Below are 44,737 nucleotides of genomic sequence, written 5' to 3' on the forward strand. Positions count from 1 at the left end.
ATTTATCATTTTGGGCGGGGCAGCAATGTTTGGTTTTCTAGATATGAAAGGAAATGAACCAGCGCCGATGTTTTCTAGCTTTACTGATTATGGTGGATTGTTCCCAAATGGATTATCAGCCATTTTAATTACGATGATTGCAGTTAATTTTTCCTTCCAAGGAACAGAACTAGTTGGTATTGCAGCTGGTGAGAGTGAAAATCCAGAGAAAACTATCCCGAAGGCAATTAATAATACAGTTTGGCGCATACTTATTTTCTTTGTACTATCTATTTTTATTCTTGCGGGACTATTTCCTTGGCAGCAAGCAGGAGTGATAGAAAGTCCATTCGTAGTTGTATTTGATAAAATTGGTATTCCTTATGCGGCTGATATTATAAATTTCGTTATTATTACAGCTGTACTATCAGTTGCGAATTCAGGATTATATGCAACTTCCCGTATGCTATGGTCTATGTCTAATCAAGGAATGATTAGCCCGATTTTTGGTAAGTTATCTAAAAACGGTGTTCCTATTTATGCATTGATTGTAAGTACGTTTGTAGGGTGTCTCTCATTACTATCAGGTATTTATGCGGAAGATACAGTTTATTTATGGCTTCTTTCTATTGCTGGGTTTGGAGCGATATTAGTTTGGGCATCTATTGCTTTATCTAACCTATTAGCTAGAAGGACATACGTGAAGCAAGGGGGAGATATTAAGGATTTGAAATTTAAAACACCACTGTATCCATTTGTTCCAATTCTTGCTTTAGTATTAAATTTAACAGTAATTGTAGCTATGGCTTTTATTCCAGAACAAAGAATGGCATTATATTGTGGTATTCCATTTATGATCGTTTGTTTACTGTTTTACCGTGCTACAAGAAGTAAGAAAAGTAAAATAGAACATATCGAAAAGATGAATACAACAGAATTAGAAAGTTTATAGTTGAAATTGAATTTATAATAACAAGGAATTTAGAGACTGTAGAATTGTAAACAGTCTCTTTTTTTGTGAAAATAAAGCTGGAAACATACTACGTATGCAAAGGGGAATTAGCAATGAATCAAGAAGTTTCACAGCTATTAAAACAGATTGATTTACGAAAAGACGAGCTACTAGAACTTACAAAAGCTTTAATTCGCTTTGAAACACCAGCACCACCAGCAAGAAATACAAATGAGGCGCAAGAATTTGTGGCAGAGTTTCTAAAAAAACGAAATTTTAGTATTGATAAGTGGGATGTATATCCGAATGATCCGAATGTTGTTGGAGTGAAAAAAGGGACAGCAAGTGAGTCACATAAAAGTCTCATTATTAATGGGCATATAGATGTTGCAGAAGTAACAGCGGACGAGCCGTGGGAAACAAAGCCGTTTGAGCCGTTTATAAAAGATGGTTGGTTAGTTGGGAGAGGCGCGGCAGATATGAAAGGTGGACTAGCTGGAGCCTTATTTGCTATTCAGCTTTTAGAAGAAGTGGGGATTGAATTACCTGGAGATTTAATTTTTCAATCGGTAATTGGGGAAGAAGTTGGAGAAGCTGGTACACTTCAATGCTGCAAAAGAGGGTACGATGCTGATTTTGCGGTAGTAGTGGATACGAGTGATTTACATATGCAAGGACAGGGCGGCGTAATTACGGGATGGATTACTGTGAAGAGCCCGCAAACGTTTCATGATGCAACACGTAGACAAATGATTCATGCTGGAGGCCGTTTGTTTGGCGCAAGTGCAATTGAGAAAATGATGAAGATTGTCCAAAGTTTACAGGAGCTAGAACGTCATTGGGCGGTAATGAAAACCTATGAAGGATATCCATCAGGAACAACAACAATTAACCCAGCAGTAATTGAAGGCGGGCGCCATGCAGCATTTATTGCGGATGAGTGCCGATTATGGGTTACGGTTCACTTTTATCCAAATGAAACACATGAACAAATAATAGAAGAAATAGAAGAGTATTTAGGAAAAGTGGCAGCAGCAGATCCATGGTTAAGCGAGAACCCACCACAATTTAAGTGGGGCGGAGAATCAATGATTGTGGATCGTGGCGAAATTTTTCCTTCTTTAGAAGTAGATAGCGAACATGTTGCTGTAAAAACGCTAAGTTCAGTACATGAATCTATTTTATCTAAAAATGCAATTTTAAATATGTCAGCAACGGTAACTGATGGCGGATGGTTTAGTGAGTTTAACATTCCAGCTGTTATTTACGGACCAGGTACATTAGAAGAAGCTCATTCAATAAATGAGAAAGTTGAAGTTGAGCAGTTAATTGAATTTACAAAAGTAATAACAGCGTTCATATATGAATGGTGTCATACAAAAAAATAGATTAGTATGTTGAAATCATGCAGGTATGTACTTGTACGCTTTTTTAGTGAACTATTTCAGAGTTGAACATAAACAACTGAAATAGTTCTTTATTTTTCTATGTTTTTCGTTTTATTTCAATTAATTTCTCTTTAGCTAATTCAACGGCAATCGCATCATCTAAATAGCCGATTGGAAAAAGATAATCGGGGATAATGTCTGTTGATAAAATGAAATATAGTAAGGCACCCCCAATAATTGCACGCTCTTCGGTTGAAATGGTTTCTGTACAAAATTGTTGGTACATATTTGTTAATTGCTCAATGAAAGGACCAGCACTATCAATTTGTTCTATTTTACTTTTGAAACTCTCGTGAATACGTTTTTCGCCTTCAGTAGTTTGAGCATAGCGCTCGTAATTTTCAAGTTCTTGTTTCACACGAGTTGTTGTGTATTCGAAGTCGAATAGGTTAGAGGATTGTAATGTTTGCTGAATTGTATCGAGAGATGTGTACATATCTGCTTTTTCCTTATTTATGTGTGGAGAGTCAGGGTACATTTCATCAAGTAATAATTGCGGTGGAACTTGTAGACAGTTTGCGAATTTTTGTAAATGGTTTTGCTTCGGTTGTTGTTTGCCATTAATTATTCTTGAAATTGTTGCAGGATCAATATTTGTAAGTGTTCCTAGTTGGCGCATAGATAGAGCGCGCTCCTTTAACAGTTTCTTTATTAATTTACCGAGCCGCTCATTTGGATTTTCATTGGGCATAATGTAGGCACTCCTTTTCTATTGTCTATCGTTGAAAAAATGTTGAGCATTTATTACAAGTATATGAAACAGACAGGCACAGTTGCTCAACATTTTCATAATATGCAATGAAAAGTGAGAAAAGGGGTGACTGTACGATGAGTACGGCAGGTTTATTTTCAATTTTTTTAATCGGGATTGCGTCTAATTTAGATAATGCAGGTGTTGGGATTGCATATGGCATTCGTAAAATTCGAATTTCGTGGCTTAACAATTTTATCATCGCATTTTTTGGATTTTTATTTACTTTACTAGCTGGATTTTTTGGGAATTGGATCGCATTATTTATTTCGGAGTTCACAGCAAATCTTATTGGAGCAATCGTTTTAGGAATAATCGGGGTGTTTATTTTATGTCAGCCTTTCTTGAGTCAAAAAGATACCGTAGAATCTAAAGATGGTAGTGTACTTATGGGGGTTTTACGTGATCCAGAAAAAGCAGATTTTGATGGTTCTAAAACAATTAGTTTTTCTGAAGCAATTGTTTTAGGAGTTGCATTGTCCATAAATAATATTGCAGGTGGATTTGATGCTGGAGTAACAAATTTAAATCTTTGGCTTACGGCATGTATTTCTGGAGTTTTTAGTTTTATTTGTATTAGTGGTTTTACGTATGTTGGTAAAAGATTTTTAGCTGAATACTTAGGGAAATGGGCAACTATAATTGCAGGTGTGTTATTAATTCTTATTGGAATTGATCAATTGTTGTAAGAATGATAGGGAAAACAGTATTCGAGTATTTCCTTGGAAATACACTAAGAAATTGCATATATCGACGTGAAATCTTTTCACGGTAATGAAAGATTGTAAGTATTATACAAATCTTTGTGTGTAAAAAGGTTTAAAAAAGTAAAAGCACCTGCATAGGTGCTTTTTAGCGTATATCTTCAATTAGTTGTGCACATTCATCATCATGCATACTGTACTCACTTAAAACTTGAATACAAAGCCATTTCAGTTCTTCGATACTATGCTCAAGTTCTTCGGGAAGTACATGGTAAATGTCTTCAAGTCCCATTCCGAAATGAATAAGTTCTAGTACTTGATCATCGATGTTCCGATCCATTAATAGTTCAAGCACTTCTAAATTGAATATGTATCGGTGAGCTTCATCGAGTGAAACAACTTTTAGTTTCAAACTTTCTACAATACTCAATATGAAAAGAAGAATTGTTTTTTCGAGAACAGGTTGTTTCTCCATTTGAAATATGAGTTTCATCTTTTACACCTCCACATACAGCGCTAGGTTGTACTATATTATTCAGGAGGGGGGAACAAATATGCATAATAAAGAGAACTTTTATTACTGTTTTTTTGAATTGTGTTGATGCCTAGTAGAACGGATTTTTTTGTGAAATAAAAAATCCTGCCAATATAGCAGGATAACTTCTAAATTAAAACATACTCCAACCTTCTTGGGCAGAAAGTAATTCAAGAATTTTAAAACCAGCGATACTATTTCCGTTTGCATCTAAAGCCGGTCCGAAAATACCGATTCCCATTTCGCCTTTTACGCAGCCGAAAATGCCGCCCGCTACACCACTTTTTGCAGGGATTCCAACACGAATTGCAAATTCACCAGATTCATTATACATCCCGCAAGTAACCATAAATGTTTTACAAATTTTCGTAATATGTTTAGGGATGATCTGTTTCTTTTTATAAGGATCATATCCATCCATTGCAAAGATTAAACCAATACGTGCTAGGTCGATACAGTTAACCTCAATTGCACATTGACGCGTATATAAATCCATAAGTTCTTCAATATCGTTATCGATGATGCCATTTTGTTTCATATAGTAACAAAGTGAACGGTTTAAGTAAGCTGTTTCTAATTCAGAAGTGGCAACTTTAGAAGAATAACTAATAGTAGGATTGTCTGTTATATCACGCACAAATTGAAGAATGCGTTCCATCTTCTCCTCGTTATCATTACCAGCTAGCATACTTGTAATAGCTAATGCACCCGCATTAATCATTGGATTAAGAGGTTTGGAAGAACTTGTTGTTTCAAGCTTAATAATAGAATTAAATGGGTCACCAGTTGGTTCCATTCCAACTTTAGAAAATACATATTCTTCACCACGGTCTAAAAGGGCAAGTGCAAGTGTAATTACTTTAGAAATACTTTGAAGAGTAAATAGTGTTTGTGAGTTACCAGCATGGATATATTCTGTTTCTTTATGGAAAATAGCAATCCCTAGATCATCTGGATTTGCATTTCCTAGTTCGGGGATATAAGTAGCAAGTTTTCCTTTTTTCGTATATGGTTTTACTTGTTCTAACAACTGCTGTAAGTTGTTTGTTTCAATGCACTGCATAGTACCAACGCTCCTATTTCGAATTAACTAAGTTTACTTTTCCCGATATGCTCGGAAATAAATAATAACATGAAAAAGTGGAATGATAAAACGAAAGTTATCTGTGCTATAATTAGTTTTTTTGCCTGCATATTTTGTATTCAATAAGGAGAATTTTCCTTTTATATAACAGTTTGGAAATAGAAAACTTATCCATAAAAAGTTCGAAAATAAAAACTACACATCTATACAACTATATGTTATTATGGTTATGTAATAGAAAGCGTTTTCTAAAGCGTACTTATAATGATAACGATTTCATAAATTTGATAGGGGGAATTAAAATGTTGCAGTTTTTACAACGTATTGGTAAAGCGTTAATGCTTCCAATCGCCGTACTACCAGCAGCAGGATTATTGCTTCGTTTAGGGCAACCAGATGTATTTGATATTCCTGTTATGGCACAGGCCGGCGCAGCGGTTTTTGATAATTTAGCACTTATTTTTGCGATAGGTATTGCAATAGGTCTTTCAGTTGATGGTAGTGGTGCAGCAGGTCTTGCAGGTGCAATTGGTTATCTGGTTATGAAAAACAGTATTGATGCACTTAGTAAGGGATATTCTACTGCAGAATTACAAGATAAATTAGGTAAAGTCCAAGATTTAATAGGCAATAGCGCGAATGTAGATCCTTCTAAGCTTGCAGATACAATGACACAAGTATCTAAGGCAGCCGAATTATCGACTAAAGTGGATATGAAAGTTTTAGGTGGTATTATTGTCGGTGTTATAGCAGGGCTCCTTTATAATAAATTCCATAAAATTAAACTTCCAGAATGGTTAGGTTTCTTTGCTGGAAAACGTTTCGTTCCGATTGTTACATCGGTTGTGATGCTAATATTAGGAATTCTATTCGCACAAATTTGGCCAGCAATTCAAAATGCTATTGATGCACTGGCTCATGGAATTGTTAATTTAGGTGCAGTTGGTTCAGGTCTATTTGGTTTATTAAACCGTTTATTAATCCCAATTGGTTTACACCATGTAATGAACACATACTTCTGGTTCGTATTTGGTGACTTTACAAATACAGCAGGCAATGTTGTAAATGGTGATATCGCTCGCTTCCTTGCAGGGGATAAAACAGCAGGTATGTTTATGACTGGTTTCTTCCCAGTTATGATGTTCGGTTTACCAGCAGCATGTTTCGCAATGATTGCGGCTGCTAAACCAGAAAAACGTAAAATGGTTACAGGTATGTTAGGTGGTCTAGCATTAACTTCATTCTTAACTGGTATTACAGAACCGATTGAATTCTCATTCATGTTCTTATCACCAGTATTATATGGTATTCATGCCGTGTTAACAGGTATTTCTTTATTTGTAACAACATCACTTGGCATTCACGATGGCTTCACATTTAGTGCCGGTGCAATTGATTACTTCTTAAACTTCGGTATTGCAACAAAACCAGTCTTACTAGCAGGAATCGGTTTAATTTACGCAGCAATTTACTTCGTAGTATTCTATTTCTTAATTAAGAAGTTCGACTTAAAAACTCCTGGTCGTGAAGATGACGATGAGTTAGCTGAAGATGGTGATGCACCAGTTGCAGGTTCAATTGGTGAAACTTATGTAGCTGCTTTAGGTGGAAAAGACAACTTAACAGTTATCGATAACTGTGCAACTCGTCTGCGCTTACAAGTGAAAGATGCAGGTTTAGTAAATGAGCCAGCATTAAAACGCGCAGGTGCAAAAGGCGTTATGAAATTAAGTAACACAAGTGTACAAGTTATCGTAGGTACAAATGTTGAATCTGTTGCCGATGATATGAAAAAACACGTATAAATAATTAGATAAGAGGATATCCAAAAAGATTGATAACATCAGTTTTTTTAGAGGATATCCTCTTTTTTTTGTTAAAAATTTAACGGGAATCTTACTTTTGTAAATTTTCTTTTTCTTTTTTATACATATAGGTTGGTAATATGTGCAGTGCGTGATAAAGTAGGGATGATATAGAATGGAGTATCCATAATCTACTAAAATAAATCTTTAGTAGAGGAAGTAAATTATTGGTGAATAAGGGGAAAAAGGCAATCATGGATCAGGAAAAAAATAATGCGAATGGGAAAGCACATCGGCCGATTGTATACATAAAAAGAACAATCATTCTCGTCTTAATATTCTTACTTGTATATTTCATGTATACAAAAATTGTTGCGCATAATAAGAAAGAAGAAACTTTAAAAGCGACAGCAGAAATGAAGAAGCAAGAAGAGATAAAAAAGAAAGAAGAAATGAAAAGGCAAGAAGCTGAAAAACAAAGAAAACAAAAAGAACAGGAAGAACAGATAAAACAGGCGCAAGTTATAGAGAAACCTGCTGAAGGACCGCCTCAAGAAATTAATGAAAACGCTCAATTGGATCAATATTTACAAAACGCAGGATTTAGTGGGACAGCTGTTATTGTGAAGAACGGAAAAGTTCTTGTGAATAAAGGATACGGCATGGCTAATAAAGAGAAGCAAGTGCCGAATAATTCAGAGACGACCTTTTATATTGGTTCTATTTCAAAAGCATTTGTGGCGACTGCTATTATGCAACTCAAAGATCAAAATAAGTTACAAGTAGAGGATACAGTTGCAAAGTATATTCCAGACTTTCCTCAAGGTAATAGCATTCAGTTAAAACATCTATTAACACATACATCAGGCATTCCGGAATATGAGCAGGGAAAAGAGGATATTTCTCATGAAGAACTGATAAAGCGGATAGGAAATCAAAAGCGTATCGGGAGTCCAGGAGAGAAATGGAAGTATTCCGATTCGAACTACTCTATACTTGCTTACATTGCTGAGAAGGTAAGTGGACAGTCGCTCGAAGAATATATAAAACAACATATTTTTGCGACTGCGGGTATGAAACATTCTGGTTTCGGTACAGCGTTGGAACAAACAAGATTCCCATCAACGGGTTATAAAATAGTGAATAACAATATGACAACACCTAATATTCCGAGCATGTCACAACTATATGGTTGTGGTGATATATATACGAGCGCGCATGATTTATATTTATTTAATGAAGCACTCTTTTCTGGAAAATTAATTTCAAAAGAGAGTTATAATCAAATGTTTACAGCCGTGAAAAAGGATTATGGATTTGGCTGGTATGTAGATCCAGGAAGTTATTCAAATCACGGTGTAATGCCAGGTTGGAATTGCTTAAATGGTTTTAGTAAAAATGGTAGTGTATATGTGGTTTTATTATCTAACATTCAAAATAACATTAAATCATTTGGTAAAGTGAATAACGACATTTATACGATGTTGCGGAATATTGAAGTGTAAGAGGCTATCCTTTTGGATAGTCTTTTTTGTATTGAGGAAATATATGTGCGGTTCGATAATGAAATAAATGGAAAATGGGAGGTTTATGAGTATACATAAGCATCATGCACGCAATGCGAAACGAATTTTGTGTATTACGGCGTAGCTGCCATTGTGACAATTGAAAATTAAAATATATATAAAGATAGATGGGACACCATCTATCTTTTTTATGTGATTAGAAAAGAGTGTTTCTTTGAAAAATGTATGCCTTACCTATCACAAAAAAAGTCTGCTTTGTATAAATTAAGATGTATGGATGTAAAATTTTATACTTTAAAAATAATAGGAGGAGAAGTGTATGTGTTTGTTCAGAAAATATTGGGATAAATTATCCCGACTGTTTAATAGACAATTAGGTTATTTTTTAGATGACAAGTTACTGCCTGCTGTGGAGCGACTTTTATTTTCACAAAACTTTGCGAAATTTATTCAAAGAAATGCTAAGCAAGCTACGGAAGAATTTATAGAATCAAGTCAATTTCAATCTATTATTTGTAGCATTTTGAAAGAATGCAATACATCACCTTTTAAAGAAATTGCAAAGCAATATTTAGGTAAAAACGTAGAGATTACTGTGACAGTTGGACAGTTAACAGGTGTTATTGTAGCAGTTGGTGACGATTTCTTAACACTGCAAGAAGGAATAGGAACAGAAGTTTTATTACCATTTACAAGTATTATATCAATGAAAGAAGCGTAAGAAAGGAGACTTATATATGTTATTTACTGATGAATTGCGTAACCATGTTGGTGAATTAGTGCAAGTTGTGACAGCTGTAGAAATTGTTGCAGGTATTCTTTTATCTGTGACGGATGGGGCAGTAAGTGTTCGTACAGCTCCTTCTTATGGACCACCGGAAGATGTACTTGTGCGTACTCCTATTATTTCTTATGTTCGCTTGGAAGGGTAAGAGTGATACAAGTATGAGAGTATCAGTTGTTATTCCAGTGCATAATGAAGCAAGTACTTTATCACAAGTTTTAGTAGAAGTGGAGAAGCTCGAGCCGTATGAAATTATTGTAGTAGATAATGGATCGACAGATGGAACGAAGGAAGTCGCATTACAGCATAGTTGCCATGTAATTTATTATAAACATTCTCTTGGCAATGATGTAGGAAGGGCAATTGGAGCTAGAGAAGCAAAAGGTGAAATTATATTGTTTTTAGATGGTGACATCGTTATTGAGAGTAAAGAGCTACAATGTTTCGTGAAAGGAATTCAGCTGGGGCATCAAATTGTTGTGAATAATTTAACATGGTCTGTTTATTTAAAGGTGAGACCACATTATACGACAGTTGGAAAATTCATGTTGAATCGTTATTTGAATAAAAAAGAGCTTGCTGTTGGTTCTTTAATCGCAATTCCACATGCGATGAGCCGGGAAGTTATCGAGAGACTTGGATGGTGGGATTTAGCAGATCCCGCATTATTTCAAGCGATGGCGATGTCTAGGGGAGTAGATATTGTTGATATGGCTTCGGTCGATGTAATTCACACGAATAAGGTTCGTCCTGTGCATACTGGTACATCACCTGGTTCTCCTTATCCGAAAGCGACTAGTCGTATTATAGGTGATCATTTACGTGCTTTGCAATACGTAATTGAAACATATGGTAAACGCGGCGGTTTTTCGGAAGGAAACAGGGATAGAGAGTTTATAGGGAAGTATAAACCAGTTTTATTACAACGGAAAAAAGCGAAATACAGTGCGATTATACCAGTGTCAGAAGAAAAAATGACTATAAGATCTGTTATACAAGAAGTGAAAAAAGCAGGAGTAGATGAAATTATTATTGTTGCGAATGGAGCGGATATCGAGACTATTAAACAAGCAAAACTAGAGAATGTAATTGTTGTTGAATTTGGGAAGGCGCTTGGACATAATGTAGCGCGAGCGATAGGGGCCATGCATGCTACGGCAGATATTTGTTTATTTGTTGATGGTGATTTTGCTATTCCGGCAAAAAAGTTAAATCCATTTTTGCATGCTATTGAAGACGGAAATGATGTGGCGTTAAATGATTTGCAATGTTTGTTAGATATGTTTCACCCGGCAGATCCAATTAGTATGGGGAAATATTTCGTGAATTTGGTAGCGAAACGACCAGATTTATGGAATAACTCTTTAACTGCTGTACCACATGCTATGCATAAAAAGGTAATAGAGAAAATAGGGTATGATTCTCTTGTTATTCCGCCACTAGCTCAAATGAAAGCTATTTTGGAGGGATTCTCTATTACAGCAGTAGAATTTGTAGATGTTATAAAAACAAATCGAGTACGCCCAGAGCAACATGGTTTTGTAAACGGACGAATTCCTGCATTCGATCGTATTTTCGGCGATCAGCTTGAGGCGATTGCTTATTTATTAAAACATACAGACGAGCGCGGGAGTTTTACAGATGGAGAAAGGGACAGAGATATAATACTACAATTGAGAAGGGAAGAAGAAAATACAGATGGATGCCAGTAGTAAAGTAACTATTATTGGATTAGGGTATGTCGGCCTTCCTTTGGTGGTCCTTTTTGCAGAAAGAGGACATGCTGTACTTGGATTAGATAAAGATACTAGGAAAATAGAATCAATTATAAAAGGAGAAAGTTATATTCCTGATGTTTCTTCTAAAGTATTACAAAACTTATTAGAAAAAAGAAAATTAATAGTGAATACACCAGATAAAGGTGTTACCGATTTTAAGAATAGCGATTATGTCATCGTGACTGTGCCGACACCAATTAATGAATATAAAGAACCAGATTTAAGTGCCCTTGTTTCAGCCTCCCACTATATACAACAGAATCTTCAAAAAGGACAAACCTTCATTTTTGAAAGCTCCACATATCCAGGAACACTTGAAGAAGTTATTATTCCTATTATTTCTAAAACCGGTAAAAAGGTAGGAGGAGATTATTATATTGGCTATTCTCCAGAGCGAATTGATCCAGCGAATAGCCAGTATTCAGTTGAAACAATTCCAAAAGTTATTAGTGGACAAACAGAGCAGTGTAAACAAAAAGTACAGGATTTGTATAGCACTATATTTGATGTAGTCGTTCCAGTTAGCTCTCCGAAAGTGGCCGAGATGTGTAAGCTATTTGAAAATATTCAGCGCTTAGTTAATATTTCATTAGTAAATGAGTTAAATATACTTTGTGAAAGTTTGAATATTAATTTTTATGAGGTGCTTGAAGCTGCATCTACAAAACCGTTTGGATTTACTCCGTATTGGCCAGGACCAGGAATAGGAGGACACTGTATTCCGGTAGATCCTTTATATTTTCAATGGAGAATACGAAAGGTTGGAGCAATTAGTCAATTAATTGAGGCAGCACATGTAATTAATGAAGAAATGCCAGCGAAAATAATCGGTAAAGTAAAAGGTGTGGTGCAATCACCCGCAACGGTTTTAATAGTAGGGATTGCATATAAGAAAGATGTAAATGATCTGAGAGAATCGCCAGCGTTGCCAATTATTCAATTATTAATAAAAGAAGGGTACAAGATAGAATATCATGACCCTTATATTTCTTCAGCGAAAATTGGGGATACACTATATCAATCCATTCCATTAGATGAACAAAGAATTAAACAAGCAGATTGTATTTTAATTGTAACCGATCACTCTAGTATCGATTGGAAGCTCTTTAAAGGAATTGAGCGATTAATAGATACACGTGGAATTATAAAGAAGGTGAGTGTATGAGTGAAAAATGTTTAATTACAGGCGGAGCAGGATTCATTGGGTCACATTTAGCTGAAGAATTGGTGAAAAGAGGTTATGAAGCTACTATTGTGGATAACTTCTATAAAGGAAAAAATAAATATCATGAAGAGTTAATGAAAGAGATTTCAGTTATTCCAATAAGCGTGTTAGATAAAAGTTCAATTCATGAATTAGTTAATCAACATGATGTGGTGTTCCATTTAGCTGCAATTTTGGGAGTCAAAACTACAATGGAAAAAAGTGTAGAGCTTATTGAAACGAACTTTGATGGAACGAGAAACATTTTGCAAGCAGCGTTAAAAGGGAAGAAGAAAGTAGTATTTGCATCTACTTCTGAAGTATATGGAAAGGGAGAGCCACCATTCTCTGAAGAAGGAGATCGTTTATATGGTGCAACTTCCAAAATACGTTGGAGTTATGCAATTTGTAAAACATTAGAGGAAACATTATGTTTAGTGTACGCATTAGAAGGCTTACCTGTAACGATTGTTCGTTATTTTAATATTTATGGTCCAAGAGCAAAAGATGGTCCGTACGCAGGAGTAATTCCACGGTTTATTCGTGCGGCTTTGCAAGGTGACGATATTCTCGTGTATGGAGATGGAAAGCAGACACGTTGCTTTACGTATGTAAGTGATGCGGTCGAGGCAACGATTCGTGCAATGGATGAAAAGGTAAATGGTGAAATTATTAATATTGGTTCTGAGAATGAAAAAAATATAAGGGAAGTAGCGGAAGATATAAAAAAAATAACGAAGTCTGTTTCCAAAATTGTGCACGTTCCATTTGAGGAAGTATATCCACATGGATTTGAAGAGATCCCAAATAGAAGACCAGACGTAACGAAATTAAGAGAACTTGTTCAATTTCAAGCGAAAGTAACGTGGGAACAAGGATTGAAAGAAACTATTAAATGGTTTCGTGAAGAAAACAATGGCTAAGTCGTTATCAGTTATTATTCCTGTATGTAATGAAGTGGAGACGATTTCAGACGTGGTTCAATCGGTAAAACCATTAAATCCAGTAGAGATTATTGTAGTAGCAAATGGTTGTAATGATGGTACAGAAGCAATTGCTGAGAGCTTAGGATGTACAGTAATTGAGCATAAAGAGTCACTTGGTAACGACGTTGGACGCGCAGTTGGTGCAAAACATGCGATAGGTGATGTATTACTGTTTGTAGATGGTGATTTTGCTATTCAAACTTCAAAATTACAATTATTCCTTAATCCGATTTTACATGATCAGGCGGACATCGCTTTAAATAATTTGGACGCATTATTTTTAAAGAAACAAAGACCACATTCTATTACAGTATGGCGCCAAATCTTAAATGCAATGTTAGAGCGTGAAGAATTAAAAATTGATTCTTTACTATCTGTACCTCATGCGCTGACGAAGGAAGTTGTGCAAAATATTGGATACGAATGTTTTTTTAATCCTATTGTGGCTCATCTACGCCTAGCACAAAGTAAATGGAGAATTAGCCGTCATTGTGCGATTGATGTTATTACTCCGAATAAATTTCGCCCACTCGAGCATGCTGCATACGGCACGAATCTTGCTCATTCCGAAAAACGAATGATAGGCGATCATATAGAAGCTGTAGCAGAGAGGATATTAGGCAGTGATACGCGCGGGGGATATTGCGATGGAAATAGGAAAAGAGAGAGTGTCTACCATACTCTAAATTTTGAAGACTTTTATCAAGGGTGGGGCATTACATCTAATTTGTATAAAGGACAGCAACTATCGGTTATTATTCCTGTGCAAAATGAAGAGATGACGATTGGAAAGATTATAGAAGAGCTTCGCAAAATTGAACCATTGGAAATCATTGTTGTTGTAAATGGTTCGTCCGATAAAACGGCAACAATTGCAAAAGACAAGGGAGCAACAACAATTGTATATAAAGAAGCACTTGGAAACGATGTGGGGCGTTCGCTTGGAACTTATTTTGCAAAAGGAGAAATTGTGTTATTTATAGACGGCGATTTTGTTATTCCAGCTAGTGAGCTATATCCCTTTGCAAAAGCAATTGCAGATGGAACAGATGTCGCATTAAATGATTTAAATCATTATTTAGATTTGAGAGTACCACTGCATCTTGTAACTGCATTTAAATATGCATTAAATTTAGCTTGTGATCGAAAATATTTAGGAGTAGGCTCTCTTATTGCTGTACCTAATGCGTTTAGCCGGACGTGTTTGAAATCAATTGGGTATAAATCTTTACTGTCACCTTGCGTAGCGCAAGTGAAAGCTATTCTTTCAGGATTCGAAATCGCATGTGTAAGTCGTGTTGAGGTCGATAGGATGAACCGTATTCGTCCCAGTGAACATTTTGCAAAAATAGGTCATCCTCCAGCTGTCCTTCGAATTATAGGTGATCATATAGAAGGGTTAGAGCAATTAATTGTATTAAAGGGCAGTCGTGGTGGATTCGATGATGGAAATAGAAAAAGAGATGTTTTATCCCGCTAAAGCCCGATTGGTGAGGGCTAATAATCAGTGGGGGATGGACAACCCCCCCACTGATTAAAGTTTCACTTTATAGTAGTAACAAAAAAAGTGTACAACGTATGTACACTTTTTTGCTCTGTTATAAAAACTATAACAGATTAGGAGATAAGAGTATTACAGCTCTACAATGGGTATCGTTCTTATATTACAAAATAGGACTCGTATATAAGAATACCAAAAAAATACAATTAAAGAAAGGGTTAATTATAAAGACTTTTAAACGAGGTTAACACTACGAATATAGTAGTTTGCTCAACATTTCACAAACATGTCACAACTATTTCGTTCACTTCCGAAAAAAAGTAGTATTCTAAGTGTGTAAGCTGTTATATAAAAAAACGTAGTCCTGTACTAATCAAAAATGGAGGAGATTAGGATGACTCAAGTATTAGAAAATGTAAAAAACGCGTGGGAAAACTTTAAAGGTGAAAAATGGAAAGCAGAGATTGATGTTCGCGATTTCATTTTAAATAATGTAAACGTTTACGAGGGAGAAGACTCTTTCTTAGCGGAAGCAACTGAAGAAACGAAAAAACTTTGGGATCAAGTAATGGATTTAACAACAAAGGAACGTGAAAACGGTGGCGTTCTTGATATGGATACAAAAATTGTTTCTTCTATTACATCACATGAACCAGGATATTTAAATAAAGATATTGAAAAAGTGGTCGGTTTCCAAACTGATAAACCATTTAAACGTTCTTTACAACCATATGGTGGTATTCGTATGGCGGAGCAAGCTTGTGAAGCGTATGGATATGAAATGGATAAAGAACTTAGCAAGATTTTCAGAGACTGGCGTAAAACTCATAATCAAGGTGTATTTGATGCATACACACCAGAAATGAAAGCGGCTCGTAAATCAGGTGTTATTACTGGTCTTCCAGATGCGTATGGACGTGGACGTATTATCGGTGACTATCGCCGCGTAGCGCTATATGGTATAGATCATTTAATTGAAGCGAAAAAAGCGGATTATAATTTAACTGGCGGTGTAATGAGCGAAGATACAATGCGTTTACGCGAAGAATTATCTGAGCAAATGCGTGCACTTCAAGAGTTAAAACAGATGGCTGCTTCTCATGGATTCGATATTTCTAAGCCAGCCACAAATGCACAAGAGGCCTTCCAATGGTTATACTTTGCTTATCTTGCAGCAATTAAAGAGCAAAACGGGGCAGCAATGAGTCTTGGACGTACATCTACATTCCTAGATGTTTACATTGAAAGAGATTTAGCAAATGGTACTTTAACAGAAGAAGCAGCACAAGAAATTGTGGATCACTTCATTATGAAATTACGTCTTGTGAAATTCGCAAGAACACCTGACTATAATGAACTATTCTCTGGAGATCCAACTTGGGTAACTGAATCTATCGGTGGTATGGCGTTAGACGGTCGTCCGTTAGTAACAAAAAACTCATTCCGTTTCTTGCATACATTAGATAATTTAGGACCAGCTCCAGAACCAAACTTAACAGTTCTTTGGTCTAAACAATTACCAGAGAACTTTAAAAACTACTGTGCGAAAATGTCTATTAAAACATCAGCAATTCAATACGAAAATGATGACATTATGCGTCCTGATTACGGCGATGACTACGGTATTGCTTGTTGTGTATCTGCAATGAGAATTGGTAAACAAATGCAGTTCTTCGGAGCGCGTGCAAACTTAGCGAAAGCATTACTATATGCGGTTAACGGCGGTAAAGATGAAAAGTCAAAAGCGCAAGTTGGTCCTGAATACGCACCAATTACTTCTGAAGTATTAGATTATGAAGAAGTTATGCGTAAATTCGATATGACAATGGAATGGTTAGCTGGTCTATACTTAAATACATTAAACGTAATTCACTATATGCACGATAAATATAGCTATGAACGTATTGAAATGGCACTTCATGATACAAATGTTCTTCGTACAATGGCAACAGGTATCGCTGGATTATCTGTAGTAGCAGACTCTTTAAGTGCAATTAAATACGCAAAAGTAAAACCAATTCGTGATGAAAATGGTATTGCAGTTGATTTCGAAATTGAGGGAGATTTCCCTAAATACGGTAACAATGATGATCGTGTAGATGAAATCGCAGTAAATCTTGTGAAAACATTTATGAACAAGATTCGTAAACATAAAACATACCGTAATTCTGTTCATACAATGTCAATCTTAACAATCACATCTAACGTTGTATACGGTAAGAAAACTGGTAACACTCCAGATGGACGTCGTACTGGAGAACCATTTGCACCGGGCGCAAACCCAATGCATGGCCGTGATACAAAAGGTGCATTAGCGTCATTATTATCTGTAGCTAAATTACCATATGAAGATGCACAAGATGGTATTTCAAATACATTCTCTATTATTCCAAAAGCACTTGGTAAAGAAGATGATGTACAAGTACGCAACTTAGTATCTATGCTTGATGGATATGCAATAAAACAAGGACACCACTTAAATATTAACGTATTTAACCGTGAAACATTAATGGATGCAATGGAGCACCCTGAAAAATATCCACAATTAACAATTCGTGTATCTGGTTACGCTGTTAACTTTATTAAATTAACTCGTGAACAACAAATTGATGTAATTAACCGTACAATGCATGAAAGCATGTAAGTGAAAAAAGTGTTCCTCCGCTTTTAATATATAGCGGAGGGAGGCTGTTTCAATAAAGGAGGAAGTAACATGGTAAAAGGAAGAATACATTCTGTAGAGTCTTGTGGTACTGTTGATGGCCCAGGGATTCGTTATGTCATATTTACACAAGGGTGTTTATTACGTTGTCAATATTGTCATAATGCTGATACGTGGGAAATCGGTAAAGGTAAAGAAATAACAGTTGAAGAAGTAGTGCAGGATGTGACATGTTACCTTCCATTTATTGAAGCTTCTGGAGGCGGTATAACAGTTAGTGGTGGAGAGCCACTATTACAGCTAGACTTCTTAATTGAGTTGTTTAAAAAGTGTAAAGAATATGGTATCCATACAACAATCGATTCTTCGGGCGGTTGTTATTCTGAAGAACCAGAATTCCAAAATAAGCTAGATATTTTAATGGATTATACAGATTTAGTTTTATTGGATTTGAAGCATATTGATTCAAAGAAACATCGTAAATTAACAGGGAAACCAAATGAACATATTTTACAATTTGCTCGTTATTTATCGGATAGAAAGAAACCAATTTGGGTAAGGCATGTATTGGTTCCCGGTGTTACCGATGGTGAAGAGGATCTGCAAAAATTATCAAACTTTATTCAAAGTCTATCTAATGTTAAGAAAGTGGAAGTGTTACCATATCATAAACTCGGTGTTTATAAATGGGAGGCACTTGGACATAAGTATCCACTTGCGGATGTGAATCCACCGACAGAAGAAAATGTTGAGCATGCAAAACATATTTTAAAAGTAGTCTAATCCAAATATTGGATTAGACTTTTTGTTTCTTTATAATAAAATCTAGAGTATATATTTAGAAAAGAGTATACTGAAGAGATAATATCCATATTTTTGTAAAGGATAGGCGGAGAAATTTACATAATCGTAAAGGGAAATCAAAATAGTAAAAAGAATTAAGAAGTAAAAGAGTGAGTATCATGAAATATAGAACATTTGTAAGTTATTGCGAAAGCTCTTATAGGAAAGTATAATGTAAAGATATGAGCACAGATAGGATTAAGGGGTCAATCTTATATGCTTTGCATATCCACGACAGGTACATAGCTAACAGGGGAATATTGGAATCCAAGTATGTAATGTTTAAGGAAAATGTTTTTCCTATTGTCGTATATGCAATATGGAGAAACAAAAAGCTAGGAGTGGATTTGTTTGATAAAAAACCCCAAGGTTTTAATATTAACTGCACATTACGGTAACGGTCATGTGCAAGTGGCAAAAACATTAGAACAAACATTTCGCCAAAAAGGAATCGAAGATGTAATTGTATGCGACTTGTTTGGAGAATCACATCCAGTTATAACCGATATTACAAAATATTTATATTTAAAAAGCTATACGGTAGGAAAAGAATTATATCGCTTGTTTTATTATGGTGTAGAGAAAATTTATGATAAAAAAATAGCATCTTGGTATGCGAATTTTGGGAGAAAGCGTTTGAAGACGCTATTACAGGTGGAGAAACCGGATATTGTTATTAATACCTTTCCAATCATCGCTGTACCAGAATTGAAAAAGCAAATAGGTATTTCTATTCCTGTTTATAACGTATTAACGGATTTTTGTGTGCATAAAATATGGATCCATCGAGAAGTAGATCGTTATTTTGTAGCAACCGATCATGTGAAAAAAGTGATGGTTGATATCGGTGTACCTGCAGAGCAAATTGTTGAAACAGGGATTCCGATTCGCAGCAGTTTTGAGCTAAAGATAAATCCAGCAATTATATATAATAAATATCAGTTATGTAAGGATAAAAAGATGTTACTAATTGTAGCAGGTGCTCATGGTGTGCTAGGGAGTGTAAAAGAGCTATGCCAGTCATTTATGTCAGTACCAAACTTACAAGTAGTTGTCGTTTGTGGGAAAAACGAAGCTTTAAAGCAGGATTTAATGGAACTACAGGAACAAAGTTCTGATGCTTTAAAAGTATTTGGTTATGTTGAAAACATTGATGAGTTGTTCCGTGTTACTTCTTGTATGATTACGAAGCCAGGTGGTATTACATTAAGCGAAGCAGCAGCATTACAAGTACCTGTCATTTTATATAAACCTGTCCCAGGACAAGAGAATGAAAATGCGTTGTATTTTGAAAAAAAAGGGGCTGCAGTTGTAATTCGTGATGATAGTGAAGTTTTTGCAAAAACAGAGGCGTTATTACAAGATGATATGAAGCTTCTTCAAATGAAAGAAGCAATGAAAAGTATTTATCGTCCTGAGCCAGCTGGTCATATTGTGGATACAATATTGGCAGAAAATCATGCAGAGCCGAATCATATACCTATTAAATCACCAGCTCTTGCCGAATCTTTTACTTAATATGAAACCCCTCTTTTAAGCATTTAAAGAGGGTTTTTTTATTGTTGTAAAAAAAGTAAACGTGAATTATTAACTTATCCCGCTATTTGCGGGCAGTAAGACCCCTACCTCAAAATTCAGCGAAAGCAAAGAAGTTAGATGAGGGATGAACAAAACCCACGCTGATTAAAGTTTCACTTTATCCACAAAGGATTGCGCTTCTATTAGACAGTAAAGTCGGAATATTAACAACTATATCCACATAGTCCACAATTTTTAGAAAATTATCCACAATTCTCACGTTTAGAATTCATTTAAATAGATGAATTCGTAAAAAACTTTTGGAATTTATGCACAAGTCTACGATTTTTGTGGATAAAGTTGTCCACAAAAAAAATTCCTTATTTATAAGGAACCTTTTTTGCCAATCTATTGGAAAATCTTATGTAATGAAACTGAATAATTAGGGGGGAAACCTTCTAATTATTCAGTTTCACTTTAAATACTTTTTGAGCGATAGCCCGCTGCACGATCTGCTTTTCGAAATTCTCGTTGATAGAGAACTTCTTGTGTACTAGATAATGTGTTTTTTGCTTTATCATGTTTCTTTTTATCCATTACAAATCACCTCGTGTCCTAAAGTCACTATCTATCGTTTCCAAAGACATGGGGTGATATACATATATGTCAAACTAGTAATGATTAATTATTATTTCTGAATTTTTAGATTACGCTTCTTTTAATTGGTGTGCTTCTTGGAATGTTGTATCTCGCATTGTTGCAAGTGTATATTGATCTTTTGGAATTTCATATAAATTATATACTTCTTCATGCGCGTTAATTTCATCATAAACAGCTTTTCTTGTTTCGTTTGCTAGATTTACATATTGTAGTTTTTCGGCAGCCTTAATAGACCGGATATTTATTTTACGAATACGCATAAAGATCGTTTCAATATCTAATTCGTAGAAAAGTTCGCTAAAAAATGAATCTTTCGCTAATTTATTATATCCTTTGCCATGATAGGGTTTGCCAAGCCAGGTTCCGAGGAATCCGGCTTTTTCTTGCACATCAAATAAAGTAATTGTACCGATAGGGTTACCCCATTCATCTAAAATTGTGCGTGAGATTAATTCTCCACGCTCTTCGGCTTCAATTGTTTGTTTCGTTAAAAATAAATATTCTTCATAAGAATAAGCCTTTTGACGCACAAAAGGGAAGACAGCTGGATCCACCATTAACTCGTATAGAACGTGGCTGTCGTGTAAGTCGCGTTTTTTCAACACACTAACTCCTCCTCACACGAGGGTAGCATGACGAAAAAACACCCACCCTCGAAATTTTTATATCAATCTTTAAAAAATTTCGGGGTGGGAATCGAACCCACTAGAACCAGTTTATAACGCTGGTGGCGCACCATTTGCCTTCCCCATTCATCAATTTGAAAATGATAATCACGACACAAATTGATTATGGTTTCATTCAGTTTATAATCGTATAATACTTTATCTAGTCAAAAAAATAAACTAGTTTTTTTTATTTTTTTTGTAAATTATTTTTCCGTCAATCATGGTGAGTACAGGCTTGGCTAAATAATGGAAAGGATGGTGAGTCCATAACACGAGATCAGCATCTTTTCCAACTTCAATGCTTCCAATTCTATTCTCTAAACGTAAATTACGAGCTGGAAAAATAGTTATTCCTTCCAAGGCTGTTTTTTCATCTAATCCTTCTCGAACAGCGATAGCGGCACAAACATTTAAATATTGAATGGGTGTATAAGGGTGATCTGTTGTAATAGAAACTTCTATGCCACTTTTCGATAATATATGATAAGTATCCCATGTTTTGTTTTTAAGCTCGATTTTCGAACGTCGTGTAAGAGTCGGACCAACTGAAATCTTTAAATTATGTTTCGAAAGTTCCTCAACAATAAAGTGTCCTTCTGTACAATGTTCAATACGTAAATCAAGATTGAATTCTGTCGCAAAGCGTAAAGCTGAAGTGATATCATCTGCGCGGTGAGCGTGGATACGTACTGGTATTTCTCGGCGGAGTGCTTTTAAAATAGGGAGCATTCGAAAATCAGCTTCATGCCCGTAGTGTTGTGCGTCATAGAATGTTTCACGAAGTAACCCCATAATTCCCATACGTGTTATTGATTCTTTTGTGCCGTTGCTATGAACCTTTTTAGGGTTTTCTCCAAAGGCAATTTTTAAACCAGCGGGTTCCTGAATAATCATATGATCAATACAAGTGCCTGCAGTTTTTATTACACAAGTAGTGCCGCCGATAATATTTTGGCTTCCGGGCATAACGTGAACAGTCGTAACCCCATTTTGTACAGCGTCTTGAAATGCAATATCAAAAGGATGGATCCCGTCTAAAGAACGGATATGTGGTGTTGAAACTTCAGATGTTTCATTTGCATCATTACCAGCCCAACCAGTGCCTTCGTCATAGAGACCAAGATGAGTATGCACATCAATAAATCCAGGTAAAAGATGAAGAGCTCGTGCGTCTATAACAGTCATATCTTGAGTAGGCTTAATATAAGGTTTGACCTCGGTGATTCGTTCTCCTGTAACCAGTACATCTCCTTGAAATTTTGGAGAGGTAATAGGATATACGATGGCTTGTTTGAGCAATGTTTTCATAGGTACCTCATTTCTGTTACTTTGTAATATTTAGTGTAAGTTAAGACAAAGTAACTGAAAGGTTGTTCGTGTAGTAATGCTCCGGAGTTTAGAAAGTGAGAAGTTTTGAAGGAGATAAACTACCCGTAAAACTATTTTAGAAGTACTACATTGTATGCAAGAGTATATTTTGTAATGCATGGTTAACTGTAGGAAATGTGTATCGATATCCATGTTCAATCGCTTTATTGGGTAATACATGTTGCCCTTCTAATACAAGTATACTCATCTCACCGAGTAAAGCGCGCAGTACAAATGAAGGAACAGGTAACCAATGAGGTCGCCTAGTTATAGTGGCAATAATTTCACCGAACTCTTTCATCCGTATTGGCGTTGGCGCTGTAATATTAAAAGGTCCGTCAATTTCTTTTTTGTGAATGATGAAATCAATCATGCGAACGACATCGTCTATATGAATCCATGATAACCATTGGTTTCCAGATCCAATTGTCCCCCCAATATATAATTGATAGGGAAGTAGCATTTTTGGAAGAGCTCCTCGGTCTGCACCTAATACGACTCCAAATCTTGAGTAGATTGTTCTTATTCCAAGAGAACGTGCTTTAGATGCTTCTTGCTCCCATAAAAATACTGTTTCTGCTAAAAAGTCATTTCCGGGAGTTTCTTGTTGCTCAGTAAAAGACTCTGTTTCAGATGTTCCATAGTATCCAATAGCGCTTGCATTAATAAATGTGTGTGGTTTTGTTGCGAGTGCTTGTAATTGTTTAATGAGTCCTTTTGTTGTTTGAATCCTACTGTTTAAAATTGTTTCTTTTTGTTTCTTTGTCCATCTACTATTGATAGACTCTCCAGATAGATTAATAACTACATCGATAGAGGAGAGGGGGAAGGTCTGTAAATCCGGTGTCCACTGTACGTATTGAAGGTTAGTATGTGAAGTTTCAGCAGTTTTTTTTCGAGTAAGAATGTAAACAGTATACCCCTTTTGAATAAAAAAATTAGAAAGGTATTTGCCGATAAAGCCAGAGCCACCAGAAATTGCGATTTTCACAATCATTTCCTCCTCATTATATATATTCTTGAAAAGCAAAAACGTTCCTTGACTATGTTAAAATAATAGAGAGGTGAGAGTATGGCTGTCATTACAAAAATAGAAGTGCAAAAACGATCGAAAGAACGATTTAATATTTATATTGATAAAGGCCAAGGTGAAGAGTACGGGTTTAGTGTGAATCAATCAATCTTAATGAAACATGGGTTACAAAAAGGCTTAGAAATTGATGAAGTAGCGTTAGGGAATATTTTGTACAATGAAGAGGTACAAAAAGCATATTTACAAGCAATTTCCTATTTATCCTATCAAATGAGAACAAAACAAGAAATAGAAGATTTCTTACGAAAAAAAGAAGTGGGACAGGCCATCATCTCTGAAGTCATTTCGAAATTATTACATGATCGATATATTAATGATAAAGAGTACGCGATTTCATACGTGCGAACGCAAAGTAATGTGAATCAAAAAGGTCCAACTGTTATTAGGAGAGGGCTATTAAGTAAAGGTGTTCAGGATTTAATCATTACACATAGTTTACAAGAGTATCCAAAGGAGAAGCAAATTGAGAATGCTTTGTTTCTTATAGAAAAGAAAAAAAAATCTTATCAAAAGCATTCATTTTTACAAATGAAACAAAAATTAGAAGAAATGCTTGTTCGTAAAGGGTATTCTAGAGAGGTAATTCAAATTTGTTTGGAAGAATTGAAAGACGAAAAAGATGACGAACAGCAACAAGAAGCGTTACACTATCATGGGAATAAATATTATGAAAAATATAAGAAGTATGATGGTTGGACATTCGAAAATAAGGTGAAGCAAGCGTTATATCGAAAAGGATTCTCTATTGATGAGATAGATATATTTTTACAAATGAAACGTGAAGAGGGATGAGGAAATAAGATGGGTATGCCAAAACGCTACAGTGAAATGACGCCACATGAGCTAAGGGAAGAAATTGGGGTTTTGAAGGAGCAAGCAGTAAAGGCTGAGCAACTTGGAATTGTAAATGAATTCGATGTATTAATGAGAAAAATGGCTATGGCTCGTGCTTATATGATAGATGTAAATAAATTCCATATTGGTGAGGCATATGAATTAGTAGAAGAACCTGGTGTGGTATTTAAAATTACGTATTTCAATGGGGTATTTGCTTGGGGATATAAGCAAAATGATAATGAAGAGATTGGAATACCAATTTCCTTGCTGCAGGAAAAATAAAAACCAGAGAGTGAATATCTCTCTGGTTTTCATCTTTGGTAGGCGTTAAAGGAGATAGGAGATTCTAAAATTGGCGTTTTTTACATTCGTTTGCCAGTATAATGAGAGACTGGGTTTGTTGCGTCTGTCCATTAACTTGCGCTTTCGCATGTTTTGGACGAGTCCACGTATGGTTAAATAATTCAGAACGACGATCTAAATGGTCACGGTAGCTCATCTTTATCACCTCGTGTAGGAAGTTAATTTAGTTTGTTACTGTACTACTCTTCCTGCTGATTTGCAGCACGCATACGTTCTTGTGGGTGCGTGTTAATTGTGCCGTTAGGTCTTTTCGAAGCGAAGCGTGATTTCGCTTTCGGTTGACCTTCGATTTTGCTGTTGTTTTTTGACTCAGACCAAAATTCGGCTTGTCTACCCATTAAGAACGCCCCCTCATTATCAGTCGATACCTCTTTAAGAAGTATCACTTATAGAATGTGCAAAATAGAAGAAACTATCCTTTAGAAATTAAGGGAATAAATAGGTAAAAGGAGAATAGAACATGAATGATATTTATGAAACATTAACGAAAGAATTATTAGATAAGAATGACAACCTTTCTTACGCACAAGCTCGTGCATGGGTTGAATTACTGTGGGAAGACTTCCGAACAACTTATGCTAAATCAGGTCGTTACCAAGGTGAGGAAATGACTGAACAAGTGGTACGAACATGGATTAATAATCATGGAAGTCGCCTTCATGAAATGCGTACAAATAATCCGAAGTATAGCCATTTAATCAATCAAGAAGATCATTTGAAACATTAAAAAAAGCGACTTAAGTCGCTTTTTTTAATGTGGAAGCAATTCTAGTTTTTTTCGAAGTTTTTCTTCGCTGAAAATCCATCCTGTATAGGAACTAATAATATTTAAATTTTGATCGAGCTGAACGATTGCGACGAATGGATAATAATCTTTACTTCGATACCGCAAATCAATAAATCGAACTTCATAATAGTTATCATAATCGAAAATATCCCAGCGATATACAGGTGAGAAAGATAAGAAAGCAGATATATTTTCATCTCGCACAGCAGCTTGCATAATGGCAGTATTCGGGAACGGTACGCGATTAAATTTATCGTATACAAGGATGTTACCGCGGTGCCATCTTGCGACGTAGTAATGTTCAGTTGTAACGACGGCTAAATGGTAATGGTAAAATTTGTAAGAAGGAGAAATAATTACTTTCTCTACATTTTTGAAACGTTTGTATACTACACTTTTGATATTTCGATGCATCATAATGCGGCCGATGTAGTAAACAAACATTAATATATACGCTGCTAAAGCAGTATAGCCTTTATGTGCTCCGACAAGCATACAGGCGATAGCGAGTATATGGATAAAGAAAATGACAGTATCAAACGTATTAATTATGCCGAGCGCTACCCATTTTTTTGTGAAGGGCCTTAATGCCTGTGTACCATAGGCATTGAAAATATCCACAAAGACATGAAGAAAGACGGCAATAAATGACCAAAGTAGTAGATGCAGATAGGGAGCGTCTGAAAAGAAGGCGAAAGAGATGCCACTTATAAGGAGTGACCAAAGAATCACTGCAGGAATGGAATGAGTAATCCCGCGATGATTTCTTATATATTTAGCGTTATTACGCAATTTTAAAACTGTATCGATGTCAGGAATATTGGAACCAGCAATTGTTGCAAGCATCACTGCTTGTGGCCCAATATCACTTTGTGCTATAGCCGGATCTAATGTTGCCAAACTGCCTAGAGTAACGCCCATAACAAGGTGAGTGGCTGTGTCCATAGAAATCCACCTCCGTTTTTTATTAATGTAACTCTTTTTATTCGATACCTCAAGTCCTTTGCCTTCTATTTCCTATGTCATCTTACTTAAATTTTTTCCTAAAATCTTTATAATAGTACGTATATGCAAAAAAATGAGGGGGATCAAGTTTGACACTTGAAATATTAAATGAGTTTAACATAGAACAGTTTCAAAATGATTTAATTGGTTGGTTTGAAAAAGAACAACGTGATTTACCGTGGCGAAAAAATAAAGATCCATACCGTGTTTGGGTTTCGGAAATTATGTTACAGCAAACAAGGGTAGAGGCTGTAAAACCATATTACGCAAATTTTATGGGGAAGTTTCCTACGCTTGAAGCGCTAGCAACTGCCGATGATGAAGAAGTATTAAAAGCATGGGAAGGCTTAGGTTATTATTCTAGAGCACGAAATTTACACGCTGCAGTAAAAGAGGTAAAAGAAGTATACGGCGGGACAGTACCGAGCGATGTAAAGAAAATTGAAAAATTAAAAGGAGTGGGACCATATACAAAAGGTGCCATTTTAAGCATTGCATATGGCATACCAGAGCCAGCGGTTGATGGAAATGTTATGCGCGTATTATCTCGTATTTTATCAGTGTGGGATGATATTGCAAAACCGAGGACGAGAAAAGTTTTTGAAGAGATTGTGCGTGAAATTATTTCGACAGAAAATCCATCTTATTTTAACCAAGGTTTGATGGAATTAGGGGCATTAATTTGTATACCGAAAAATCCCTCTTGTTTACTTTGTCCTGTACGTGAACATTGCAGAGGGTATGCTGAAGGTGTTCAAAAAGAACTACCAGTGAAAAGTAAAGCGAAAGCACCTACAATGGTACCGCTCGTTGCAGGAGTACTTCAAACTGAAGATGGTCGTTACGTAATTAATAAACGCCCAAGTACGGGATTACTGGCTAATATGTGGGAGTTCCCGAATATTGAACTAGGTGAAGGTATTCGTAATCAGAAACAACAGCTTACGGATTATATGAAGGAGAGCTTTGATCTCTCGGTTTCAATTGATGAATACGCGATGAATGTACAACATACTTTTACACATCGTACTTGGGATATATTTATATTTTACGGAAAAGTAACAGGTAATATTGTCGAAACGGATACATTAAAGTTTGTGTCGAAAGAAGCGTTCGAACAGTTACCTTTCTCGAAATCACATCGTACAATTTACGAAAAGTGTGTTGAGAAAATTACAATGCAATAAAGTGAAACTTTAATCAGTGGGGGTTTTCTTCATCCCCCACTGATTATTAGCCTTCACCAATCGGGCTTTTACGGGCAGTTGATCCCTACCTAACTTCTTTGCTTTCGCTGCATTTTGAGGTGGGGGTCTTACTGCCCGGCGAATAGCGGGATAAATAATAAAAACGTGTTCCAGAACTTTGGAACACGTTTTTTATATTGAAACTAAATTTGTATTTTGAGGTTGAAAATCCACGCGTTTATAATCCGCCCCGTGACTCAATTTCTTTCACAATTTCTTTATAAATCGTTTGTCCCTCTACATTTAGATAAGGCATAATTTGCTGAAATGAATGATGAAAATAAGCTAATTCATCCTCTTTCCATTCATTTTTGGAAATCATAGTTAGCTCAGTCATATCACGTCCAGTATACATATTCCCACCTCCATCATATGTAGTTTGAATGAGTGATAAGAGATATATGCGTGAATTTTTAAAAGAAAATTAAGGATAACTTCTAAGTGAATTGGTTACATTATTGATTGTGGAGGTGAGAAAGATGAGTAAAAAACAACAAGGTTATAATAAGGCAACTTCTGGTGCTAGCATTCAAAGTACAAATGCTAGCTATGGTACAGAGTTTGCAACTGAAACGAATGTACAAGCAGTAAAACAAGCAAACGCACAATCAGAGGCACAGAAAGCACAAGCTTCTGGTGCTCAAAGTGCAAATGCTAGTTATGGTACAGAGTTTGCAACTGAAACAGATGTGCATGCAGTGAAAAAACAAAATGCACAATCAGCTGCAAAACAATCACAATCTTCTAGCTCAAATCAGTAATGAAGGAAAAACACTTCTCCGTTCGAGAGAAGTGTTTTCTTTGTGTGCGTGTCACTGTAATGAAAATAAAGGGAACGACATAACTTCTAATAAGTCAACAAATGTAGTCAAAGGAGAAAGAAGTTCACGATTAGAAATATGTAATAGGAATTATAACTGGCGAATGAATCAAAAAGGGGGTAAGTGATGAACGACTTTGATAAGTTGGTAGGAGAGCAGTTGGAAACGATGGATGAGCTTTTAAAGTTACAATCACATTTAGAGAAGTATCAGCAAATTGAAATGAGTGGAAGGGATACGTGTGATAAAAAAGAATTGCATTTTATCCGTCAAGAAATATACAGAACAGAAATAGCATTAAAACTTTTGCATGAAAAATTTGAACAGCAAACGAATAATGTGATTCAATCTTTTGAAACCGAAAAAATAATTTCAAATTAAGGGTGAGATATGTTGTTGATTTTAGGGGAAAGTCCTTTCTTAAACAGAGATGAGGGGGACTTTTCTTTTTGTTATATCTTCGTTTAATCTTCTAAAATACGTATTGCTAATTCATAGAGGATTTTCCTTTATTAAAAGGGTTGGTGATGTGGTATTCAATAATACAAACTTCATTATATTCCTTATGAAAACAAGTATCCTATCGCTTTAGTTTTAAAATTTTGACAAAAAAGTTATAATAGAAAAAAAGTGAATGCAGTTCAAGGGGTAGTTAAGACAACTTAAGAATGGCATTTGCAGCTGAAAGAAGGGAGCATATATGGGATTTCCCAAAGAAGGAGAAAAGGTACAAATACATAGTTATAAACATAATGGCTCCATTCATAGAATGTGGGAAGAGACAACGATTTTAAAAGGGACGCAGAGTCTTGTGATCGGAGCGAATGATCGTACAGTAGTTACGGAATCAGATGGCCGAACATGGATTACTCGCGAACCTGCGATTTGTTACTTTCATGCCAATTATTGGTTTAATGTGATTGGAATGCTGAGGGAAGAAGGAGTATATTATTATTGTAATTTAAGTTCTCCTTTTGCATATGACTCTGAGGCATTAAAGTATATTGATTACGATTTAGATATTAAAGTATATCCGGATATGACATATACACTTTTAGATGAAGATGAGTATGAGAAGCATAGTCAAATCATGCAGTATCCTCCTGTTATTGATACAATTTTAAAACGAAATGTAGCACATTTAACACAGTGGATTCATCAAAGAAAAGGTCCATTCGCACCGGATTTCGTAGATATGTGGTATGAAAGATATTTAATGTACAGAAATTAAAACAAACCTGCAGGGGATTTCCCGGCAGGTTTGTCCTATTAGAGGGGGGATTATGTGCAAGGTATAAAAAGATATTTACAATTTGTTAAACCATATCGATGGCTCATTGCTATTACAATTATTATTGGTCTTGTGAAGTTTGGTATCCCGCTTATTATGCCATGGTTATTAAAGTATATTATTGATGATGTTATTCAAGGCACGGGATCGCTTCAAGAAAAAACGTCTCAATTAATAACCGCAATTGGGATTGCCTTTTTTATTTTTGCAATAGTAAGACCGCCGATAGAATATTATCGTCAATATTTCGCGCAGCGCATTGCCAATACAATACTATACGATTTACGAAAATACATTTTTAGGCACTTGCAAAAATTGAGCTTACGTTATTATTCGAACACAAAAACAGGGGAGCTTATTTCACGTGTAATCCATGATGTAGAACAAACGAAGGACTTTGTAATTACTGGTCTTATGAATGTTTGGTTAGATACTGCAACAATTGTTATTGCTATTATCATTATGTTTTCTATGAATATAAAATTAACCTTTGTTGCTTTATTAATCTTACCTATTTATGTAGTTGCAGTGAAATATTTTTTCGGGCGCCTTCGAAAATTGACGAAAGAGCGCTCACAAGCGTTAGCAACTATGCAAGGGTATTTACATGAACGTATTCAAGGGATGCAAGTGACACGTAGTTTTGCATTAGAAGAGTATGAAAGAGGACAGTTTGAAAAGAGAAATAATGAATTTTTAACGAAAGCACTAACTCATACGAGTTGGACGGCCAGAACGTTTTCGGCAGTGAATACGTTAACGGATTTAGGGCCATTACTTGTTATTGGTTTTGCAGCGTATGAGGTAATTCAAGGATCGTTAACACTGGGTACTATGGTTGCTTTTGTTGGATATATGGATAGTTTATATAGTCCGCTTCGTCGCCTTGTTAATTCATCTACAACATTAACACAGTCTTTCGCCTCGATGGATCGAGTGTTTGAATTGTTGGATGAAAAATACGATATTGTTAATGTGCCAAATGCGGTGCAAACAAAAAAGTTAAATGGTGAAATTGTATTTGATAATGTTTCTTTTCGTTATAATGCGGATGAAAAAGAAATATTGCATAATCTGTCATTAACTATGCGCCAGGGAGAGAAGGTTGCGCTTGTAGGGGCAAGTGGAGGAGGAAAGTCATCTCTTGCTAGTTTAATTCCGCGCTTCTATGATGTTTCTGAAGGCGCAGTTTATATAGACGGGATAGATGTAAGAAAGTATGATATGAGAAATTTGCGTAGTAATATTGGAATTGTGCTACAAGATAATTTATTATTTAGCGATACAATCGGGGCTAATATTTTATATGGCAATCCGAAAGCTACAGAGGCGGAAGTGATTTCAGCTGCCAAAGCTGCACAAATTCATAATTTTATTACAGAGTTGCCAGAGGGCTATGATACTGTTGTTGGGGAACGTGGTGTGAAATTATCTGGTGGACAAAGACAGCGTGTAGCAATCGCACGGGTTTTTCTAAAGAATCCGTCTTTACTTATATTAGATGAAGCAACTTCCGCTTTAGATTTAGAGAATGAACGATATATTCAAGAGGCACTGCAAACGTTAGCTGCAGATCGGACAACAATTATCATTGCACACCGATTAGCGACGATTACGCATGTCGATACAATTATTTATGTTGAAGATGGTGAAATAAAAGAAAAGGGTTCTCATGAAGAGTTAATGAAAAAGAGGGAATTTTATTACAATCTATATCAACTTCAGCATATAACAGAAACAGCTCCTTTAGCGTAAAAGGAGCTGTTTTTTATTCGTCTTCTTTTTTATCTTCGATTTGGAGTTCACTCTCTGGTTTATGGTATGTGTAGAAGCTATCCACAAGTAAATCTAAATGCTCTACTTCCTCACTGTAGTTAATAATTGAAGAAATAAGAGGGAAGAGATGTAACCATATTTTATATGCTTCCTCATCGTCCTTATTTTGATAATCCATAAAGATATCAATCAATTCTTGTTTACCTGTTTCAACTTCATCAAGCATTTCAACAGATTGTTGTTTCTTTGCTTTACCAATAAATTTTAATAACACTTGTTCGTGATAATGCGTTAATGAATCAAGTTCGTTTTGAATAGATTCCTGAAACTCTTCTGGCATATAGCGCAGTTCATTTTCAGTGCGATGCAATGACTTTAACGTGCTTAAAGCGCGGCTTGTTGTCGCTAACATTTGTCTGAATAAAACGAGCTTACGAATTTTCGCGAATTGTATTTTTTTCGTATAGCTTCTTTCTTCTTTATACAGCAAATAGTAATGATTTAGTTTAATCATTTTTTCTTTCATGCGATCAATATCGGTTTTTAGCGTTGTAAAATCAGAAGCTTGCCTACTGTTCATACGAATCCATTTAACAATTTCCTCTGTATTATCAACGATGCGATGGTAAAGTTTTGTTTCATATTTTGGCGGCATAAATACTAAATTTACAAGTGAAGCCGCAATAATTCCAATCATAATCGTCGCGAATCGAAGTAAGGCAAAATTAAAGAAATCTTCGCCTTGATACTCCATAATGGCGATAACTGTTACTAAAGCGATTGATATTGTTTTTTCTAAGCGTAATTGTAAAGTAAGAGCAATTACTAATATACACGTTAATCCAATAATAAAAGGATTATGTCCAAAAGCAGTAGCAAATACGATAGCGAATACCGCACCAATTACGTTTGCTTGAATTTGCTCAAGAGCAGTTAAATACGAGCGGTATACAGACGGTTGAACAGCAAAGATAGCTGAGATTCCCGCAAATACTGGACTCGGTAATTGAAGTAAAATACAAGCAAATAAAGCTAATGTAATGGCAATACCCGTTTTTAAAATGCGAGCACCAAGTTTCATACCCTTATTGATATCCTTTCTCTTGTCATAATGAATGTACAACATGATACTATACATTCATTACAATATGTTAGCAAGTGATATTTTAGTGACGTTAAAAAGTTTAATAAATAAATTACAATCAATTTATAATTTCTCCAAATTCTCTTTAAACATCTATTCTTTAATAAAAAAACCTGCTGAATTTCAGCAGGTTTCAAATTGTTATTCTAGATTACTATGCGATGCTCGCTTCGTCAATTTTTTTGTGAACATAAATATTGTACATATCATTCAGTGGAAATAGATGGATCCGCCTGTTCTTTTTTCGGGATAATTTCATAGAAGTGAAGCTGGATATCATCTAATAATGGTGTTAACAAAGCGACTTCTTCATATTGTTCATGCTCATTTAATACACGAATGTAGTTTAATAATAATTCATTCACATCTTGCAAACCATTTTTACTAATTGGCTGCAATGTTACATTTGCACCTTTAGCAATTCTTCTTTTTAAAGCGTGTTCTGTTAAACCTAAGTTTGGCTCATGACGTAGATAAACAACACCACCAGTCATGCCGGCACAAATCCATGGACCAGGATCTCCTAAAACAAGAGCACGACCATTTGTCATATATTCAAAAGCAAATCCTTTTATATTAGAATATACTCCGATATTTCCTTGTTCTTTTTCGCGGAGTGGTTTTGTAATTCTGCCTCCAATTATCATATCTGCTCCAGAAAGGCGAATGCCAGCACGAGCATCAGCGTTACCTTGCACGTATAATGCACCTTTTTGAGCGCCGTATCCAAATCCTTTTCCGACAGAACCGTTATAATATGTTCCATCTTTTCCTTTTGCTTTCGTTATATAAATGCCACCGCCAAATGAAGTTTTTCCAATTCCATCTTGCGCGCCACCATTTACGTGTATAAATAAGTTCTCGCTATTGTACGCGCCTAATCCGTTTCCGGGAACAGATCCGTTTGTATACTTTAATGTAAGTGGTTCAAGATGAGTGTTTTCATATAATTTGCTACGAATACGATAACAGGATTCTAGACCGCCCATTACGCGTTGCTCTACGCCGACGCTTACTAATTCTTTTGACTGGAGAGAATTTGTTGTTTCCAATTGTTTTTCTTGTACAGATGCCGTTATTTTCACCGATGAATCTTCTATCGTTTGTATTAAATTACGTAAGTCTAATAAGTCCTTGCCTCGAGTTTGTTCTAATAAATCCGATCGTCCGATAATATCTTGTAAGTTTGTGTAACCGAGCTGCCCTGTTAAACGTTTCAATTCTGTACCGAAAGTAGTGAATAGGCTTAATAGCCCTGTAACTGCGCTTTCTAATTCGCGCGGGACGAAGCGGCGCAGTCCATGTTCTTTCGCTTGAGCCTCAGATTCAATTTGTGTTGCAATTCCGACGTGGCACGTATCGAGATGACAACCACGGCAAGTTGTACAGCCAATTGCAATCATTGATAATGTGCCAAATCCGATCCGGTTTGCTCCAAGGAGCATGATTTTTAAGGCGTCATTGACACTTCGAATACCGCCATCTGCCCAAATTTCTACTTTATGTCTCATATTTGCTTCTAGTAACGCATTGTGAGCAGCTTTAACACCGATTTCTACAGGAAGACCTACATGTTGCAATGCGTGAATACGTGCAGCACCTGTTCCGCCATCAAATCCACTAATGTTAATAAAGTCAGCGCCAGCTTTTGCGATACCGACAGCAATTGTTCCGATGTTAGGAACGACAGGAACTTTTACAGCTACTTTTGCAAGATGATTAGCCGTTTTAATTTCTGTAATCATTTGAGCCAAGTCTTCAATTGAATAAATATCATGGTTGTTAGAAGGTGAAATTAAATCTGAGCCAATTGTAGCATTACGTGCTTCCGCAATTTTGGCAGTCACTTTTGAACCAGGCAAATGTCCACCTTCACCAGGCTTTGCTCCTTGACCAATTTTTATTTCAATTAAATTTGATGAATTTAGTAGTTCAGCGTTTACTCCAAATCGGCCAGATGCAACTTGTTGTCCGCGTGTATGTGGGTATTTACCAATCATATCTTTAATTTCGCCGCCTTCACCGTTCAAACTAATCATATTTAACTGATTGGCAGCTTCTGCATATGCGCGAAAGGCAATTTCATTTTGAGAACCGAATGACATAGAACTAATAATAAATGGTAAATCATGATTTTGAATGCCGATGGACACTTCTTCGGTCGGAATTACATGTTTTGTTTGTTTTGTTTGAATAAGGTGCCGAATTGCGATGGGAGTATTTTCTTCTAATTCACTTAACTTATCGCGGTAATCATCATAAGAGTTTCCTTTTGCAACATCACCAATTGCTTTCCAAATCCGCGGGAATATATGAAATGATTTTCGCATTCTAACTTTTGGATTGTTATAATCATCAGCTCGAATTTTCGCATCTTCAGCAAGTGATTCAAGTGAAAAAGCTAAATCATTTGAACCGAAGAAGTTTGTAATTTGTAATATATTTGCGATTTCCTCATGTAATCCAATAGAGGAGAAGAGGCGACCGTAACCGCGTAATTCATGAATTCCAATCGTTGAAATTACTTTCTCTAGTCCTTTATTAAGTGCGGTATACAAATTAGTAATCGGTGCTTTTGTTCCATCATTTACCGTTGCGAACAATAAATATGGATTAATACCATCTGCCCCTAATCCGTATAGCGTGACGATATCATGTAAGGAGCGAAGGGCGCCAGAACGTATAACGAGAGAGCATTTCCGGCGTAATTTATTTTCAGTTAATGCTTGATGTACTTTAGCAGTAACTAAATGTGGATCAATCCATAACAGTTCATTTTGATGAGATTTAGCGTCATCTAATACTAGTAGGGAAGCCCCGTCTTTAACGGCTGCTATGGCTTCGGAACTAATTCGGTTTAATGCGCTTTGTAGAGTTTCTGATGGACTAAATGTGACAGGAATTGTAGAGACAGAGCTATGAGTGATGAATAGCTGTATAAGTTGTTCGTACGTAATCGTGTGTAAGTCTGCCGCGATAGATTGAGCTAAACTTCCTTCTAAAATAATTGGTGAGAGCATCTCGATTACAAATGGTTGTTTAGAGTTATCTAATAAACCCGGACGCTCTCCGAGTACAGTACGTGTGGAGAAGTGTTCGACTTCTCGATCACGATCGATTGCTGGATTTGTAACAACGGCTACACTTTCCTTAATGAAATCAGCAATATTTCGTCTATCTGTATCAAGTGCGGCAAGTGGTGAGTCATGCCCAAGTGAACGAATTGGTTCGACGCCTTTTGTCGCCATCTGTTCAAGGAGCTGAATATGTTCTCGATCCCAGCCGAAAGCGACGTATTGCTTCGTTTCAACTTGAACAGAATCACATAATCCCTCAGTTTCTTTCGTTTCAGGGATAGATAAGTTTACATGATAGTTGGTAACATCGATTCGTTTCTTAAAACGGTTGTATACTTCAATTTGATAATTATCGTATTCATAGAGAACAAGCTCATCTTGTTGATTCCATTTTAATCCAACCTTTTCGCCAGGAGCGAGTGGTTTCGTCTCTGCTACATATTCAGTTGGTGATACAACTCCAGGTTCAGAAGAGAAAATATAGGAGCTCTCTGTCTCTACTTTCCAAACTGGACGTAATCCAAGGGAATCGACACTGAAAACAGCTTCATCTTTATAACGTGAAATGATACCAGCTGGACCTTGTGCGAAATGCCCCCAAGCCTCACGTATATAAGTGTATAAGTTTTGTAATTTTGTTTCGTAAAGTTTTATTTCATTAATAATTGGTGGAAATAATATATCCATTGCTTCAAATAAACTGTAGTTATACTGAACGAGAAGGGTTTCTAAGGTGCGGTTTAAATCTTGGGAATCACTGCCCCCGGCAGTAAGTGGTACATTAATCATGTCAGCTTGATCGCGTAATTTTGCAATCGTGTTAATTTCACCATTATGCCCGAGAATACTAAATGGTTGTACACGAAAAAAATTAGATAACGTATTAGTAGAATAGCGATTATGTCCTAGTGTCATAGTTGAAGCGATAAGTGGGTGTTGTAAATCATTGTAATAAGCAACGAGTGTATCACCAGCGCCGAGAACTTTATATACAACATGTTCATGACTTAATGAGGCAACATGAATTGCTTCATTTTCTTCGATTTGTATTGTTACAGAAAATAATGTTTGTTCAATATTTTTAACTTCACTTTCGGCGATAAGGGCAATTTGCCAAAATAAAGGTTCTTCTTGTTTACCAAGAGGACCGAGTGCATCTGAGTTTATTACATCATCATTTTCGAGAACAATTGTAAAGTTTTCATTGTTTAGTTGCGTACGAATGTAATCTTTTAACTCAGCAATGTTTTCTTTTTTGTTTAGAAAAAAATGTCCAACGATAAAGTGGGGATGATCCACAATCGTTGGATTATATCCGCTACTTTTCAGTTTTTCATTCCAAAGTGCTTTTGGCATGTCGATATGAATTCCGATACCATCTCCTTCGCCATTAATGAAACCAGCTCTGTGATTCATTTTGACTAGTGATTGTATACAAAGGTCGATGTTTTCTTTTGTAGGAATTCTTCGTTTTTCCATAACGGAAACGATTCCACACGCATCATGTTCTGCATTTTTATAATTCCGAAATAAAGACGGTGTCCATTTCTTTTTTTTATTGAGCATCCGTCAATCCCCCCTCTGGAAAATGAATTTTGAATAATCTTACTATTTAAGGCGTGAACTGCCTTGTATACAGGGATAGTAAGGATATAAAAGAATATAAAACAGATAATTATGAATAATTATACTATTAATGAGGGATTTATGAAATAGAAAAAAGGAAAAAAGAAAGATGGGCTTTCTTTTCTCCTTTTGAATGAAGAGATTATTTATTGTTCGCTAGGGTAGAAAATGCTCTGCCAACAGCTTCAATTGTATATTCAATATCTTCTTTTGTATGTTCTGTCGTTAAGAACCATGCTTCATATTTAGAAGGTGCTAAATTAATACCTTCTTGAAGCATCAACTTGAAGAATCTACCGAACATTTCACCATCTGTATTTTTGGCTGCATCGTAATCTTCAATTGTATTTGTCGTGAAGTATACAGTTAATGCACCCTTTAGACGGTTTACTGTAATATCGATGTTATGTTTTGTAGCTTGTTCTAAAATTCCTTTTTCAAGCATTGCGCCAAGTGCATCTAATTTCTCGTATACGCCTTCTTGTTGAAGTACTTCTAGGCAGGCAATACCTGATGCCATAGAAGCAGGGTTCCCGGCCATTGTACCAGCTTGGTATGCAGGGCCGAGCGGTGCAACTTGTTCCATAATTTCTTTCTTACCACCGTAAGCACCAATTGGAAGTCCACCGCCGATAACTTTACCAAGTGCTGTTAGATCTGGGGTTACGCCAAGTAAGTCTTGAGCGCCGCCATACATAAAGCGGAAAGCAGTAATAACTTCATCATAAATTACTAGTGCACCAGCTTCGTGAACAAGTTCATTAACTTTTTCAAGGAAGCCGGGTTTTGGCTCAACAATACCGAAGTTTCCAACGATTGGCTCTACAAGGATAGCTGCTACTTCATGTCCCCATTTATCTAACGCTTCTTTTAAAGTTTCTACATTATTAAATGGAACAGTAATAACTTCTTGGGCGATACTTTGTGGCACGCCAGCTGAATCAGGAATTCCAAGGGTAGAAGGACCAGAGCCAGCTGCTACAAGTACTAAATCGGAATGACCGTGGTAACAACCAGCGAATTTCATAATTTTTGTGCGGCCAGTGTAAGCACGAGCAACACGAATGGTTGTCATAACGGATTCTGTACCAGAGTTTACGAAGCGGACTTTATCTAAAGCGGGCATTGCTTCTTTTAACATTTTTGCGAATTTTACTTCTAATGCTGTTGGAGTACCGTATAGTACGCCGTTTTCAGCCGCTGTTTTAATTGCTTCTGTTACGTGCGGATGAGCATGTCCAGTAATAATAGGACCATATGCTGCTAAATAGTCGATATATTTATTTCCATCTACATCCCAAAAATAAGCACCTTTCCCGCGTTCCATTGCAACAGGGGAACCGCCTCCAACTGCTTTAAAAGAGCGAGAAGGACTATTAACACCACCAACGATATGCTCTAACGCTTCTTTATGTAATGCTTCTGATTTCGTGAAATTCACTACAATTCATCTCCTTACAAAAATCTATGTATTATTCTAACATGTTTTTCGAAAAGACGTATTGTTTGTGATAGAAGGAGCAGTTGGGTAAACTATTCGTTGTGACATTTAGGAAGGGGGTCCGATTATGAAATCGGTAATTGAGGTACAAGGGTTACGTAAAGAGTTTACAGCTTATTCAAGTCGTCCGGGCTTAAAGGGTGCATTTCGCGATTTATTAAATCGTAATTATAAAATAGTGCCAGCAGTAAATGATGTTTCTTTTACTATAAAGCAAGGTGAAATGGTTGGTTATATTGGTGAGAATGGTGCTGGTAAATCAACGACGATTAAAATGCTTACAGGGATTTTGACTCCGACATCAGGACAAATTACAGTGAACGGAATGAATCCACACAAACAGAGAGAAGAATTTGTAAGAACAATCGGTGTTGTGTTTGGGCAGCGTTCGCAGCTTTGGTGGGATATTGCTGTACAAGAATCATTTCGTTTATTGAAGAAAGTGTACGGTGTATCAGATGCTCAGTATAAGGAACATATGGAACATGTTATTGAAACGTTAGATATCGGTCCTTTATTAGATAAACCGGTACGGAAATTATCTCTTGGTCAAAGAATGCGTTGTGAATTAGCAGCGGCGTTAATTCATAATCCGCCGTTATTATTTTTAGATGAACCAACAATTGGACTAGATGTTCTTGTGAAATTGAAAATACGAGAATTCTTAAAAGAGATGAATGAACGTTATAAAACAACAATATTATTAACGACACATGATATTACTGATATTGAAGCTTTATGTGAACGCGTCATCATGCTTGATGAAGGAAATATTATGTATGACGGATCTTTAGATAATCTTCGTACGCAGTGGGGAGTAGAGAAGGAAATACATTTTCAGTTTGTTGCCCCAGTTTCATACCAGGAGTTATCAATGGTTATGCCAGATAGTCATGTTGTTTGGTCAAAAGCGAAAGAAGAAAACGCATGGGTTGCAAAAATACCGAATGAAGAAGTTATCATTTCTATGTTGATTTCTAAAGTAGTACAAGCCTTTCAAATTAAAGATTTGAAAATTAACGAAGTGTCTACAGAGGAAATTATTCGTAACATTTATGAAGAAGGTATTATGCATGGGTAAGTATATTGAAATGATTCGGATTCGTTTTTTAATGATGCTTGCTTATCGTACAAATTATTACAGCGGGATTTTAATTTATACGATTAACATTGGTGCATATTATTTTTTATGGCAAGCAATTTATAGCGGGAAAGAGAATATTGAAAGTTTATCTATTTCGCAAATGACTACGTATATTGCGATCGCATGGATGGCACGCGCTTTTTATTTCAATAATATAGATAGAGAAATTGCGATGGAAATTCAAGAAGGACGTGTGGCGGTAGAGCTAATTCGTCCATATAACTATTTAGGTATGAAAGTTATGCAAGGGCTTGGAGAAGGGATATTCCGTTTTGCTTTCTTTTCAATTCCGGGTATGGTTATTGTTACGTTATTATTTTCATTACAAATTACAACGAATTTTCAAACGTGGTTATATTTCTTCTTATCTTTAATATTTAGTTTTATCATTAATACACAAATAAATTTAATGACAGGAATGCTTACATTCTTCTTATTTAATAATAGTGGAATTATGTATGCGAAACGTGTTGTTATCGATTTATTTTCTGGTTTATTATTACCGATTAGTTTTTATCCGTTATGGGCCCAAAAAGCAATGGTGTTTTTACCGTTTCAAGCAATTAGTTATATTCCGAGTATGATTTTCTCTGAAGGTATACAAGGAAGTAAGTTATATGAAGCTTTAGTATTTCAAATGATTTGGGCAATTATACTTATTATTCCAATTGTACTGATGTGGAAAACGGCGAGAAAACGTCTAATCGTACAAGGGGGATGACGAGATGATATATATAAAATTATTTTTGCAATATGCAAGTCAATATATAAAAACAAAATTGGAGTATCGTGGCGATTTTATCGTCGGATTACTTTCAGATTTATCACTACAAGCTGTTAATTTAATCTTCATTCTCGTAGTGTTTGGGCATACCCAAGCACTAAAAGGGTGGAGCCGAGAAGAAGTAATCTTTATTTATGGTTTCTTTTTAGTACCTTTTGCCATTTTTTCAGCTTTCTTTAATATATGGGACTTTAATGATCGTTACATTATTAAAGGAGAAATGGACCGTATATTAACGAGACCGATTCATAGTTTATTTCAAATTATATTAGAAAGAATGGAACTTGAATCTTTAATTGGGGCTATTACGGGGATTATTGTGATGGGTTATGCAGCAATGGAGCTGCAATTATCTTTTTACTGGTATGATTTCTTCTTATTCCTACTTATGGTAGGGGGAGGGGCACTTGTGTACGGCGGGATATTTGTTACGCTTGCAAGTCTTGGCTTTTGGTCGGATTCGAAAAGTTCCATTATGCCGCTTATGTATAACATAGGGAATTATGGACGCTATCCTGTTGATATTTATAACCGTGTTATTCGCTTTGTTTTAACGTTCGTTTTACCGTTTGCATTTGTTGGGGTATATCCAGCAGCATACTTTTTAAGAAAAACAGAGTGGAATAGCTATGCTTTCGCAACACCAATTGTTGGTATTATCTGTTTTACTATTGCAATCACCCTCTGGAATCAAGGGGTTAAGCGATATCGTGGTGCAGGGAATTAATTATAGAAGCTTGTTCGTTTCTAAGGGATAAATCAGCTATAGTCCTCATACATATAAAATGAGGTGGAGGACATGTTATGGGGATTTATTCTATTAATTGCAGCAATCGCTATTTTGAGAAGTGTCCAATTATTATGGAGTTCATATTCAAATTCCAATCGTTTCTTTTCGCTGTACAATTTAGCTACGTTGTTTTTAATTTATACAACGGTACTGATTGCGTTTGGATTAAGTTATGTTGTGCTAGAGGAAATGGGTTTTGCAGTTTTGAAAGAAGATGGGGATAGGTTAAGTGCTCACTCCTTTCAACTCGTTGAAATATGTTTATATTTTAGCGCGGTTACTTTATTGTCCGTTGGATATGGTGATATAGCTCCGATTGGAATCGGAAGATGGATTGCAATAGGAGAAGCGCTAATTGGATATACATTACCGTTTGCCTTTGTGGTAAGGACTGTAATGGACAATGAAAAATAAGGTAGCATTTGTTATAGTAATAGAAAAGAAAAGGAGTGATAACAATGATCACAGTAGGAGAAATAGCACCGGAATTCACAATAGAGGGAAGTACCGGAGAACAAATTCGCTTAGCTGACTTCCGAGGTAAAAATGTAGTTTTATATTTTTACCCGAAAGATATGACTCCAGGGTGTACAACTGAAGCATGTGATTTTCGTGATGCATATGGATTATTCCAAGAGAAGGACACGGTCATCCTTGGTGTAAGCCCTGATTCGGTGAACAGACATATGAAATTCATCGAGAAGCATGAACTTCCATTTGTACTTTTAGTAGATGAAGATCATAAAGTAGCAGAATTGTACGATGTTTGGAAGTTGAAAAAGAACTTTGGAAAAGAGTACATGGGAATCGAGCGTTCTACATTCCTTATCAATAAAGATGGTGAACTTGTAAAAGAATGGCGTAAAGTGAAAGTGAAAGGACATATTGAAGACGTTCTTTCTTATATAAAGTGAAACTTTAATCAGTGGGGGGCTATCCACACTGATTATTAGCCCGTACCAATTGGGCTTTTACGGGCAATTGATCTCCCACCTAACTTCTTCGCATTTGCTTAATTTTGAATTGGGAGTCTTACTGCCCGCAAATAGCGGGATAAAATAATCTATATTAATGTGGAGAAAAAATACATATGTAAGGCATGCGTCTATACATATTTTCTTGCGATACATAAAGTGAAAGTGTAGGGCATACCTCCTCAGATGATAGTATTCCAAGTGCGATTATGTCGCACTTTTTTCTATGTAAATGTATAGGAAATGGGGGAAGGTACATAAGAATAAGGCTATATACAAAAATAAACCACATACTTATAGTAGAAATATTGACGATTTATAAGAAAAAGAGTACACTCTTTATAAGAATTATAAAATAATAATCCGTATAGAATCGGGGTGCATGACGGTGGTCAAAGAAGAATTAAAAGAAGCGCTAGAAATGCTGAAAAATACGGGTGTACGCATTACTCCACAGCGTCATGCTATTTTAGAGTACCTTGTGGAATCTATGACGCACCCAACAGCGGATGACATTTATAAAGCATTAGAAGGTAAGTTTCCAAATATGAGTGTTGCAACTGTCTATAATAACTTACGTGTGTTTAAAGAAGTTGGACTTGTAAAGGAATTAACTTATGGGGATGCTTCAAGTAGATTTGATTATGTTACAAGTCAACATTATCATGTGATTTGCGAAAAATGTGGTAAGATTGTTGATTTTCCTTATGGAGGTTTGGAACAGCTTGAAGAGGAAGCTGCGAAAACGACAGGCTTCGTTATTAATAGTCATCGCTTAGAAATTTATGGCGTTTGTCCAGAGTGTCATAAGGCGTAATATATAATAAAGAAAGAGGGTGACGAAATCGTCACCCTCTTTCTTTATTATATGGGGATGAAAAAATACTAAAGTGAAAGTACATGTTATCCTTTATAGCTTTTTTTATTGTACTTCTCATTAAATTCTTTTCCTTCTAAACTCGGATCGAGTGTTAAAGGTTGGTTGCAATGCATACATGCGTCGACACGACCAAGCATTTTTGTTGGCTTATCGCAGCTTGGACAAATAATTTGTACAGTCTTAGTAGATAACATACCAATCCAAAAGTAAACGACAGTACTAGCGATAACAGCTAAAAAGCCAACCATCATAAATGTTGTCATAATAATAATGTTGTCACGGAAAAAGACTCCTAAGTATGCAATGAAGAGGCCGATAAATACTAAACTTAATGCAAAGGTCCGAATTTTATTGATTTTGTTCGAATATTTAATGCTCATTCTTAGCACCTCCTATAATAATAATATAACATAAAATTTAGAATTTTCTCTCGTCTGTAAGTGGGATAAGGAGATAAAATATGAAATGGATAGAAGGGGATCTATGAAGAATGAATGGAGGCTATAATGATTTTTTAAGCGAGATTTTAAGCTTTTAACGGGATGTGAAATTTTTTTGTGAAAAGTATTGACCCTACATATACTGCATGATATATTAATAAACGTCGCTGATGCGGAAATGCAGTAAACGGCAAAAAAGAAATTTAAAAAACTTAGTTGACATCGAAAAACGAAGATGTTAACATAAGGAAGTCGCAAATGAGCGGCTAAGTAGTTCTTTGAAAACTGAACGAAACAAACAACGTGAACGTCAATTTTTATTTTTAGATGCTAGACAAACTAACTTTATTGGAGAGTTTGATCCTGGCTCAGGATGAACGCTGGCGGCGTGCCTAATACAT

At 35.9% G+C, this 44,737-nt stretch carries 43 protein-coding genes (1 of these 43 only partly in view); 28 read left to right on the top strand and 15 right to left on the bottom strand.

Going from position 1 to position 44,737, the window contains the following annotated elements; genetic code table 11:
- Together ACFVQC_RS23325 and ACFVQC_RS23330 are read left to right on the top strand one after the other, a co-directional pair.
- Window positions 1-931 carry the 3' portion of an amino acid permease gene (locus ACFVQC_RS23325; protein WP_002139532.1) on the top strand. It extends 491 nt beyond the left edge of the window, so 931 of the gene's 1,422 nt are visible here — the last part of the coding sequence; the start codon falls outside the window, past its left edge; it ends in the stop codon at window positions 929-931.
- 65 nt (window positions 932-996) lie between these two features.
- Complete coding sequence (locus ACFVQC_RS23330; RefSeq protein ID WP_377899387.1) at window positions 997-2,319, top strand: acetylornithine deacetylase; 1,323 nt, start codon at window positions 997-999, stop codon at window positions 2,317-2,319.
- A 97-nt stretch (window positions 2,320-2,416) separates the two neighbouring features.
- Here the strand turns inward: ACFVQC_RS23330 and ACFVQC_RS23335 are convergent, their stop codons facing one another.
- Window positions 2,417-3,070, bottom strand: a complete 654-nt coding sequence (locus tag ACFVQC_RS23335; protein ID WP_002091151.1) for a helix-turn-helix domain-containing protein — start codon at window positions 3,068-3,070, stop codon at window positions 2,417-2,419.
- Between the two features lie 137 nt (window positions 3,071-3,207).
- Between ACFVQC_RS23335 and ytaF the strand changes: the two genes are divergently transcribed.
- The gene (gene ytaF / locus ACFVQC_RS23340) at window positions 3,208-3,819 is read left to right on the top strand and encodes a sporulation membrane protein YtaF (RefSeq protein ID WP_377899388.1); all 612 of its coding nucleotides are present in this window, start codon (window positions 3,208-3,210) and stop codon (window positions 3,817-3,819) included.
- A 163-nt stretch (window positions 3,820-3,982) separates the two neighbouring features.
- On the opposite strand, the gene ACFVQC_RS23345 is transcribed toward ytaF, so the two are convergent.
- Both ACFVQC_RS23345 and glsA read right to left on the bottom strand, forming a co-directional pair.
- The gene (locus tag ACFVQC_RS23345; RefSeq protein ID WP_002091149.1) at window positions 3,983-4,327 is read right to left on the bottom strand and encodes a DUF3969 family protein; all 345 of its coding nucleotides are present in this window, start codon (window positions 4,325-4,327) and stop codon (window positions 3,983-3,985) included.
- 175 nt (window positions 4,328-4,502) lie between these two features.
- A complete protein-coding gene (glsA, locus tag ACFVQC_RS23350; RefSeq protein ID WP_002151698.1) occupies window positions 4,503-5,432 on the bottom strand; it encodes a glutaminase A in 930 nt (309 codons plus the stop codon).
- A 323-nt stretch (window positions 5,433-5,755) separates the two neighbouring features.
- Between glsA and nagE the strand changes: the two genes are divergently transcribed.
- The 11 genes from nagE to ACFVQC_RS23405 all read left to right on the top strand — a co-directional run bounded on the left by nagE (window position 5,756) and on the right by ACFVQC_RS23405 (window position 20,060).
- Window positions 5,756-7,258, top strand: coding sequence for an N-acetylglucosamine-specific PTS transporter subunit IIBC (gene nagE / locus ACFVQC_RS23355; RefSeq protein ID WP_377891194.1), 1,503 nt, complete (start codon window positions 5,756-5,758; stop codon window positions 7,256-7,258).
- A 254-nt stretch (window positions 7,259-7,512) separates the two neighbouring features.
- Window positions 7,513-8,763, top strand: a complete 1,251-nt coding sequence (locus tag ACFVQC_RS23360; RefSeq protein ID WP_377899389.1) for a serine hydrolase domain-containing protein — start codon at window positions 7,513-7,515, stop codon at window positions 8,761-8,763.
- 340 nt (window positions 8,764-9,103) lie between these two features.
- Complete coding sequence (locus ACFVQC_RS23365) at window positions 9,104-9,505, top strand: LSm family protein (RefSeq protein ID WP_377899391.1); 402 nt, start codon at window positions 9,104-9,106, stop codon at window positions 9,503-9,505.
- 16 nt (window positions 9,506-9,521) lie between these two features.
- Window positions 9,522-9,716, top strand: coding sequence for a hypothetical protein (locus tag ACFVQC_RS23370; RefSeq protein ID WP_377891200.1), 195 nt, complete (start codon window positions 9,522-9,524; stop codon window positions 9,714-9,716).
- A 13-nt stretch (window positions 9,717-9,729) separates the two neighbouring features.
- Window positions 9,730-11,280, top strand: a complete 1,551-nt coding sequence (locus tag ACFVQC_RS23375) for a glycosyltransferase family 2 protein (RefSeq protein WP_377899392.1) — start codon at window positions 9,730-9,732, stop codon at window positions 11,278-11,280.
- Entirely contained in the window at window positions 11,267-12,511 is a 1,245-nt protein-coding gene (locus tag ACFVQC_RS23380; RefSeq protein ID WP_377899393.1) for a nucleotide sugar dehydrogenase, read from the top strand. The genes ACFVQC_RS23375 and ACFVQC_RS23380 overlap by 14 nt, the downstream gene beginning before the upstream one ends.
- Window positions 12,508-13,473 (top strand): NAD-dependent epimerase/dehydratase family protein, encoded by a 966-nt coding sequence (locus ACFVQC_RS23385; protein WP_377899394.1) that lies wholly within the window; start codon window positions 12,508-12,510, stop codon window positions 13,471-13,473. The genes ACFVQC_RS23380 and ACFVQC_RS23385 overlap by 4 nt, the downstream gene beginning before the upstream one ends.
- A complete protein-coding gene (locus ACFVQC_RS23390) occupies window positions 13,466-15,016 on the top strand; it encodes a glycosyltransferase family 2 protein (protein WP_377899395.1) in 1,551 nt (516 codons plus the stop codon). The genes ACFVQC_RS23385 and ACFVQC_RS23390 overlap by 8 nt, the downstream gene beginning before the upstream one ends.
- A gap of 415 nt (window positions 15,017-15,431) precedes the next feature.
- On the top strand, window positions 15,432-17,681 hold the full coding sequence (pflB, locus tag ACFVQC_RS23395; protein WP_377899396.1) for a formate C-acetyltransferase: 2,250 nt from the start codon (window positions 15,432-15,434) through the stop codon (window positions 17,679-17,681).
- A gap of 69 nt (window positions 17,682-17,750) precedes the next feature.
- Window positions 17,751-18,482, top strand: coding sequence for a pyruvate formate-lyase-activating protein (pflA, locus tag ACFVQC_RS23400; RefSeq protein WP_377899397.1), 732 nt, complete (start codon window positions 17,751-17,753; stop codon window positions 18,480-18,482).
- 411 nt (window positions 18,483-18,893) lie between these two features.
- Window positions 18,894-20,060, top strand: a complete 1,167-nt coding sequence (locus ACFVQC_RS23405; protein WP_219917036.1) for a diglucosyl diacylglycerol synthase — start codon at window positions 18,894-18,896, stop codon at window positions 20,058-20,060.
- 477 nt (window positions 20,061-20,537) lie between these two features.
- On the opposite strand, the gene ACFVQC_RS23410 is transcribed toward ACFVQC_RS23405, so the two are convergent.
- From ACFVQC_RS23410 to ACFVQC_RS23425, 4 genes are all read right to left on the bottom strand, one after another.
- The gene (locus ACFVQC_RS23410) at window positions 20,538-20,657 is read right to left on the bottom strand and encodes a YfhE family protein (RefSeq protein ID WP_078178179.1); all 120 of its coding nucleotides are present in this window, start codon (window positions 20,655-20,657) and stop codon (window positions 20,538-20,540) included.
- A gap of 110 nt (window positions 20,658-20,767) precedes the next feature.
- Window positions 20,768-21,325, bottom strand: a complete 558-nt coding sequence (locus tag ACFVQC_RS23415) for a GNAT family N-acetyltransferase (RefSeq protein WP_002091129.1) — start codon at window positions 21,323-21,325, stop codon at window positions 20,768-20,770.
- Window positions 21,326-21,565: 240 nt separating this feature from the next.
- A complete protein-coding gene (locus ACFVQC_RS23420; protein WP_002113826.1) occupies window positions 21,566-22,696 on the bottom strand; it encodes an amidohydrolase in 1,131 nt (376 codons plus the stop codon).
- A 145-nt stretch (window positions 22,697-22,841) separates the two neighbouring features.
- Entirely contained in the window at window positions 22,842-23,747 is a 906-nt protein-coding gene (locus ACFVQC_RS23425) for a TIGR01777 family oxidoreductase (protein WP_377899400.1), read from the bottom strand.
- An 81-nt stretch (window positions 23,748-23,828) separates the two neighbouring features.
- Between ACFVQC_RS23425 and recX the strand changes: the two genes are divergently transcribed.
- Both recX and ACFVQC_RS23435 read left to right on the top strand, forming a co-directional pair.
- Window positions 23,829-24,641 (top strand): recombination regulator RecX, encoded by an 813-nt coding sequence (recX, locus tag ACFVQC_RS23430; RefSeq protein ID WP_002113830.1) that lies wholly within the window; start codon window positions 23,829-23,831, stop codon window positions 24,639-24,641.
- 9 nt (window positions 24,642-24,650) lie between these two features.
- Entirely contained in the window at window positions 24,651-24,968 is a 318-nt protein-coding gene (locus ACFVQC_RS23435; RefSeq protein ID WP_377899402.1) for a YfhH family protein, read from the top strand.
- A gap of 64 nt (window positions 24,969-25,032) precedes the next feature.
- Here ACFVQC_RS23435 and ACFVQC_RS23440 read toward each other — a convergent pair whose 3' ends face one another.
- Both ACFVQC_RS23440 and ACFVQC_RS23445 read right to left on the bottom strand, forming a co-directional pair.
- Window positions 25,033-25,185, bottom strand: coding sequence for a YpzG family protein (locus ACFVQC_RS23440; RefSeq protein WP_002010325.1), 153 nt, complete (start codon window positions 25,183-25,185; stop codon window positions 25,033-25,035).
- Window positions 25,186-25,228: 43 nt separating this feature from the next.
- Window positions 25,229-25,387, bottom strand: coding sequence for a small, acid-soluble spore protein K (locus ACFVQC_RS23445; protein ID WP_002113845.1), 159 nt, complete (start codon window positions 25,385-25,387; stop codon window positions 25,229-25,231).
- A gap of 122 nt (window positions 25,388-25,509) precedes the next feature.
- Between ACFVQC_RS23445 and ACFVQC_RS23450 the strand changes: the two genes are divergently transcribed.
- The gene (locus tag ACFVQC_RS23450) at window positions 25,510-25,776 is read left to right on the top strand and encodes a YfhJ family protein (protein ID WP_002113846.1); all 267 of its coding nucleotides are present in this window, start codon (window positions 25,510-25,512) and stop codon (window positions 25,774-25,776) included.
- Between the two features lie 24 nt (window positions 25,777-25,800).
- Here the strand turns inward: ACFVQC_RS23450 and ACFVQC_RS23455 are convergent, their stop codons facing one another.
- Window positions 25,801-26,781, bottom strand: coding sequence for a metal-dependent hydrolase (locus tag ACFVQC_RS23455; RefSeq protein WP_002125060.1), 981 nt, complete (start codon window positions 26,779-26,781; stop codon window positions 25,801-25,803).
- A gap of 149 nt (window positions 26,782-26,930) precedes the next feature.
- Between ACFVQC_RS23455 and mutY the strand changes: the two genes are divergently transcribed.
- Window positions 26,931-28,028: an A/G-specific adenine glycosylase gene (gene mutY / locus ACFVQC_RS23460; RefSeq protein ID WP_377891227.1), complete on the top strand. Its 1,098-nt coding sequence runs from the start codon at window positions 26,931-26,933 to the stop codon at window positions 28,026-28,028.
- 238 nt (window positions 28,029-28,266) lie between these two features.
- On the opposite strand, the gene ACFVQC_RS23465 is transcribed toward mutY, so the two are convergent.
- On the bottom strand, window positions 28,267-28,443 hold the full coding sequence (locus ACFVQC_RS23465; protein WP_002159377.1) for a hypothetical protein: 177 nt from the start codon (window positions 28,441-28,443) through the stop codon (window positions 28,267-28,269).
- 124 nt (window positions 28,444-28,567) lie between these two features.
- Here ACFVQC_RS23465 and ACFVQC_RS23470 point away from each other — a divergent pair, with 124 nt between their 5' ends.
- From ACFVQC_RS23470 to ACFVQC_RS23485, 4 genes are all read left to right on the top strand, one after another.
- Window positions 28,568-28,849: a gamma-type small acid-soluble spore protein gene (locus ACFVQC_RS23470; protein ID WP_002151730.1), complete on the top strand. Its 282-nt coding sequence runs from the start codon at window positions 28,568-28,570 to the stop codon at window positions 28,847-28,849.
- 186 nt (window positions 28,850-29,035) lie between these two features.
- Window positions 29,036-29,290, top strand: coding sequence for a YgaB family protein (locus ACFVQC_RS23475; protein ID WP_002010338.1), 255 nt, complete (start codon window positions 29,036-29,038; stop codon window positions 29,288-29,290).
- 319 nt (window positions 29,291-29,609) lie between these two features.
- Window positions 29,610-30,140: a nucleoside tri-diphosphate phosphatase gene (ntdP, locus tag ACFVQC_RS23480; protein WP_000506627.1), complete on the top strand. Its 531-nt coding sequence runs from the start codon at window positions 29,610-29,612 to the stop codon at window positions 30,138-30,140.
- A 54-nt stretch (window positions 30,141-30,194) separates the two neighbouring features.
- Entirely contained in the window at window positions 30,195-31,955 is a 1,761-nt protein-coding gene (locus ACFVQC_RS23485; RefSeq protein ID WP_377899404.1) for an ABC transporter ATP-binding protein, read from the top strand.
- 13 nt (window positions 31,956-31,968) lie between these two features.
- Here the strand turns inward: ACFVQC_RS23485 and ACFVQC_RS23490 are convergent, their stop codons facing one another.
- The 3 genes from ACFVQC_RS23490 to hemL form a co-directional block, all read right to left on the bottom strand.
- Window positions 31,969-33,057: an aromatic acid exporter family protein gene (locus ACFVQC_RS23490; RefSeq protein ID WP_002010342.1), complete on the bottom strand. Its 1,089-nt coding sequence runs from the start codon at window positions 33,055-33,057 to the stop codon at window positions 31,969-31,971.
- Between the two features lie 269 nt (window positions 33,058-33,326).
- Window positions 33,327-37,763 (bottom strand): glutamate synthase-related protein, encoded by a 4,437-nt coding sequence (locus ACFVQC_RS23495; RefSeq protein WP_377899405.1) that lies wholly within the window; start codon window positions 37,761-37,763, stop codon window positions 33,327-33,329.
- Between the two features lie 202 nt (window positions 37,764-37,965).
- Window positions 37,966-39,264 carry a glutamate-1-semialdehyde-2,1-aminomutase gene (hemL, locus tag ACFVQC_RS23500; RefSeq protein ID WP_002159373.1) on the bottom strand — a complete coding sequence of 433 codons (1,299 nt, stop codon included), beginning with the start codon at window positions 39,262-39,264 and terminating at the stop codon, window positions 37,966-37,968.
- A gap of 127 nt (window positions 39,265-39,391) precedes the next feature.
- Between hemL and ACFVQC_RS23505 the strand changes: the two genes are divergently transcribed.
- From ACFVQC_RS23505 to perR, 6 genes are all read left to right on the top strand, one after another.
- Window positions 39,392-40,405, top strand: coding sequence for an ABC transporter ATP-binding protein (locus tag ACFVQC_RS23505; protein ID WP_002113870.1), 1,014 nt, complete (start codon window positions 39,392-39,394; stop codon window positions 40,403-40,405).
- The gene (locus ACFVQC_RS23510; RefSeq protein ID WP_377891235.1) at window positions 40,398-41,189 is read left to right on the top strand and encodes an ABC transporter permease; all 792 of its coding nucleotides are present in this window, start codon (window positions 40,398-40,400) and stop codon (window positions 41,187-41,189) included. Before ACFVQC_RS23505 ends, ACFVQC_RS23510 begins: the two co-directional genes overlap by 8 nt.
- A 4-nt stretch (window positions 41,190-41,193) precedes the next feature.
- Window positions 41,194-41,979, top strand: a complete 786-nt coding sequence (locus ACFVQC_RS23515; RefSeq protein WP_377891236.1) for an ABC transporter permease — start codon at window positions 41,194-41,196, stop codon at window positions 41,977-41,979.
- A 72-nt stretch (window positions 41,980-42,051) separates the two neighbouring features.
- Window positions 42,052-42,456: a potassium channel family protein gene (locus tag ACFVQC_RS23520; protein ID WP_002091112.1), complete on the top strand. Its 405-nt coding sequence runs from the start codon at window positions 42,052-42,054 to the stop codon at window positions 42,454-42,456.
- 44 nt (window positions 42,457-42,500) lie between these two features.
- Entirely contained in the window at window positions 42,501-42,956 is a 456-nt protein-coding gene (bcp, locus tag ACFVQC_RS23525; protein WP_377891238.1) for a thioredoxin-dependent thiol peroxidase, read from the top strand.
- Between the two features lie 448 nt (window positions 42,957-43,404).
- A complete protein-coding gene (gene perR / locus ACFVQC_RS23530; protein WP_000237831.1) occupies window positions 43,405-43,833 on the top strand; it encodes a peroxide-responsive transcriptional repressor PerR in 429 nt (142 codons plus the stop codon).
- A gap of 86 nt (window positions 43,834-43,919) precedes the next feature.
- On the opposite strand, the gene ACFVQC_RS23535 is transcribed toward perR, so the two are convergent.
- Window positions 43,920-44,276 carry a YgzB family protein gene (locus ACFVQC_RS23535; RefSeq protein ID WP_002063699.1) on the bottom strand — a complete coding sequence of 119 codons (357 nt, stop codon included), beginning with the start codon at window positions 44,274-44,276 and terminating at the stop codon, window positions 43,920-43,922.
- Window positions 44,277-44,737: the final 461 nt, after the last annotated feature.

Origin of the sequence: Bacillus sp. NPDC057893, from assembly GCF_042796455.1 — a bacterium.
Taxonomy (GTDB): Bacteria; Bacillota; Bacilli; order Bacillales; family Bacillaceae_G; genus Bacillus_A.

What these genes read in the sequence shown, in the direction of transcription:
- ACFVQC_RS23335 (WP_002091151.1), bottom strand. Translation starts at nt 3,070, where the DNA reads ATGCCCAATGAAAATCCAAATGAGCGGCTCGGTAAATTAATAAAGAAA.
- ytaF (WP_377899388.1), top strand. Translation starts at nt 3,208, where the DNA reads ATGAGTACGGCAGGTTTATTTTCAATTTTTTTAATCGGGATTGCGTCT.
- ACFVQC_RS23345 (WP_002091149.1), bottom strand. Translation starts at nt 4,327, where the DNA reads ATGAAACTCATATTTCAAATGGAGAAACAACCTGTTCTCGAAAAAACA.
- glsA (WP_002151698.1), bottom strand. Translation starts at nt 5,432, where the DNA reads ATGCAGTGCATTGAAACAAACAACTTACAGCAGTTGTTAGAACAAGTA.
- nagE (WP_377891194.1), top strand. Translation starts at nt 5,756, where the DNA reads ATGTTGCAGTTTTTACAACGTATTGGTAAAGCGTTAATGCTTCCAATC.
- ACFVQC_RS23360 (WP_377899389.1), top strand. Translation starts at nt 7,513, where the DNA reads ATGGATCAGGAAAAAAATAATGCGAATGGGAAAGCACATCGGCCGATT.
- ACFVQC_RS23365 (WP_377899391.1), top strand. Translation starts at nt 9,104, where the DNA reads ATGTGTTTGTTCAGAAAATATTGGGATAAATTATCCCGACTGTTTAAT.
- ACFVQC_RS23370 (WP_377891200.1), top strand. Translation starts at nt 9,522, where the DNA reads ATGTTATTTACTGATGAATTGCGTAACCATGTTGGTGAATTAGTGCAA.
- ACFVQC_RS23375 (WP_377899392.1), top strand. Translation starts at nt 9,730, where the DNA reads ATGAGAGTATCAGTTGTTATTCCAGTGCATAATGAAGCAAGTACTTTA.
- ACFVQC_RS23380 (WP_377899393.1), top strand. Translation starts at nt 11,267, where the DNA reads ATGGATGCCAGTAGTAAAGTAACTATTATTGGATTAGGGTATGTCGGC.
- ACFVQC_RS23385 (WP_377899394.1), top strand. Translation starts at nt 12,508, where the DNA reads ATGAGTGAAAAATGTTTAATTACAGGCGGAGCAGGATTCATTGGGTCA.
- ACFVQC_RS23390 (WP_377899395.1), top strand. Translation starts at nt 13,466, where the DNA reads ATGGCTAAGTCGTTATCAGTTATTATTCCTGTATGTAATGAAGTGGAG.
- pflB (WP_377899396.1), top strand. Translation starts at nt 15,432, where the DNA reads ATGACTCAAGTATTAGAAAATGTAAAAAACGCGTGGGAAAACTTTAAA.
- pflA (WP_377899397.1), top strand. Translation starts at nt 17,751, where the DNA reads ATGGTAAAAGGAAGAATACATTCTGTAGAGTCTTGTGGTACTGTTGAT.
- ACFVQC_RS23410 (WP_078178179.1), bottom strand. Translation starts at nt 20,657, where the DNA reads ATGGATAAAAAGAAACATGATAAAGCAAAAAACACATTATCTAGTACA.
- ACFVQC_RS23420 (WP_002113826.1), bottom strand. Translation starts at nt 22,696, where the DNA reads ATGAAAACATTGCTCAAACAAGCCATCGTATATCCTATTACCTCTCCA.
- recX (WP_002113830.1), top strand. Translation starts at nt 23,829, where the DNA reads ATGGCTGTCATTACAAAAATAGAAGTGCAAAAACGATCGAAAGAACGA.
- ACFVQC_RS23435 (WP_377899402.1), top strand. Translation starts at nt 24,651, where the DNA reads ATGGGTATGCCAAAACGCTACAGTGAAATGACGCCACATGAGCTAAGG.
- ACFVQC_RS23440 (WP_002010325.1), bottom strand. Translation starts at nt 25,185, where the DNA reads ATGAGCTACCGTGACCATTTAGATCGTCGTTCTGAATTATTTAACCAT.
- ACFVQC_RS23445 (WP_002113845.1), bottom strand. Translation starts at nt 25,387, where the DNA reads ATGGGTAGACAAGCCGAATTTTGGTCTGAGTCAAAAAACAACAGCAAA.
- ACFVQC_RS23450 (WP_002113846.1), top strand. Translation starts at nt 25,510, where the DNA reads ATGAATGATATTTATGAAACATTAACGAAAGAATTATTAGATAAGAAT.
- ACFVQC_RS23455 (WP_002125060.1), bottom strand. Translation starts at nt 26,781, where the DNA reads ATGGACACAGCCACTCACCTTGTTATGGGCGTTACTCTAGGCAGTTTG.
- ACFVQC_RS23465 (WP_002159377.1), bottom strand. Translation starts at nt 28,443, where the DNA reads ATGTATACTGGACGTGATATGACTGAGCTAACTATGATTTCCAAAAAT.
- ACFVQC_RS23470 (WP_002151730.1), top strand. Translation starts at nt 28,568, where the DNA reads ATGAGTAAAAAACAACAAGGTTATAATAAGGCAACTTCTGGTGCTAGC.
- ACFVQC_RS23475 (WP_002010338.1), top strand. Translation starts at nt 29,036, where the DNA reads ATGAACGACTTTGATAAGTTGGTAGGAGAGCAGTTGGAAACGATGGAT.
- ntdP (WP_000506627.1), top strand. Translation starts at nt 29,610, where the DNA reads ATGGGATTTCCCAAAGAAGGAGAAAAGGTACAAATACATAGTTATAAA.
- ACFVQC_RS23490 (WP_002010342.1), bottom strand. Translation starts at nt 33,057, where the DNA reads ATGAAACTTGGTGCTCGCATTTTAAAAACGGGTATTGCCATTACATTA.
- ACFVQC_RS23495 (WP_377899405.1), bottom strand. Translation starts at nt 37,763, where the DNA reads ATGCTCAATAAAAAAAAGAAATGGACACCGTCTTTATTTCGGAATTAT.
- ACFVQC_RS23505 (WP_002113870.1), top strand. Translation starts at nt 39,392, where the DNA reads ATGAAATCGGTAATTGAGGTACAAGGGTTACGTAAAGAGTTTACAGCT.
- ACFVQC_RS23510 (WP_377891235.1), top strand. Translation starts at nt 40,398, where the DNA reads ATGGGTAAGTATATTGAAATGATTCGGATTCGTTTTTTAATGATGCTT.
- ACFVQC_RS23515 (WP_377891236.1), top strand. Translation starts at nt 41,194, where the DNA reads ATGATATATATAAAATTATTTTTGCAATATGCAAGTCAATATATAAAA.
- ACFVQC_RS23520 (WP_002091112.1), top strand. Translation starts at nt 42,052, where the DNA reads ATGTTATGGGGATTTATTCTATTAATTGCAGCAATCGCTATTTTGAGA.
- bcp (WP_377891238.1), top strand. Translation starts at nt 42,501, where the DNA reads ATGATCACAGTAGGAGAAATAGCACCGGAATTCACAATAGAGGGAAGT.
- ACFVQC_RS23535 (WP_002063699.1), bottom strand. Translation starts at nt 44,276, where the DNA reads ATGAGCATTAAATATTCGAACAAAATCAATAAAATTCGGACCTTTGCA.